The organism is Chitinophagales bacterium (assembly GCA_019694975.1).
Classification (GTDB): domain Bacteria; phylum Bacteroidota; class Bacteroidia; order Chitinophagales; family UBA10324; genus JACCZZ01.
In genome coordinates this window covers 1-57,671 of the sequence record JAIBAY010000005.1, presented here as the reverse complement: position 1 = coordinate 57,671, position 57,671 = coordinate 1, and the positions used below count along the sequence as shown (strand labels likewise).

Annotated in this window: 43 protein-coding genes and 1 tRNA gene; 30 read left to right on the top strand and 14 right to left on the bottom strand. The window is 42.9% G+C overall.

Going from position 1 to position 57,671, the window contains the following annotated elements:
- Positions 1-222 precede the first annotated feature (222 nt).
- The 8 genes from K1X61_10655 to K1X61_10620 all read left to right on the top strand — a co-directional run bounded on the left by K1X61_10655 (position 223) and on the right by K1X61_10620 (position 10,632).
- Positions 223-1,578 (top strand): pyridoxal-phosphate dependent enzyme, encoded by a 1,356-nt coding sequence (locus K1X61_10655; GenBank protein ID MBX7109095.1) that lies wholly within the window; start codon positions 223-225, stop codon positions 1,576-1,578.
- Between the two features lie 103 nt (positions 1,579-1,681).
- Positions 1,682-2,500, top strand: coding sequence for a helical backbone metal receptor (locus K1X61_10650; GenBank protein ID MBX7109094.1), 819 nt, complete (start codon positions 1,682-1,684; stop codon positions 2,498-2,500).
- Positions 2,501-2,594: 94 nt separating this feature from the next.
- A complete protein-coding gene (locus K1X61_10645) occupies positions 2,595-3,653 on the top strand; it encodes a class I fructose-bisphosphate aldolase (GenBank protein MBX7109093.1) in 1,059 nt (352 codons plus the stop codon).
- A 118-nt stretch (positions 3,654-3,771) separates the two neighbouring features.
- Complete coding sequence (accD, locus tag K1X61_10640; GenBank protein ID MBX7109092.1) at positions 3,772-4,623, top strand: acetyl-CoA carboxylase, carboxyltransferase subunit beta; 852 nt, start codon at positions 3,772-3,774, stop codon at positions 4,621-4,623.
- Positions 4,624-4,804: 181 nt separating this feature from the next.
- Entirely contained in the window at positions 4,805-5,074 is a 270-nt protein-coding gene (rpsO, locus tag K1X61_10635; GenBank protein ID MBX7109091.1) for a 30S ribosomal protein S15, read from the top strand.
- A 137-nt stretch (positions 5,075-5,211) separates the two neighbouring features.
- On the top strand, positions 5,212-7,341 hold the full coding sequence (gene pnp / locus K1X61_10630) for a polyribonucleotide nucleotidyltransferase (protein ID MBX7109090.1): 2,130 nt from the start codon (positions 5,212-5,214) through the stop codon (positions 7,339-7,341).
- 301 nt (positions 7,342-7,642) lie between these two features.
- Complete coding sequence (locus tag K1X61_10625; GenBank protein ID MBX7109089.1) at positions 7,643-8,506, top strand: RNA polymerase sigma factor RpoD/SigA; 864 nt, start codon at positions 7,643-7,645, stop codon at positions 8,504-8,506.
- A gap of 248 nt (positions 8,507-8,754) precedes the next feature.
- On the top strand, positions 8,755-10,632 hold the full coding sequence (locus K1X61_10620; GenBank protein MBX7109088.1) for an ATP-binding cassette domain-containing protein: 1,878 nt from the start codon (positions 8,755-8,757) through the stop codon (positions 10,630-10,632).
- 36 nt (positions 10,633-10,668) lie between these two features.
- Here K1X61_10620 and K1X61_10615 read toward each other — a convergent pair whose 3' ends face one another.
- Positions 10,669-12,108, bottom strand: a complete 1,440-nt coding sequence (locus tag K1X61_10615; protein ID MBX7109087.1) for a hypothetical protein — start codon at positions 12,106-12,108, stop codon at positions 10,669-10,671.
- Between the two features lie 182 nt (positions 12,109-12,290).
- On the opposite strand from K1X61_10615, the gene pgi reads away from it, so the two are divergent.
- The gene (gene pgi / locus K1X61_10610; protein ID MBX7109086.1) at positions 12,291-13,949 is read left to right on the top strand and encodes a glucose-6-phosphate isomerase; all 1,659 of its coding nucleotides are present in this window, start codon (positions 12,291-12,293) and stop codon (positions 13,947-13,949) included.
- Between the two features lie 89 nt (positions 13,950-14,038).
- Here the strand turns inward: pgi and K1X61_10605 are convergent, their stop codons facing one another.
- Positions 14,039-14,245 (bottom strand): hypothetical protein, encoded by a 207-nt coding sequence (locus K1X61_10605; protein ID MBX7109085.1) that lies wholly within the window; start codon positions 14,243-14,245, stop codon positions 14,039-14,041.
- Between the two features lie 156 nt (positions 14,246-14,401).
- Between K1X61_10605 and K1X61_10600 the strand changes: the two genes are divergently transcribed.
- The gene (locus K1X61_10600; GenBank protein MBX7109084.1) at positions 14,402-16,615 is read left to right on the top strand and encodes a TonB-dependent receptor; all 2,214 of its coding nucleotides are present in this window, start codon (positions 14,402-14,404) and stop codon (positions 16,613-16,615) included.
- Between the two features lie 66 nt (positions 16,616-16,681).
- Positions 16,682-17,038 carry a cation transporter gene (locus K1X61_10595; GenBank protein ID MBX7109083.1) on the top strand — a complete coding sequence of 119 codons (357 nt, stop codon included), beginning with the start codon at positions 16,682-16,684 and terminating at the stop codon, positions 17,036-17,038.
- 60 nt (positions 17,039-17,098) lie between these two features.
- Here the strand turns inward: K1X61_10595 and msrB are convergent, their stop codons facing one another.
- Entirely contained in the window at positions 17,099-17,494 is a 396-nt protein-coding gene (gene msrB / locus K1X61_10590; protein ID MBX7109082.1) for a peptide-methionine (R)-S-oxide reductase MsrB, read from the bottom strand.
- 292 nt (positions 17,495-17,786) lie between these two features.
- Here msrB and K1X61_10585 point away from each other — a divergent pair, with 292 nt between their 5' ends.
- The 4 genes from K1X61_10585 to K1X61_10570 are packed head-to-tail and all read left to right on the top strand — an operon-like array spanning position 17,787 to position 21,727.
- Positions 17,787-18,926 carry a type III polyketide synthase gene (locus tag K1X61_10585; protein MBX7109081.1) on the top strand — a complete coding sequence of 380 codons (1,140 nt, stop codon included), beginning with the start codon at positions 17,787-17,789 and terminating at the stop codon, positions 18,924-18,926.
- Positions 18,926-19,624, top strand: coding sequence for a methyltransferase domain-containing protein (locus tag K1X61_10580; GenBank protein MBX7109080.1), 699 nt, complete (start codon positions 18,926-18,928; stop codon positions 19,622-19,624). The genes K1X61_10585 and K1X61_10580 overlap by 1 nt, the downstream gene beginning before the upstream one ends.
- Before the next feature lie 40 nt (positions 19,625-19,664).
- Positions 19,665-20,801, top strand: coding sequence for an NAD(P)/FAD-dependent oxidoreductase (locus tag K1X61_10575; protein MBX7109079.1), 1,137 nt, complete (start codon positions 19,665-19,667; stop codon positions 20,799-20,801).
- Positions 20,802-20,845: 44 nt separating this feature from the next.
- Positions 20,846-21,727: a UbiA family prenyltransferase gene (locus tag K1X61_10570; GenBank protein ID MBX7109078.1), complete on the top strand. Its 882-nt coding sequence runs from the start codon at positions 20,846-20,848 to the stop codon at positions 21,725-21,727.
- A 12-nt stretch (positions 21,728-21,739) separates the two neighbouring features.
- Here K1X61_10570 and K1X61_10565 read toward each other — a convergent pair whose 3' ends face one another.
- Both K1X61_10565 and K1X61_10560 read right to left on the bottom strand, forming a co-directional pair.
- The gene (locus K1X61_10565) at positions 21,740-24,148 is read right to left on the bottom strand and encodes a DUF5110 domain-containing protein (protein MBX7109077.1); all 2,409 of its coding nucleotides are present in this window, start codon (positions 24,146-24,148) and stop codon (positions 21,740-21,742) included.
- A gap of 206 nt (positions 24,149-24,354) precedes the next feature.
- Positions 24,355-24,429, bottom strand: a tRNA-Val gene (locus tag K1X61_10560).
- Between the two features lie 146 nt (positions 24,430-24,575).
- Here K1X61_10560 and K1X61_10555 point away from each other — a divergent pair.
- From K1X61_10555 to K1X61_10530, 6 genes are all read left to right on the top strand, one after another.
- Entirely contained in the window at positions 24,576-26,081 is a 1,506-nt protein-coding gene (locus tag K1X61_10555; protein ID MBX7109076.1) for a GH3 auxin-responsive promoter family protein, read from the top strand.
- A gap of 386 nt (positions 26,082-26,467) precedes the next feature.
- Positions 26,468-26,842: a hypothetical protein gene (locus K1X61_10550; protein ID MBX7109075.1), complete on the top strand. Its 375-nt coding sequence runs from the start codon at positions 26,468-26,470 to the stop codon at positions 26,840-26,842.
- Between the two features lie 54 nt (positions 26,843-26,896).
- Positions 26,897-27,928 carry a hypothetical protein gene (locus K1X61_10545; GenBank protein ID MBX7109074.1) on the top strand — a complete coding sequence of 344 codons (1,032 nt, stop codon included), beginning with the start codon at positions 26,897-26,899 and terminating at the stop codon, positions 27,926-27,928.
- A gap of 16 nt (positions 27,929-27,944) precedes the next feature.
- The gene (locus K1X61_10540; GenBank protein MBX7109073.1) at positions 27,945-28,334 is read left to right on the top strand and encodes a hypothetical protein; all 390 of its coding nucleotides are present in this window, start codon (positions 27,945-27,947) and stop codon (positions 28,332-28,334) included.
- 66 nt (positions 28,335-28,400) lie between these two features.
- Positions 28,401-29,156: a hypothetical protein gene (locus tag K1X61_10535; protein ID MBX7109072.1), complete on the top strand. Its 756-nt coding sequence runs from the start codon at positions 28,401-28,403 to the stop codon at positions 29,154-29,156.
- Positions 29,157-29,263: 107 nt separating this feature from the next.
- Complete coding sequence (locus K1X61_10530) at positions 29,264-30,298, top strand: cytochrome-c peroxidase (GenBank protein MBX7109071.1); 1,035 nt, start codon at positions 29,264-29,266, stop codon at positions 30,296-30,298.
- A gap of 21 nt (positions 30,299-30,319) precedes the next feature.
- Here K1X61_10530 and K1X61_10525 read toward each other — a convergent pair whose 3' ends face one another.
- Positions 30,320-32,449, bottom strand: coding sequence for a gliding motility-associated C-terminal domain-containing protein (locus tag K1X61_10525; protein ID MBX7109070.1), 2,130 nt, complete (start codon positions 32,447-32,449; stop codon positions 30,320-30,322).
- 47 nt (positions 32,450-32,496) lie between these two features.
- Positions 32,497-35,271 carry a CotH kinase family protein gene (locus K1X61_10520; GenBank protein ID MBX7109069.1) on the bottom strand — a complete coding sequence of 925 codons (2,775 nt, stop codon included), beginning with the start codon at positions 35,269-35,271 and terminating at the stop codon, positions 32,497-32,499.
- 163 nt (positions 35,272-35,434) lie between these two features.
- On the opposite strand from K1X61_10520, the gene msrA reads away from it, so the two are divergent.
- Together msrA and K1X61_10510 are read left to right on the top strand one after the other, a co-directional pair.
- On the top strand, positions 35,435-36,007 hold the full coding sequence (gene msrA, locus K1X61_10515; protein MBX7109068.1) for a peptide-methionine (S)-S-oxide reductase MsrA: 573 nt from the start codon (positions 35,435-35,437) through the stop codon (positions 36,005-36,007).
- A 51-nt stretch (positions 36,008-36,058) separates the two neighbouring features.
- Entirely contained in the window at positions 36,059-36,928 is an 870-nt protein-coding gene (locus K1X61_10510) for a pirin family protein (protein ID MBX7109067.1), read from the top strand.
- Positions 36,929-36,970: 42 nt separating this feature from the next.
- Here K1X61_10510 and K1X61_10505 read toward each other — a convergent pair whose 3' ends face one another.
- From K1X61_10505 to K1X61_10490, 4 genes are all read right to left on the bottom strand, one after another.
- Positions 36,971-38,131 (bottom strand): HAMP domain-containing histidine kinase, encoded by a 1,161-nt coding sequence (locus K1X61_10505; GenBank protein ID MBX7109066.1) that lies wholly within the window; start codon positions 38,129-38,131, stop codon positions 36,971-36,973.
- Between the two features lie 4 nt (positions 38,132-38,135).
- Positions 38,136-40,811 carry an AsmA-like C-terminal region-containing protein gene (locus K1X61_10500; protein ID MBX7109065.1) on the bottom strand — a complete coding sequence of 892 codons (2,676 nt, stop codon included), beginning with the start codon at positions 40,809-40,811 and terminating at the stop codon, positions 38,136-38,138.
- A 290-nt stretch (positions 40,812-41,101) separates the two neighbouring features.
- Positions 41,102-41,857: a 3-deoxy-manno-octulosonate cytidylyltransferase gene (gene kdsB / locus K1X61_10495; GenBank protein ID MBX7109064.1), complete on the bottom strand. Its 756-nt coding sequence runs from the start codon at positions 41,855-41,857 to the stop codon at positions 41,102-41,104.
- A gap of 285 nt (positions 41,858-42,142) precedes the next feature.
- Entirely contained in the window at positions 42,143-43,498 is a 1,356-nt protein-coding gene (locus tag K1X61_10490) for a hypothetical protein (GenBank protein MBX7109063.1), read from the bottom strand.
- Between the two features lie 140 nt (positions 43,499-43,638).
- On the opposite strand from K1X61_10490, the gene K1X61_10485 reads away from it, so the two are divergent.
- The gene (locus tag K1X61_10485; protein ID MBX7109062.1) at positions 43,639-44,520 is read left to right on the top strand and encodes a LysM peptidoglycan-binding domain-containing protein; all 882 of its coding nucleotides are present in this window, start codon (positions 43,639-43,641) and stop codon (positions 44,518-44,520) included.
- 187 nt (positions 44,521-44,707) lie between these two features.
- On the opposite strand, the gene K1X61_10480 is transcribed toward K1X61_10485, so the two are convergent.
- On the bottom strand, positions 44,708-48,184 hold the full coding sequence (locus tag K1X61_10480; protein ID MBX7109061.1) for a PKD domain-containing protein: 3,477 nt from the start codon (positions 48,182-48,184) through the stop codon (positions 44,708-44,710).
- 506 nt (positions 48,185-48,690) lie between these two features.
- Here K1X61_10480 and K1X61_10475 point away from each other — a divergent pair.
- Entirely contained in the window at positions 48,691-49,887 is a 1,197-nt protein-coding gene (locus tag K1X61_10475; protein ID MBX7109060.1) for an aspartyl protease family protein, read from the top strand.
- An 8-nt stretch (positions 49,888-49,895) separates the two neighbouring features.
- Here the strand turns inward: K1X61_10475 and K1X61_10470 are convergent, their stop codons facing one another.
- Positions 49,896-51,197 (bottom strand): bifunctional folylpolyglutamate synthase/dihydrofolate synthase, encoded by a 1,302-nt coding sequence (locus K1X61_10470; GenBank protein MBX7109059.1) that lies wholly within the window; start codon positions 51,195-51,197, stop codon positions 49,896-49,898.
- Positions 51,198-51,317: 120 nt separating this feature from the next.
- On the opposite strand from K1X61_10470, the gene porQ reads away from it, so the two are divergent.
- The 5 genes from porQ (at position 51,318) to K1X61_10445 (ending at position 56,915) form a co-directional block, all read left to right on the top strand.
- A complete protein-coding gene (gene porQ / locus K1X61_10465; GenBank protein ID MBX7109058.1) occupies positions 51,318-52,397 on the top strand; it encodes a type IX secretion system protein PorQ in 1,080 nt (359 codons plus the stop codon).
- Positions 52,398-52,473: 76 nt separating this feature from the next.
- Complete coding sequence (gene cmk / locus K1X61_10460) at positions 52,474-53,160, top strand: (d)CMP kinase (protein MBX7109057.1); 687 nt, start codon at positions 52,474-52,476, stop codon at positions 53,158-53,160.
- 24 nt (positions 53,161-53,184) lie between these two features.
- Positions 53,185-54,054, top strand: coding sequence for a 4-hydroxy-3-methylbut-2-enyl diphosphate reductase (locus K1X61_10455; protein ID MBX7109056.1), 870 nt, complete (start codon positions 53,185-53,187; stop codon positions 54,052-54,054).
- 195 nt (positions 54,055-54,249) lie between these two features.
- A complete protein-coding gene (gene rpsA / locus K1X61_10450) occupies positions 54,250-56,241 on the top strand; it encodes a 30S ribosomal protein S1 (protein MBX7109055.1) in 1,992 nt (663 codons plus the stop codon).
- Positions 56,242-56,501: 260 nt separating this feature from the next.
- Positions 56,502-56,915: an EVE domain-containing protein gene (locus K1X61_10445; protein ID MBX7109054.1), complete on the top strand. Its 414-nt coding sequence runs from the start codon at positions 56,502-56,504 to the stop codon at positions 56,913-56,915.
- Between the two features lie 109 nt (positions 56,916-57,024).
- On the opposite strand, the gene K1X61_10440 is transcribed toward K1X61_10445, so the two are convergent.
- A complete protein-coding gene (locus tag K1X61_10440) occupies positions 57,025-57,471 on the bottom strand; it encodes a hypothetical protein (protein MBX7109053.1) in 447 nt (148 codons plus the stop codon).
- Positions 57,472-57,671: the final 200 nt, after the last annotated feature.

The window sequence follows — 57,671 nt, the reverse complement described above, 5'->3', positions numbered from 1 at the left end:
ATATTTCAACTTACGGAAACCATTATTATGCGGTAGCCCCAATTTGATTTTACACATTATTAAAGCCATAATGTGGATACTGAATTAATATTGTTTGGAATATTGTTTTGAGATAGCCAAAAAGCAGCAATGCAGGATAGTTTATCTGCTCTTTAACGCTGTTCCGGGGACATACTTTTTTCATTGTGCACTGCTTTCATTTTACGCAATTATCTTTGTGCCATGTATTATAATCACATCATTGAAACCATTGGTAATACGCCGCTGGTTAAACTGAATAAGGTTACCAGGGATGTTAAAGCAACAGTACTGGCAAAAGTAGAGTCATTCAATCCCGGCAATTCCATCAAGGACAGGATAGGGCTTAAAATGGTGCAGGAAGCCGAAAAGAAAGGTTTACTGAAACCCGGTGGTACCATTATCGAGGGTACGTCCGGGAATACGGGAATGGGACTCGCCCTTGCCGCCATTGCCAAGGGATATAAATGCATCTTCACCACCACCGATAAACAATCAAAGGAGAAGGCAGATATTCTGAAAGCTGTAGGAGCGGAGGTGATAGTGTGTCCTACCAACGTAGATCCGGATGATCCCCGATCGTATTACTCCGTATCAAAAAGATTAGCCCAAGAAACACCTGATTCATGGTATCCAAATCAATACGACAACCTCGATAACCGCCTGGCGCATTATGAAAGCACCGGGCCGGAAATATGGCAGCAGACGGAGGGTAAAATCACACACCTGGTTGTGGGTTCCGGTACAGGTGGTACAATTACCGGTTGTGCGCAATATCTGAAGGAAAAAAATCCATCCATCAAAGTTTGGGCAATTGATACCTATGGATCTACCCTGAAAGCATTTCATGAGACCGGCAAAATAGATCAGCAGGAAATATATCCTTATATCACAGAAGGCATTGGTGAAGACATTATTCCTAAAAACTATGATTTTCGCTTAATAGATCATTTTGAAAAAGTAACCGATAAAGATGCTGCGCTGATGGCAAGGGAAATCACCAGGAAAGAAGGCATTTTTGTAGGCTACTCCTGTGGTTCAGCATTAGCCGGCCTGCTGCAAATGAAGAATCACCTGAAAGAGACTGATGTGGTGGTTGTTATTTTCCCTGATCATGGCAGCAGGTATGTCGGTAAAATTTACAACGATGAATGGATGCGTGACCGGGGATGGCTGGTGGTGAAAACATTGCGCGATATCATTGAAACGAAATCGGATCATAAACTGATCAGTATTGAAGCTTCCGCCAATGTTGCTGCTGCCGTTGCGCTAATGAGTACAAACAATATTGATCAGTTGCCGGTTATGGAAGAAGGCAATATGATAGGTTCATTGAGTGAAACCGGATTGCTCTCTAAACTGATGACGAATAGCGCATTAAAATCACATAGTGTTAAGGAAGTAATGGAAAAACCGTTCCCGCTGGTAGCATCAGATACTGCCATTGATAAACTGAACGGAATGATGAATAGGGAAATACCTGCCGTGATTACGCAGGATGTTCTGAATAACCTGCTGATCATAACGAAGTCTGATATTATAAGGGCGCTGTCGAAATAGGATGACGGAGATAATTAGTATATACTTTGTAAGGCGATATTGGTGTCAAATAGCCGCTTTCCCAATTTGGATTTCAGTTTGAAATTGAATTGAAATGACAGGTATGACGGCCTCATCAACAGGATTCACTTTTACCGACCAGTTGGCGAGGACTGTTGTTCTATCTGCGCCGCCTTCAACCATCGTTTCCGTGGTGCCTTCTCAAACTGAATTGCTGTTTTACCTGGGGCTTGAAAAGGAAATTGTGGGTATCACCAAATTTTGTGTTCACCCGGCGGAATTGTGCCAAGCAAAGACAAAAGTGGGAGGAACCCGGCAATTAAACATAGAATTAATCAGGCAACTCGAGCCTGATCTGATTATTGCCAATAAGGAAGAAAATGATGCATCGCAGATCAAACAACTGGCCAGCGAATTTGCTGTTTGGGTCAGTGATGTAAAAACCATTGAAGATGCATTTGATATGATATATCAGATTGGTGAAATCACGGCGAGGACTGATGCGGCCCAGGGCTTATGCCGGTTAATTCAATCGTCATTTGAAAAGGTAATTCCTTTTTCGCCCAAAGTACCGGTTGCTTACCTCATCTGGCGAAAGCCGTATATGGCTGCAGGTAGTGATACGTTCATCAATGCTATGTTGCAGCAATTCGGTTTCAGGAATGTTTTCAGTGACAAGGCAAGGTATCCTGAAACAACAATCAGTGAGTTACAGGCATTAAAGCCGCAATGTATATTGCTGTCTTCCGAGCCGTATCCATTCAGTCAATCGCACGTTCAGGAAATCCAGCAAGCCATGCCTGCAACCCGTATTGTGATGGTGGACGGTGAAATATTCTCATGGTATGGAAGCCGGTTACTCAATGCTGCTCCATATTTTATACACCTCAGGAGTTTGCTCACATCAAATGAAAGTGGTTGAAAAAATGTTAGTGCTGCATTACGGAACGGTGAGGCTCCTCACGCAAACTGAACTTTGCTATATTTGCCGTCATAAATTCTAAAAAATAAATCCTATGTCATTAAGCAAGATTACCTCGCTGCTGGAGGATAAAGCGGAATACCTCTTGAATCACGTCAGTGCAACAATTGACAGGAAATCGCTGCATGCTCCCGGTCCAGATTTCATTGACCGGATTTTTTCTGCTTCTAACCGTAACGGGCAGGTGCTGCGGAGTTTGCAGACCATATATGGTCATGGCAGATTAGCAGGAACCGGCTATGTTTCCATTTTGCCGGTTGATCAGGGCATTGAGCACAGTGCCGGCGCATCTTTTGCCCCTAATCCGATTTATTTTGATCCGGAAAATATTGTGAAACTGGCTATAGAAGGTGGCTGTAACGCTGTTGCATCAACCTATGGCGTACTGGGTGCCGTTGCCAGGAAATACGCCCATAAGATCCCGTTTATTGTTAAGATCAACCATAACGAGTTTCTTTCCTATCCGAATAAATATGACCAGGTAATGTTTGGAACCATTGAGGATGCCTGGAATTTGGGAGCAGTGGCAGTTGGGGCAACTATTTATTTCGGAAGTGATGAGGCAACGCGTCAGTTACAGGAGGTTTCACAGGCATTTGAATATGCACATGAGCTGGGAATGGCTACCATTCTATGGTGCTATCTGCGTAATCCCGGGTTTAAAAAGGATGGTGTCGATTATCATACGGCGGCCGACTTAACCGGCCAGGCCAATCATCTCGGTGTAACCATTCAGGCAGACATCATCAAGCAAAAGTTGCCGACTAATAACGGAGGCTATGAAGCGTTGAAGTTTGGCAAAACGCACCCGAAAGTTTACCGCGAACTCACGTCCGATCATCCGATTGATCTGTGTCGTTATCAGGTTGCAAATTGCTACATGGGACGTATTGGTCTGATTAATTCAGGCGGCGAATCGAAAGGAGCTTCGGATATGGCAGAGGCCGTTTTCACTGCTATAGTAAATAAGCGTGCCGGCGGCCAGGGACTCATTAGTGGCAGAAAAGCCTTTCAAAAGCCAATGAATGACGGGGTGGAATTGCTCAATATGATTCAGGACGTTTACCTGGAAAAGAAGATTGATCTTGCATAACGGATCACTCTGATCTCAGGAATCTTAGTGGAGGTAACTTGCCTCCATATATCGGTGCTGTTATTTACAATAAATTGAAGGTTTTCATTTCCGGTAGTTAGCTATTAATTCCATACAAATGCCCTGGTTTAGAAGAAACAAAGAAGGAATAACCACTACTACAGAAGAAAAGCTGGAGGTTCCGGAAGGCCTTTGGTGGAAATGTCCGTCTTGTAAAAAGACCATTCCTGCTACAGATCTGAAGGAAAACCTGTATGTGTGTACCAATTGTAACTATCATCCGCGAATCAATTCAGTTGAATACTTTGAAATTCTTTATGATAACAACGAATATAAACCGTTGTTTGAAGACCTGCGTCCCCGCGATTTACTGGGATTTAAAGACCTCAAAAGTTATAAAGACAGACTTGAAGATGCTTCAAAGAAAGTAAATGTCAGTGAAGCGATCTCGGTTGCTTCCGGAAAAATCAACGGCCGCAAACTGGTTTGTGCCTGCATGAACTTCAACTATATAGGAGGTTCAATGGGCAGTGTTGTTGGTGAACGGATTGCAGCAGCAATTGATCATTGTATCAAAACCAAATCGCCATTGCTCATAATTTCCAAGTCAGGAGGTGCAAGAATGATGGAGGCTGCCTTTTCTCTAATGCAAATGGCAAAAACGTCCGCTAAGCTTACGCAACTTTCCGAAGCCAGGTTGCCCTTTATTTCTTTGATGACTGACCCTACTACAGGAGGTGTTACTGCGTCATTTGCCATGCTGGGAGATCTGAATATAGCTGAGCCTGAAGCCCTGATCGGTTTTGCAGGACCGAGGGTAATAAAGGAGACTATTAAGAAGGATCTTCCCAAAGGATTTCAGCGCTCGGAGTTTCTGCTCGAACATGGTTTTCTCGACTTTATTGTTGACCGGAAAGAACTCAAGGACAGGCTTTCGGATGTCATCGGCTTGCTGATGAACGATAAATGATGTTTTGCCGGGATTTGGCGTCAGCGATTAGTTTCAGATCATGCTGATGCTGCCTGCTGTGATGCAGATGCTTTAGCGATCGCCAGATCAGTGGACGAGTTATGGCAAAATAACTGCACCTTGCTAAAGAAAAACCTGTATATTTGCGCGTTAAAAAATCAGAAAAAAAGCATTAATTCAAATGGAATTAACGAAAGACAGAAAGAAAGAAATTATCAAGACTTACGGCGGATCAGAAAAAAACACCGGTTCGGCTGAAGCGCAGGTAGCGATGCTGACAGAACGTATCAATCACATCTCCGGTCACCTTGATGGGCAGAAAAAAGACTACAATTCTTCCAGATCACTGCTGAAATTAGTGGGTCAACGTAAACGCCTTCTAAAATATTTGCAGGAGACCAACCTGACCTCTTACAGGAAACTCATCGAAAAGCTTAATCTCCGCAAATAAGATCACTTCAAGGAGCCACCGGATGCTGGTGGCTTTATTATTTTCTAACCGGTTTTGAGATTCGCGCAGGTTGTTTGGCGCAAACGACTGTTGTTATTAGTAGCAGCCTTTCTCACCACATTCACTAATTTATTATTATGAGCAAAATTGGAATCAGTAAGACATTTGATACAGGAGATGCCAAACCCATTACCATTGAAACAGGCAAATTAGCTACGCAGGCCGATGGATCAGCTTTGGTTCGACAAGGTAATTGTATGATTTTGGCGACGGTTGTTTCAAAAGAGGAAGTTAAGGAAGGGCAGGACTTTTTTCCGCTCTCAGTAGATTACCAGGAAAAATTTGCTTCTGCTGGCAGAATTCCCGGTGGATTCTTCAGGCGTGAAGCCCGTCTTTCAGATTATGAAATCCTCATAAGCAGATTAGTTGATCGTGCATTAAGGCCTTTATTTCCAGAGGATTATCTGTGTGATACTCAAGTAATCATTACGTTGATTTCTGCTGATCAGAACATTATGCCGGATTCATTGGTAGCCCTGGCAGCATCATCTGCACTAACGGTTTCAAATATCCCATTCAATGGCCCGATTTCAGAAGTTCGTGTATGTAAAATTGATGGCGCTTTTGTCGTAAACCCGGCTAAGCAGGATATTGACAAGGCAGAACTGGATATTATTGTAGCCGGTTCGGCAACCAGTATTGTCATGGTGGAGGGCGAAGCAAAAGAGGTTTCGGAGGCTGACATGCTTGAAGCCATAAAGGTTGGACATGAGGCAATTAAGTTACATTGTAAAGCTCAGCTAGAACTGGCAGAATTGTGTGGCGGGAAAAAGCCGTTTCGCGATTATGTGAAAGCAGCCCAGAGCGATGAAATTAAAGAAAAGATCTACTCTGCATTTAAGGATAAGGTTTACCAGGTGGCTAAATCAGGTGCCTCCAAAACTGACAGGAAACTTGCATTTAGCGCTATCAAGGAAGAGCTTAAAGCAATGGTCGCTGATTGGGAAAATGAAACAGACATCAGCCTTGCGAAGAAGTATTATAATGAGCTCGAGTATGATGTAATCAGAAACCTGATTCTTGATGAAGGCATCCGCCTTGATGGAAGAAAAACAGATGAAGTGCGCCCAATCTGGACTGAAATTGACTACCTGCCTTCAGCGCACGGATCAGCTATATTCACACGCGGGGAAACACAATCATTAACGACAGTAACTTTAGGTACAAAGCTGGATGAATTGATGTTAGATAAAGCGATGGAATTGGTGTATACCAAGTTCATATTGCACTATAACTTCCCCGCTTTCTCTACAGGTGAAGTGAAACCTAACAGGGGCCCCGGCCGACGTGAAGTTGGGCATGGAAACCTCGCCATGCGCTCATTGAAAAATGTACTGCCGGCTGGTGATGACAATCCATATACTATAAGGGTGGTTTCGGATATTCTGGAATCAAATGGTTCATCATCAATGGCAACCGTTTGCGCAGGTTCTTTGGCACTTTTTGATGCTGGCCTGAAAATGAAAAGCCATGTTTCCGGTATTGCAATGGGTTTAATCACACGTGATGATGGTAAAGTGGCTATTCTTTCTGACATCCTTGGTGATGAGGATCATTTGGGGGATATGGATTTTAAAGTAACTGGCACTGCAAAAGGTATTTGTGGCTGTCAAATGGATATCAAGGTGCAGGGTTTGAGTTTTGATACGATGTATAAAGCATTAGAGCAGGCAAAGCAGGGAAGATTACATATTCTGAATATTCTAAACGAAACCATTTCACAGCCAAGGGCGGATTATAAACCGCATGCCCCGAGAATCATTAAAATAATGATACCAAGAGAATTTATTGGCGCGGTAATAGGGCCCGGCGGAAAGGTTATTCAGGAAATGCAAAGGGAAACGGGAACTACCATCAATATTTCTGAAGTGGGTGATGAAGGAGAAGTATTGATTGCCTCTGCTAATAAAGAATCAATTGATAAAGCACTTACGCGAATCAGGGGCATCATTGCTATACCGCAACCCGGTGAAATTTATGACGCTAAGGTTAAATCCATAATGCCTTATGGTGCTTTTGTTGAATTCTTGCCCGGTAAGGAAGGGCTACTTCATATTTCAGAAGTTTCAAATAAGAGGCTTGAAACCATGGAAGGTGTCATGAATGTAGGTGATATTGTTAAGGTGAAATTGCTTGATGTTGATAAAAAGACCGGTAAATTTAAATTATCCAGCAAGGCATTAATGGAGAAGCAGGCTCAGAACTAATTCACTTTCAGCACTTTCAAAAATTATTTTATTATGGTTTAGGAAAGAACCGGAATCCCCGGTTCTTTTTTTTGTCCACATATCGTATTGGCTGCAACATTAACCAAGTCCTTATTGTCTGTATCAGTCATCTGCTGGGAAAGCAGATAAATTATTTGTCATTTGAAAGTAAAGCTTCGTGGCAAACTTAACTATGGCTGAATTTTTGTTAAATAATTTTTTTTGTTTCTTAAATATTCACTTGTAAAGAACTAAAAGGCATTTTTTGGCGTATTTCTTAATGTTGAAAATCAGATAGTCCATGAGACAGTTAAAAATTACCCAACAGATTACGGCCCGAGACAATGATTCGCTGGAGAAATACCTTCAGGAAATCGGAAAGATGAGTCTGATCACACCGGAAGAAGAGGTTTTGCTTGCGCGCAAAATCAGGACCGGGGATCAGGAAGCGTTGGAGAAAATGACCAAGGCGAATCTTCGTTTTGTTGTATCTGTAGCCAAACAATATCAACATCAGGGGTTGTCACTCAGTGATCTTATAAATGAAGGAAATATCGGCCTTATAAAGGCGGCGCAACGATTTGATGAATCAAAAGGATTTAAATTCATTTCCTATGCAGTGTGGTGGATCCGGCAGTCTATACTGCAAGCCCTGGTTGAGCAGTCGAGGATGGTAAGGTTGCCTTTGAATAAAGTGGGCTCGCTGAGTAAACTGAATAAAATCATGATTCACTTTGAACAGCAACATGAAAGAGAACCCAGTCATGATGAACTGGCCGATATCATGAATGTAACTGCAAAGGAAATAACGGAGATGATGAAGGGAGCGGGCAAGCATCTTTCAATGGATGCGCCTATAAAGGAAAACGAAGAAGGTACTATGATTGAGTTCTACCAGGATTCGGATTCCAAACCAGTGGATGAAGATTTGGCCAAAGAATCGCTGAAAAAGGATATCAAGAGGGTGCTTTCTACGATGAATAAAAGAGATGCGGACATAGTAAGTTGTTTTTTTGGGGTTAACGGTGAAGCGCCCATGAATCTCGATGAAATAGGACAGCGGTTTGGCCTTACACGAGAGCGTGTACGTCAGATTAAGGAAAAAGCAATCCGCAGGCTCCGCAAGCTTAAATCAGCGCGTACGCTGAGAACGTATCTCGGTTAAATTAATTTTAGTCTTATAATCAGCAATCCCTCTCCCTTAATTGTGGAGAGGGATTTTTTTGTCGTAAAAAATATGCCGCGATCAGTCATTTATTTATGTTGGCTGCAATCTGATTGGCAACTGAATCGTCATGATGGCTATGGCTCGGATTCGCAAAGGTTTCACCCAAAAGATCTTTACATCATTATTGAGTTGGCCAGCAATCCGGCAGTTTATCTTCGTATTTTTCAATCGTAAAATGAAATCCGTTGGCTGAATCCAATAAACCAAATGGTAAATCTGCTGAAGCAACTCCCAAGGCCAGAATTAACAGGGAGTCATTGCGTGAAGCATTGTTACTCTTTAAATACCTGAAACCATACCGTTGGAAATTTATTCTTGGATTGGTATGCATAGCATTATCGGCTTTCTCCACCAGCATCTTCCCTTTTCTGATTGGGAAAATGATTGATGCTGCTGCGCCTGGTGTTTCACAAACGCTGCCGGCAAACGGTCAGATTTTAGGCGGCAACTTCAGCAGCAGTCTGAAAGATATTACGTTGAGCCTGAACACCATTATCCTGCTCATTTTTTCCCAGCTCACAGTTCAGATGTTATTCTCTTTTATGAGGGTTTATCTGCTGACGGAAGTAGGCGAAAAATCGCTGGCTGATATGCGAAGGGATGTATATAAGAAATTGCTAAGCATGCCGATGACATTTTTCACGGAAAAAAGAGTTGGAGAATTGAGCAGCAGGATTTCATCTGACCTGTCTCAAATCCAGGATGCGCTCTCTTTTACGCTGGCAGAGTTTCTCCGCGGCATTTTCACACTTATAATCGGATTGGCATTTATCTTTTGGATCAGTGCGAAACTGGCTTTTGTGATGCTCGCCGTTGTTCCGGTAATAGCAATATTGGCCGTGGTTTTTGGAATTCGAATTAGGAAAATGGCAAAGCGGGCACAGGATCAGTTGGCGGAGAGTGGAACGATTGTGCAGGAGACATTCCAGGGAATCTCGATCGTTAAAGCATTCACAAGTGAGTTTTTTGAAATTTCCAGGTATACGAAAAGTATTTTTTATGTGGTCGAAACGGCTATCCGCAATGCAAGGTTCAAAGGAGCATTCATCTCTTTTATGATATTCAGCGTTTTTGGCACCATTGCTTTTGTGATGTGGGTTGGCGCCAACATGATTCAGACCGGTGAACTGACTACTGGATTGCTCACGATGTTTGTGATCTTCTCGGTTTTTGTGGGCGGCACTTTTGCAGGATTTGCTGATATGTTCAGCCAGCTGCAGAAAACCTTAGGGGCAACACAAAGTGTGCGTGAAATTCTGCGAGCTGACGGAGAGGCCGTTGATCTCGACAATTCCCAGCCTGATCCGCAGAATAAACTCAAAGGGCAGGTGCGTTTTGATCAGGTTGGTTTCAGTTACCCTTCGCGCCAGGATGTGATGGTATTAAAAGATATTTCACTGATAGCTAATCCCGGTGAGCAGATCGCTTTGGTCGGCCCGAGTGGTGCCGGAAAGAGTACGATTGCATCTCTGCTGTTGCGCTTTTATGAGCCCGACACAGGAAGGATTATTTTTGACGGCAGGCCTGCGCAGTCATTTCCGCTGAGCGAGTTGAGAAAACAGATGGCATTTGTTCCGCAGGATGTAATGCTTTTTGGCGGCAGTATCCGCGAAAATATTGCCTATGGAAAATTTGATGCTACAGACGATGAAATTATGGAAGCTTCCAAAAAGGCTAATGCTGATGAGTTCATTCGCCGGTTTCCCGAAGGGTACAATACCATTGTTGGAGAACGTGGCATTAAATTATCAGGCGGTCAGCGTCAGCGTATTGCTATTGCCCGGGCCATTCTGAAAAACCCTGCAATATTGATTTTGGATGAAGCAACCAGTTCTTTAGATAGCGAAAGTGAATTGCTCGTGCAGGAAGCACTGGACAACCTGATGCGAAACAGGACATCGTTCGTTATCGCACACAGGCTTTCCACCATCAGAAATGCCGATAAAATTGTGGTAATAGATAAAGGCATGGTGGCGGAAACCGGAACACATGAAACACTGATGAATGTCGAAAGCGGATTGTATAAGAGATTAAATGAACTGCAGTTTGAAGTTATCGCCTGATTGGCATGTTGCAGGGCCATTGTGTTGCTATGCATTTCATTCCGCTAGTTCTGCAAAGATTATGGAATACGGCTTGATTTCCGATGCTGAAGAATAGTGTTCCCAGCTTGTAGCGGTAGGCCCGGGGCTGCTTATTGCATCGATCACTTTTATTTGTAGCGCTTTTTGGTCACAACTGATATGACCGGGAAGTGACAACGGATGCGCTGAGTTGTTAAGTATAATCAACTTATACCGGCCATTGGCTTTAACACCTGTTATCTGAATTCCGGAAGGTTGATTCTTAATGGTAAGAACCGTCGCCTGTTCTGTAAATAGTTGCGACACGATCCTTACAGCCTCATACTCCATGCTGCTGATTCCTTTGTTGCCAATCAATTGTTTCAGGTTCTCATATTTCGCTGAGGCAATTGTGTTGTTATGGTCCCTGTTGTATTCAACCATGAAATTTACCATCCTCGGTATATAGCTTGTGCCAAAAAATGTTCGTTTGTATGGATTTCTGCCTCCATCGCCCGTAAGTGAAACACTCCATTGATCAACTATCAGTTCCTTCCCGGGGAAATTTTTTTTATTCTTTTCAATCAGGGATGGAATGGTGGTCGTGAAAATTTCATCCATGACGTCCAAATCATTCCGCATATCGCCGGTAAACTGTCCCTTGCTCATCCAGTGAAGGTGCCAGTAGTCGCGTACACCATCGGCTTTCAGGCCTGACTGCAGTTCATGTATCCATTGCATATCAGATGAGAGATTCGAATGAGAAGGCGGTACATCTGCAATAACTTTTACTTGCGGATATACAGCCTTTATGGAGTCAGCCCAACGGTTAATTTTCTCTTTGTATTTCGATGGATCTTTTTTCCAGTATTCAGAATACGCCTCAGCCCGCATCTGTTCAAGCCCCAACTGAACAAACTCAGGATGTGCACGGCTGATCATCCAGATAACTTCAGCACAACTGCCTGTCATAATATTCCCAAGGATATAGCCATGCGCTGGAATGGCATTAATCATCTCCACATAAGCATTGAAGAAATCATATGACTGTCCGTTCAGGTAAAACTTATGCGAACTCATACCTTGCAGGATGTCTGTTGGAACCCAGGAGGGAATATTATAACCATTTCCTTTTCCACCAAAAATAATTGTATCGCCAATTACCTGGCGCGCCCAGTCGCTGGTTTTCCCTTCCGGAAATGCCACGGCATACGGATGCAGGTTCCGGACTGCCTGCACATATTCCTCACTGGTTACATCGAAGGCTGTAAGGCCTTTGCGAAAAAAAATATCGGAGGTTGAGAAAGTCCATATCCGCCGGTTCAATTCTTTCTTTGAATCCAAAATGATCAGGTCATCTAATGAAGCAGGTGCTTTCGTAATCCATTGATGCTTCATGCCAGGCTTATTGCAGGTGCCTGTACAGGAAGCCGAAAAGAATATCAGAAGAATGGTAATAAGAGAGATGATTTTCATACATCAAATGTTCTGGCATAAAGTTACATATTCATCGGTGGCGAGATACGCGGAATTACGTCTGATACAATCCGCTATGCAGTAAGGTAATTGGTGTAAGGTGGCACAGGCGAGTCTGATGTAACCGGGAGTGTGGTTCAAAATCAAAGACAATATTTACTTTTGAAAATTAAATCTGACTGATGTTTCCCAAAATAAATCCTGCTAAAACGCAAGCCTGGAAGGCGTTGGAAGGCCATTATTCCGAAATGAAGAGCCGACATCTGAAATCTTTATTTATTGATGATGCGGATAGGTTTTCAAAATTTTCAATCAGGCTCGATGATATTTTGTTTGACTATTCTAAGAATCACGTAACCGAAGAGACGCGCAGGCTGCTTCTGCAACTCGCTGAAGAATGTCATTTGCGAGAAGCTATATCAGCCATGTTCGGTGGTGAAATGATCAATGCAACGGAAAAACGTTCAGTGTTGCATACTGCATTACGGAATTTTGCGGGGAATCCTGTTAACTCCGGTGGTATTGATGTAATGCCTTCGGTGAAACGTGTCCTGCAACGAATGGAATTTTTCTGTAAACGGATACACAGCGGTGAATGGAAAGGGTATACCGGTAAAAGAATCCGTTATATAGTAAACATTGGCATTGGCGGAAGCGACCTTGGGCCTGTCATGGTAACGGAAGCCCTGCGTTACTACAAGCTGGAAGGAATCGATTCTTTCTTTGTTTCGAACATTGATGCTTCGCATATAGCCGAAACACTGAAGAAGATTATACCTGATGAAACGTTATTCCTGGTTGCCTCCAAAACATTTACGACACAGGAGACTATGACAAATGCCCATACGGCAAGAGATTGGTTTCTTCAGCATGCAAAAGATGAGGCACATGTGGCATTACATTTCGCCGCGCTTTCCACCAACCTTAAGGAAGTTGTCAATTTTGGCATTGCACCGGAAAATATGTTTGAATTCTGGGATTGGGTAGGAGGACGATATAGCTTATGGAGTGCTATTGGTTTATCGATCGCTCTGACTGTCGGCTATGAAAACTTTGAACAACTGCTGCGTGGAGCATACAGTGCTGACGAGCACTTCAGGCACGCAGAACATGACCGGAATATTCCTGTACTCATGGCATTGATTGGTATATGGTATGTCAATTTTTATGGTGCCCAAAGTGAAGCCATATTGCCTTATGATCAGTATATGCATCGTTTTGCCGCTTATTTCCAGCAAGGCAATATGGAAAGCAATGGCAAATGCGTTGACAGAAACGGAAATCGCGTTGCCTATCAAACAGGACCGGTTATCTGGGGCGAACCGGGTACCAATGGCCAGCACGCATTTTATCAGCTGATTCATCAGGGTACGCTTTTGATTCCCTGCGATTTTATTGCCCCTGCCATAAGCCATCACCCGATTGGTGACCATCATCTCAAATTACTGTCGAATTACTTTGCGCAAACAGAAGCACTTATGAATGGAAAATCCGAATCCGAAGCAGCTGATGAGTTATCATCGACGGATCCGTTGCAGCGGAATTTGCTTTTGCCATTCAAAGTATTTGAAGGAAACAGGCCGACCAATTCATTCCTGGTAAAAAAAATAAACCCGTTTACGCTCGGGAAACTCATTGCTTTTTATGAACATAAAATTTTCGTACAGGGTGTTATTTGGAATATTTACAGTTTTGATCAATGGGGAGTTGAGTTAGGCAAGCAGCTTGCAGGAAAAATTTTACCGGAATTAAGCCATGGAGATCTGGTGGTATCGCATGATTCATCTACCAATGGTTTAATAAATTTTTTTAAAGAAATGCGAAAAGGGGAAATATTGTAATTTTGAACATCCGACATGTTAAAGAAAGCCATTTCCATATTCATTCTTTTTGTCTTCCTCTTTTCAACAATAGGAGTGATTGCAAGTTCCTACCGTTGTAAGATGGCGATGCCTGCCGGCAAATCCTGTTGTAAACCGGGAGATCGTGATTGTTGTGAGAAGAATTCAAAGTTGTTGAAGATTAGTGCTGATTTTCTTTCCGTGCCTTCCCAGTTCACCGTGAAACCGGCATCTGATGGAATCGTGGCTATGCTCACACCGTTGTATGATTCGCAGCTTTTATCAACTGCTGCCAATTTTGTCCCACTGAATCATGGGCCTCCCTCTGTATCTGTTGACCTGCTTCTTCTTACCCGGTCTTTCCGTATTTGATTTCGTCTGTTTAGCTGATGCCGGCTTTTAACAGCCGCTATAGCATTTTTTTATGTAGTCGGTTAACGGACGAAATAATCATGAAACGTACATATTGGATTTTTTTGGCATTGTTACCTTTCTGCAGCATGTCATCGCAGGCACAGGAGGTGGCAGGCACTGTTGTGGAAATAGATGAAAACGGCATGCAGCTGCCCTTACAAGGCGTTAGTGTCTTTTTGATGGGCTCAGGCAATGGTGCATTAACCAACGAAGCCGGAGAATTCCATCTTCATAAAACTGATTCAACAGCGCAACAACTGTTGATTTCTTTCGCCGGATTTGTTACTGATACTTTGAATGCTGAAGGTGCCGGCATAAAAGTGGTATTGCAAAAGGAGCACGTAATTGACGGAGTGGTAGTTTCCGGTATTAATTCAGATACCTACATTTCATCTTTGAAAACCGCTAAAACAGAGGTGATAACTTCCAGTGAGTTAAAGAGCAATGCCTGTTGTAATCTTTCAGAAAGCTTCGAGTCAAATCCGACCATTGATGTTTCGTTTGCTGACGCAGTAACAGGCGCCAGGCAAATTCAGATGTTGGGCTTGTCCGGAAAATATGCTCAACTGCTTACCGATATCTTGCCGACAGTGAGAGGACTGGGCATTACATACGGACTGAATTATATACCGGGACCGTGGATTGAATCCATCAACCTCAATAAAGGTGCTGGAAGCGTTGCCAATGGATATGAATCCATCACGGGGCAAATAGACGTAGAGCTTAAGAAGCCTGAAAAAAGTGAAAGTCTCTATGTAAATATCTATGGCAATACGGAACAACGTTTCGAGGCTAATATATTTTCCGCACAAAAACTGTCCGGGAAATGGCAGGACATGTTTTTGATTCATGCCGGTATTATGCAACGAAAGATGGATGAGAATAATGATGGTTTCATGGATCTGCCCACGAACAGAACGATCACACTCATGGATCGCTGGAAATACGAATCCGGTGACCGAATCGAATCGATGTTTGGTGTTAAGTTCCTGTATGATGACAGAACAGGCGGCAGTATGGATTTCGATCCTGTTACAGATAAGCTGACTACCAATGCATATGGTCTTGGTGTTAACACCAACAGGGTTGAACTATTTGCTAAAACCAGTTACGGTTTTCCGGGCAAAAAATGGCGGAGCATAGGGTTGCAACTCTCTGGTATCTATCATGACCAGGATGCGTATTATGGGCTCAGGGTATATGATGGTACAGAGCAATCATTGTATGCAAACCTGATTTTTCTTGGCAAGATCGGGAACACAATGCATAAATACAAAGCCGGCATCAGCTACCTGTTTGATAAGTATGATGAAGAATTTGATGCGATCAAAATGAAAAGGAATGAATCAGTGCCGGGCGCATTCTTTGAATATACTTACGACAATTTGAATAAATTCACCTTGATCACCGGATTGCGAGCTGATGTGCACAATGATGCGGGACTATTTTTTACAGGCCGCCTGCATGCCAGGTATAGTATCGGGCCTTCTTCAGCAGTGCGCGCTTCAATAGGCAACGGATTACGCATAGCCAATATCTTTGCGGAGAATTCGGCGTATATGGCCAGCGCAAGAGAGTGGACTATAACCGGTGAGCTTAAGCCCGAACGCGCCTGGAATTACGGACTGAATTTTACCCATAATTTTTTTGCCGGGGTGCATGAAGGTGCATTCAGTATTGATCTTTACCGAACTGATTTTACCAACCAGGTGATCGTTGATGTTGACACTGATCCGTCGAAGGTATATTTCTATAATCTTACGGGCGCTTCTTATTCCAACAGTCTGCAGGCTGATGTCAGCTATGAATGGTTTCACGGATTCAATACCCGTCTTGCTTATAAATTTAATAATGTTGAACAGACATTTGGCGATGAGCTGAAGATTGTTCCCCTGGTGCCCAGGCACAGGGCCTTATTAACCATAACTTATAAATCGCGCAATAAGCATTGGGAAGTCAGCTCTACAACTCAATGGGTTGGTATGCAACGATTGCCGGATACGCAAGTCAATCCTGCGATGTACCAGGCACCCGCAGAGTCACCTTCCTACTTCCGCCTGCTGGGCCAGGTTACTTACCTGCTCAAATCATGGGAATTTTACTTAGGTGGCGAAAATCTCGGCAACTACGTTCAGGAGGATCGGATAATCGCGGCTGATGATCCATTTGGGCCATATTTCGATACCTCAATAGTTTGGGGCCCGATAACTGGCAGAACCATTTATGCCGGCATCCGTTTCTCACTCAAATAACCGGGTTAAGAGCATCATTTAACTTAATATTACATTGATTATTCACCTTTAAAATTCAACGTCAAAATGAGAAATTTAAAAATTGTGGCCCCCTTGTTTTTATTGCTGTTACTCCCATCACTGATTATGGCTGACGACGCAAAAAAGAAGACTGAAATAATTTATATCCAGACATCTGCCGTTTGTGGCGAATGCAAAGAGCGGATTGAATCAGCGGTGAAAGATTTAAAAGGAATTAAGCAAGCGGAACTTAATTTAACCGACAAAAAGCTCATGGTTGAATACGCCGTTGGGAAAACTACTCCGGAAACAATCAAGCAAGCAGTCGCTAAAAGCGGTTATGATGCCGATGAAGTGAAAGCTGATCCATCTGCTTACCAGTCCTTGCCAATGTGTTGCAAGAAAGACGAAGGAAAGCACTAATAAACAGTTTAACCGTGGAACAAACTCAGGCCGGAGGTACAATTTTGTATTTCTGGTCTACTATTCTTTCTCTTCTTGTTTGAAATCCAGCGATAAAGAATTAACACAATACCTGGTACCGGTTGGGTTAGGACCATCATCGAATACATGACCAAGGTGTCCGCCGCAATTTGCACAGGTAATTTCTTTGCGGATCATGCCATGGCTGTAATCTGTGTTAGTATGAATCATCCCATTATCGAGAGCATCAAAAAAGCTGGGCCAGCCACATCCTGAATCATACTTCGTGGCTGATGAGAAAAGTTCGGTTCCGCAACCTTTGCAAATATAAGTTCCTGCATCATTGTGCTTATTGTATTTACCTGTAAAAGGGCGCTCGGTTCCCTTTTCCCTCAGCACATAGTAACTTTCGGGGTCCAGTATTACTTTCCATTCTTCCGGTGTTTTCTCTTTCATAGCTCCTTTACTTTGCTTTGTATGCCATAAAAATAAGCTGGATTTTTTATTTGAATTGTATGACACAATCAAAGAGTGTCATTGCTGGAATGAAAAGTTGCTATTGCGAAAGAATCAATTGCGCTTTTTTGCAATGCTGGTTAAAATCAATGGAGCATAACTGCAGAAACTGACTTGCTTATCCGTTATACGTTGTGTGCTGATGCTGCTTCTCAGCAGCTGAAATACGGCATAATTGCTTCGTTGTGCCTGAGGCTCAGCTCTTTTTCATAGCTTGCCCGCTGAAAGCTATATGAAGAAGAAAAAAAGCAATGGGAGTCTGATCGTATCGATTGGTACAGCAGTGCCTGATAATCGCTATCGTCAGCAGGCAATCGCTGATTTTATGATCCGCTTTTTTGGAACTGATGATGAATCGTCACGCAAGTTGTCAGTTATCTATAACAGGAGTGGCATTGAATTCAGGCACAGTGTGCTGCCGGATTTCTTTGCAGACGGAAAAAAGCCCCGCCTGTTTATTGACCCACAACAAAACCCAGTGCTTACCAACCGTCTCCAAATTTATGGAGAAGAAGCCATTAGGCTGGCCGCAAAAGCTGCAACATATTGCCTGCAGCAATTGAGGGTAACAGATGCAAAGCGACTGTTGCCTGTAACACATCTGATAACGGTAAGCTGCACAGGCATGTCGGCACCTGGCCTGGATTTGCAACTGATGCAGGAATTGTCACTGCCGGGAACTGTGCACCGCACAAGCGTCAATTTTATGGGTTGCTATGCGGCCTTCCATGCCCTGAAGATTGCTGATGCTATCTGTCGTTCAGATGAAGCTGCAATGGTTATGATTGTTATGGTTGAATTATGTTCATTGCATTTCCAGCCTGAAATGGATAGTCAGAATATGGTGGTGAATTCATTGTTTGCAGATGGTGCAGCCGCTATGCTAATCACATCCGGGCGAAAATGCCGACAGCTGACTGTGCCAGCACTCAGGCTTAACAGTTTTTACTCCAGAGTCATTCATGAAGGGGCAGAGATGATGACATGGAAACCTGCTGAGATGGGCTTTTTAATGAGACTCGATTCGATGGTGCCGCAACTGATTGAAGAGCATTCAAACCATTTGATGAAAGAGGCAATGTTGAGCTTCGGCAGCAAGCGATCCAAAGTGACACATTGGGCAATTCATCCCGGCGGCCGTAAAATATTGGAAGCTGTTCAGCGCGGAATGCAGTTGTCAAACCATAACCTGAAAGAATCTTACGCAGTGTTGCGGAGTTTTGGAAATATGTCGTCGCCGTCAATCGCTTTTGTTTTGAAGATGATCATGCAGGAGAAACTGCAATGGAAAAAGAAAGAGAAGATTTTCGCAGCGGGCTTCGGCCCGGGCCTTACCATTGAAACAGCTATGCTTCAACCTGTCATCACGTGATGAAAAAATGGGAACATCGCCATAGCGGTCCTGAACTAATGGATGGCACTGCATTGCCGGATGATGACCTGTTTCTTAATTACAAAGAATTACATTTTATCAATCGGTGGCTTGGAGGTTACCGGATTACGCTGAAAGGGCTTAAAGTATTTGTCGAAAAAGATAAAGTACTGTCAGTGCTGGATGCAGGCTGTGGTGGCGGTGATATGCTGAAAGTTGTTGCCATGTGGGGACGAAAAAACAAGGTTAAGCTGCAACTGACGGGAATAGATCTCAGTGCCGCAGCAATTAGGTATGCGCAACAAAATTGTCGTGATTACCCTGAAATCTCTTTATTGCAGGGAGATATATTTACGCACCTCGAGCAAGGTAACAGCTATGATGTAATCATGCAGACACTACTGACACATCATTTCACTGATCAACAGGTTGCGCAATTGTTAAGGTTAATGCATGATACAGTGAGAATTGGATTTCTTATCAATGATTTGCAACGTCATGTATTCGCCTACTATAGTATTCAATGGCTCACGCAGCTGTTTTCATCATCCTACCTGGTTAAGCATGATGCACCGTTATCTGTTTTAAGGGGTTTTCAACGAGAAGAATGGTATGAACTGTTGTCTGAAGCATTGGTTGCCAATGCCAGCGTCAGTTGGGAGTGGGCTTTTCGTTACCTGGTCGTTTTCAAAAGATAAAAATATCCCTTCGTTCAAAATTGCCTGCTAATACAAATTGATGGCGGAAACATTTGACACGATTATTATGGGAGGGGGCCTTGCGGGACTTTCCCTTTCCATTCAATTGGCTGAAGCAGGCCGGCAAGTCGTCGTTTTTGAACGAAACAAATATCCCTTTCATCGTGTTTGCGGCGAATATGTCGCTATGGAATCATGGCAATACCTGCAGCGAATTGGTATGCCGTTAAGTGCTATGCAATTGCCCGTCATCAATAAATTGCAGGTTTCTACCCTCCGGGGAAAGGTGCTAACGCATACGCTTGACCCGGGTGGATTTGGCATCAGCCGCTATTTGCTGGATGCCACGCTTGCCGCTATTGCCCGTTCCAAAGGGGTTAATCTTATGGAACAATGTAAGGTGGAAGACTGTGAATGGCAAGGAAATGGGTTTAGCGTGATGGCAGGCGGTAAAATTCTATTTGGCAAAACTGCAGTTGGCGCTTTTGGAAAACGGTCTAACCTGGATAAAAAGCTTCATCGCAATATGCAGCCGAACACCTCTCTGACGGATTCAAACTGGGTGGGAGTGAAGTATCATATCAGTTCGGATTTGCCAGCAGAAGTAATTCAACTGCATAATTTTGACGGTGGATATTGCGGTTTGTCAAAAGTTGAGGGATCTGCATATTGCTTATGTTACCTTACAAAAGCCGGTAACTTAAAGAAATTTGATGGTGATATCCGTAAGATGGAAGAACATTTACTTGCAAAGAATCCTTTTCTCGCGCGGATATTCAGCATGCGGTCAGCTTTTCTTGTTAAAGATCCGATTACCATTTCACAGGTGAATTTCGGGCGTAAGTTGCCGGTTGAAAATAATATACTGATGCTGGGAGATGCTGCCGGATTAGTGGCGCCACTTTGCGGCAACGGAATGAGTATGGCGTTGCATGCAGCATCTATCTGCTTCCATTTACTGGAAGATTACTTATCAGGAAAAATAAACAGGCTTGAGCTGGAAAAGAATTATGCTGACAGCTGGAAGAAGCTATTTTCAATACGATTAAAGGCAGGTAAGGTTTTGCAGCCGTTATTAGTAAACAGCCGCCTTGCAAATCCTGCGGTCACCATGCTTAAATTTTTACCCGGAATCACCGGTAAAATCATATCGCTCACCCATGGTAAATCATTTTAACCGGCAAGGTTAACGTCTTTTCATAACGCAATTACCTTTGTATAATGTTGAACTCAGCAAAAGGCCGCAATGAAAAATGGTGGAATGCATTGCTGCATCTGCGTATTCCTTTTTCGGTTTACCTGATGCCGGTTTATTGGTTTGCATTGCTCAATACAGACTTTAATCTGCTTCGAGCAGTCTTAGTGTTTATTGTGCTCCATGTTTTTGTATATCCTGCCAGTAATGGCTATAACAGTTTTTTTGACCGCGATGAACAAAGTATTGGCGGAATGAAAAAACCGCCACTTGTTACAAAGGAGTTATGGTATGTTGTGTTGGCTTTTGATATACTGAGCGTATTGCTATCGCTCTTGGTCAACCTGACGTTTACCATTATGGTTTTGATTTACCTGTTGGTGTCAAAGGCATACAGTTATGATAAAATCAGGTTGAAAAAGTATCCGGTAATTGGCACACTCACTGTAGTTTTTTTTCAGGGTTTTTTTACCTGCGTGGCGGTGCAGGCCGGTACCGGCACCGCCTATTCCTTATCAGCTGATACTATTGCTTTTGCTTTGGTGAGTTCACTTTTTCTGCTTGGAAGTTACCCGATGACACAAATCTATCAGCACGAAGAAGATGCAAAGCATGGTGACCGTACATTAAGCCGGCAACTCGGTATAAAAGGAACATTTATTTTTACAGGTATCGTTTTCTTTGTTGCCTCGGTACTTATTTGCGTGCTTTTTTTCAAGAACCGTACCTATGAGAATATCCTGATCTATTTGCTGGCAGTGTTTCCTGTAAATATCTATTTTCTGAAGTGGTACGCGGATTTCAGCAAGGGCAAACCGGTGATTGACTATGAACACACAATGTTGCTGAACAAGATGAGCTCTTTACTGCTGAGTGCAGCCTTCATACTGATGTTGATCATGAAATGAAGGAATGTGCAATCAATCCTGCGGAATAATTTTTATCACCGTTTTCTTCCCTGTAAAAGTAAACGTCAATTCCGTATTGCCGGAAGCAGCAATATCTTTTTTCACAAGTATATGATTTGCATGCTGAACCGTTGCATCGGCAGGAATACCATGTAGTATAAGATGAAAGATTCTTTCTTTTGGAGCACCGTTGAAAGTACCACCATTGCTTTTAAATTCAATCTGATAGCCATTGCCATTCATGGTTGAAGAGGCAGTTATTACTTCATATTGCTTCTCTTCAATTGAATTTTTGCTGGTGCCATCATCATCAAACAGTATGGCCTGTCCCGGCGATGCCGATGCATAATAGTGCCATGTTATTTCAGCGGTTGAATAGGATGCGCTGTTCATTATCTGTTTGTTTTCCGGCAGAAAGGGAAGGAGGCTACCGGCTTTTACATAAGCAGGTATCTGTTCCAGTGCTACAGGTTCCATTATCCGGGTTCCACCTTGAATGAGGTCTGTTCCGTTCATACGGTACCAGTTGCCTTCAGGAAGGTAAACATTGCGGTTGGTGGCACCTTTTTGAAGGACAGGAGCAACCAGTATATTCTGTCCCCACATAAATTCATCTGTGGCTTTATAAGCTGTGGTATCATTGCTGAAATAATAATAGAGCGGACTCACAAGCGGTTGTGCATCACTGGCCTGCAAATAAGATAGCGTGTAGTTGTAGGGCATCATCCTGTAGCGTTGTATAGCAACCTGCTTCGCTATTTCCCGGTAGGGTTGATCAATGAGTGCGATCTCGCTTGGATAACTTGCAGCCAGTGTATCAACTTCATATAATGCTGTGCCATGTGGCCGGAAAACGGGAGTGTAGAGGGCGAACTGTAACCAGCGAACATATAATTCATTATCGCCTTCACCACCGGCAAATCCACCTGCATCAGCATGCACATAAGGTACACCACTCATGCTCATGCCGAGCATAACCGGTAATTGGGCTCTTAGTCCACTCCAACTCCTGCTTACATCACCGCTCCATGGAAAAATGCAATAGCGTTGTGTTCCGGCAAAGCCGCTCCTGTTTAGACTGAATAATCGTTTTTCCGGATAATGAATGGCGAACTGATCATACAGCATTCTAGTCCAATAATGGCCGTATATATTGTGCACTTCATCTGCACTGAACAACCTGTTGTATCCAAAATCATTTACTTTATGATAGAGTGATGACGGGTGATTTTCAGGTTCACCCAAGTCACCCCACCAGCCTTCCACGCCAATATCCATTTGCTTTTTATAGTATTTCCAGAAAAGTGATTGTGCATCTTCTTGAAATAAGTCAATCAGCCCGCCTTTGCCAAAATAAAATTTGTCCAGCGTAAATAGTTTACCGGAACTGTCTACACACAAATAGGGTTTGAATTCATCATATGTTCTGGTTCCTTCCAGGATAAAGGGTTCGGTGATGAGGATTGTTTGCACATTGTCTGACTTGAAGTCTGCAATCATCTTTTGGGGCTCAGGCCATTTTTGGGAATTCACCCAGTCAAGATTACCAAGTGTTCTTTTTATGCTGTCACCAAACCAGAACAAATCAAAAATGACAGCGTCAAAGGGAATGCTGTCCTTCATCATCTTATAGTAAATCTCACGTGTCTGCATTTCGGAAGTGTAGCCGAAGCGACTCATGAATGTGCCGAGTGCCCATCGTGGAGGCAACGGTTGTGTACCAGTGAGTTGATGGAATGATTTTAAAATTTCAGGGTAGTCAGATCCGGTGATAAGGTAAAATGTGAGGTCACCGGCATACGTGCCGTATTGCAGTACGGAGCTATTCGATTTTCCAATATCAAGATAACCTTTCGCCACATTATCGAAAAACAAAGCATATTTTCTCGAAGAAGTAATGAAGGGCACCGAATAGTTCAGGTTCTCAGCACCTTCACCATAGCCATAGGCCGGGCCATTGTACAAATTAAAACGGTAGCCGCGGCGATCGAGCGGAATGGCCCGTTCACCGCCACCGAATATTTTTTCATTCCTGGTCAATCTGATATCATACCCTTGATAGTCACCTGCTGCCTGATAAGCCGCTTCCAGCAGAACATTTTGATTGCTGATGATGATGCTGGATCCTGTGATGTTAATCATGGCATCCTGCAACTTAATCTTCGCAGATTGGTCGGCTGATTCCACCTTTTTTATGGAAGCCGAAAATGCCGGCGGAAGAATTACAGCATCACTTAAATTTTCATTACGGGAATAATTATCTGGCCGGAAAGTAACTTTCAGAATATCCTTATTGAATTGCTGAACAATCCAAGTTCCTGACCGGAATGCCGGCGGTGATTTAGATGTTAATAGCTGAGCGCTTCCTGTGAAGGAAAGCAGAAAGAGTAGCAAAAATGATACGGCAAAAAATCTTTTCATAAAAAAGTTAATTGACAACCCAAAGTAGAATTTTGATCTGGCAATTAACTAAATAATTTCAGTCAAAAATCTTCCGGAATATCATCGCTTGTGGATGTTGAATAGGTAGGTCGTATGTAACCGGATGTCCGGTGGATACCTTTCATTGCCGGTTGTTCAGGTCTTTCGGCATAAAAAAAAGACCTAAGTTAGCTTCGGTCTTTTTGTGGGAGCTACAGGGCTCGAACCTGTGACCCTCTGCTTGTAAGGCAGATGCTCTGAACCAACTGAGCTAAGCTCCCTTTGAATTTATTATAATAATCTCTATTCTTTTTCACCTGTGACCCTTGCGGGTTGGCAAAAGTAATTTCAATTTCCGAATTTGCAAACAGAAACTTTCAGCGTCTGCCCCCGAGCCATATTACACGGAACATTCTACCTTTGACGGATGCGTCTGAAATCAATGCTGGCCGGCCCATTTGCTGCTTTAATTGCACAGCGCGTGAAGCATTCTGCAGTGAATGCAGTGAAAATACAGGAAGCGTTGTTCGCAAGGCTTATACGGGAAGGAAGAACTACCGCATTCGGTATTGATCATGGTTTTGATCATATAAAAACCCACAGTCAGTTTTCCGAAGCAGTGCCTGTTCGAGAATACGAAAACTTTAAGCCGTATATAGAACGTATTAAGAAGGGAGAATCAAATGTTCTTTGGCGGGGGAAGCCGGTATATTTCGCAAAATCATCGGGCACTACATCCGGTGTTAAGTATATTCCCATAACTGCTGATTCTATTTCCAACCATATCAATACAGCACGTAATGCCCTTCTGCTTTACATTGCCGAAACAGGGAAAAGCAGTTTTGTAAACGGGCGTATGATTTTCTTATCGGGCAGTCCGGTACTGGATAAGTCCGGTGGAATACTTACCGGAAGACTTTCCGGCATCGTAAATCATCATGTTCCGGGTTATCTCAGATCTAATCAGCTTCCTTCTTATGAAACAAATTGTATTGAAGACTGGGAACAAAAAATTGACAGGATAGTGGAAGAAACAATGAATCAGGATATGACGCTGATCAGTGGTATTCCGCCCTGGGTGCAGATGTATTTTGAAAGACTTCTTGATAAAACCGGTAAGCGGACCATTAAGGAAATTTTTCCGAACCTTTCCTTATTGGTATATGGAGGTGTGAATTTCGAACCTTACCGTAATAAACTCTTCAATACAATTGGTGAAAGCATTGATGCCATTGAAACATATCCTGCCTCAGAAGGTTTTTTTGCTTTTCAGGATACACAAAATCAGGAAGGGCTGCTCCTGAATGTCAATTCCGGAATTTTCTTTGAGTTTATTCCTGCCGACGAAATAAATAATGATAAACCCACCAGGTTCCAGTTAAGGGATGTAGAAGTTGGTGTAAACTATGCACTCGTGGTCAGTTCAAACGCCGGCTTATGGGCCTATTCAGTCGGAGATATGGTTAAGTTCGTATCGAAGTCACCATACAGGTTGATTGTAACCGGAAGAACAAAACACTTCATTTCAGCCTTTGGTGAGCATGTGATCGGGGAAGAAGTGGAAGGTGCATTGATGAAAGCAGCAAATGAGGAAAACCTGGAAGTAGTGGAATTTACAGTTGCGCCGCAAGTGAATCCGGAGGGAGGTGAATTGCCTTATCATGAATGGCTGATCGAATTTTCTGTACCGCCTTCCGATGTCGACCGGTTTCGCGCGAAAGTGGATGTGGAGTTGCGAAAAAGAAATATCTACTATGATGATCTGATCACCGGCAATATCCTTCAGCCATTAAAAATTACATTGATGCGCCAGGATGGATTTCGCGATTACATGAAATCTGTTGGTAAACTCGGCGGCCAAAACAAAGTGCCCAGGCTCAGTAATAACAGAATGCTTGCTGATGCATTACAGCCTTGGAGAGAAAATCACTAATCGGTTACCAGTTATTGGCCAAAGGAATATTGAATAGTATTAGAATCTATCTCAAAACAGGTATTCAATGCAGTCATGCTGAATTTATGTCGGCATCTGTCATTGAATGGAAGAGATGCTGATCCAGATCAATCGGTACAGGATGACTCCAACTATTTTGAGATAGCTTCTAGTCAGTTTTTCGAATACCATGCAAAAACTAAACGGAGGCAGTGAAGTGTTCGATTGGCTTTAATCTGTAGCCGATTCCGGTTTTGCAGCGCTAACGAATGGCTCCCGTTAATCATGAAATTCAGTGTCTGTATATTTTGCTTGTCATTATTAATAATAAATTATGGTCAGGAAGTTGATGCACTTAAAGTATTATGCGTTACTTTTGCGTTCGCATGAAGCAGTTCAGGTCAATCGTGGGGATCAGTATGTCGGCAATGATTGTGTTGCAGTCGTTGTCACTACTGTATGTTCAATGTGAATACAATATTAACCAGGCCTATATCGCAAAAGTGCTTTGTGTCAATCGCGATAAACCGCAGATGCATTGTGACGGAAAGTGTTATTTAAAAAAGGAAATTAACAGGAATGCAGAGAAGGATAGTGCCAATCAGAAGGAAATTTCCAGTTATGCATCCATTACTTTGTTTATTGATCAGCCGCTTGTTTGCAGTGTGTTTCTATCCTCCGGGCAAATATTATCTGGGATAACACAGCATTATTTTTCTTCCGGCTTCCGTATCACATCTGACCATCCTCCAACTGTCTAAGGCCAATGCGGCGATGCGCTGCATCAATATTTATTGACCTTAAATTTTTCAATCATGTGTAGAATTTTTTTTCTTGCACTGGTTGGGTGGCTTTTTCCCATTCATATAATTCTGGCTCAGTGTTTAGGCTCCTGTTGCACGACGGCATCAACTGCTGATGTATCACAGCAGTTGGAAATGCCGCAACACCGGCAATGGGTGATTGGTGTCAGCCTGCTCAACATGCAATACAAACCTTTGAGTGATGATGAGCTATTGCAGTATGCAACTGCATCAGCGTCCGTCTATAGTGTAAAAGCACAAAGCAGTATTAAGGGTATGATAAGCTATGGCATTTCAAAGAGAATGTCATTGACCGCTTCGTTGCCGTTTAATTTGTCAATTGACAACAAGGAAGGTCATTTTCACCCGGAAGAAAGCGCGGCTGAAATACATACTTACGGTAATATTGATGGGATTGGAGATGGAGTCATTTCCGTCAGTTATACATTTATTGACAACAGGGAGAAAGGATGGAAAGCATTTGCCGGAGCAGGCATTAAGATGCCGACAGGCAAAACAGATGCGTATTCGACTTATGCAGTTGTCTTGCCGGTACACCTGCAACCTGGAACAGGTTCATGGGATCCTTTGCTGAATGTTGCTGTTCAGAAGCAATTAAAGAAATGGCTGTTCATTTCAGATACACATGTTAAGGTAGCAACAACTGCAAAGGAACATAACATGGGAACTTATGTTAATACAAAAATTACCGCAGGGTATGATTTACTGGAGCAGGAGAACCGCAAGATACTTCCCTTGTTACGTTGCACTGCAGGTTTTTCAGGTGACTACAATGCAGCCATGAGGATGATCGTCAGCGAATCGCATCAGCATGGTGCTGACAGTACCGCCGTGCCGGGCAGCCTTGTTTCGGATCCCAATACAGGATTCACGCGGCTATTTGCTAACGCTTCCATCACTGCTTTTATTACCGATCGGTTATATTTCCCTGTCAGCTTTTCCTTGCCGCTGGCACAGGCGTTAAATGGCCATCAGGCAAGGATTAAATCAACAGCGATTCTAGGAATTTCTTTCATTCTTTAACAATAATAAACACATCATGAAAAACACGATCATTTTAACAACTGCAATCCTCGTAGCATTCTTGTTTTTTTCTTCCTGCTCGAAAGAAGGGTTAGGCGGAGAAGCCACAATTGCTGCATTTCCCAAGCATCATGAAAAACCGATTCCGAATACAACCATTTATATAAAGTATGGTGCAAAAGATTTTCCGGGTACCGATGTGAGTGTCTATGATGATGCCAAAATCGCTGAAGCAGAAGCAGGCGAGGATCCACATGCCCATTTTGAAAACCTCAAAAAAGGGGACTATTATCTCTATGGTGTCGGATTTGACAGCTCAATTAACCAGGTGGTAACAGGAGGAATACCGGTGGAAATTAAAGAGAAGTCAGGCGAAACTGACATTGTAGTGCCGGTAACGGAATAATCTTACCCTGTCAGAAGAAAATAGTATTAACAGTTAAACAAATTCTTAATCTTCAAACCAATAATTATGAAAAACAAACTTTCAATTTTTGCAATCAGCTTATTGCTGTCATCCGTTATTTTATTTGCCGGATGTAAAAAAGATCCGGAAGTGCCGGAAAATACCATGCAGCAGCTTTCCTTTCATATTCACAATAATGTGGGTAACCAGGAAGCTGATTATAGTTCAACATTTTCCGATGCAACGGGACGTAAGTTTTCCCTCACCGATTACCGGTATTACCTGTCGAACATAGTGCTGATCAAAGCCGATGGAAGTGAGTTGCCCTTGACAGATGTGGTATTGTTGGTAAACCCTGCAAATCATGACTACGTGCTTGCTGACGTTCCTACAGGCGATTATAAGGGATTAACCATGCTCTATGGCCTCGATTCTGTTACTAATCACCAGGATCCTGCCACTTATCCTGCAGATAATCCGTTGTCTATTCAATCGCCGGGCATACACTGGGATTGGAATTCCGGCTATATCTTTTCGAAAATTGAGGGACTTTGTGATACCTCGCTGGCTGCCAACGGGCAAGCGGATTTTCAATTTTTCTATCATGTCGGCATGGACATGATGAAGCGCACAATTGATATGAGCAATCATCCGTTTACCATTCAGGCTGGCAGCGATAAGGAGTTGGTATTGGAGCTTGATTTGCTCGATGTGCTGGAAAATGTTGACTTAAGGACAGAAAATGAGACGCATACCTTTAACAATATGCCACTTGCTGAGAAAATTGCCGATAACTTTGCAGTATCATTCACGATGGAGTAACTAAAATGGAATGATTGGAAACGACTTCCTAATCGGATGATGTTTACATTGCATGACAGGTAACTCTTGCAAAATGTTGCCTGTCATGCTATCTTAATTGGTTTGTTATGGTAGTTGATACTGCAACCGGTTTGCCATACAATGCGTCCCGGTTTTTTGCCTTGTTTTTTATTGCAGTAGGATTATTTCTTTCCTGTACAGTGGAGCCCGATATCACGGAAGAGGAGGCCGGTAATGCTGTCATCACCCTTGTAGTTCCCAAGGGTTTTCCTTATCCTGTTATTCCTGCTGATAATCTGCCAACGCAAAACAGGATTGACCTGGGCAAGAAATTATTCTTCGATCCTGTTCTTTCACGCGATAGCACTGTTTCATGCGGCAGCTGCCATCACCCTGAGTTGTACTTTACGGATGGTCTTGCGCTCAGCCTCGGTATTGATTCGAATCATGCATTGCGTAATGCACCGTCCCTGATCAATGTGGCGTATCAGCCTTACATGTTTTGGGATGGTGGCGTGCCAACTATGGAGCAGCAGGTGCTCGCGCCTATTTCAAATCCGCTTGAAATGGATTTTGACGTAAACGCCGTTGTTGAACGGCTCAAAAAGCAGCCTGATTATATTGCAATGTTTGAGAAGGCTTATAGTCAGGAACCGACGGTTTTTGCACTTACCCGGGCAATTGCCAACTACGAGCGAACACTGTTTAGCGGCCGTTCGGCTTTTGATGAATATCAGTATTATGGAAATACAACTGCTCTTTCAGCTTCCGCTTTAAATGGTAAAAACATTTTTTTTGGTGAGAAGGGTGAATGTTTTCATTGCCATAATGAATACAACTTTACCGACAACAGTTTTAAAAATAACGGGTTATACCTCGAATATTCGGATTCAGGAAGGGCACGCATCACATTACAGCCAGGAGATGTCGGCAAATTTAAGGTGCCTTCACTTCGGAATGTAGCCATGACAGCGCCCTACATGCATGATGGTTCCCTCGGAACGCTGTCCGCCGTGATTGACCATTATAATTCCGGTGGTAAGCCGCATCCCAATAAAAGCGGACTGATTAAGCCATTGAATCTTACGGAAGAGGAGAAACAGGACCTGCTTAATTTCCTGCTATCACTTACTGATAAATGATGAGTGATTGCGATGATAGTATTATCTGATCAGCGTAATTGTTCCCTTATATACTTCTTCCTTATCGCGCTCAGCGCATTTCGCCTTTATAAAATAACCGTAAGCGCCCATTGGCTGTGGCTGTCCCTGAATCGTTCCTGACCATTCGGCACTTCCTGCCACCTGGTAGCTATAAACAGTTCTTCCCCACCTGTTATAAATATATGCTTCCAGAATTTCATAACATGGATGTACGATCAGCTTCCAGGTATCATTAATACCATCACCATTTGGTGTGAAAGCAGTAGGAATCTGTATTGAGGGTTCGGGAATGGTTACATTAACGGTTACACAGGCGGTATCTAAGCAACCATTATCACCCAACGCAATCACACAGTATTCTATCGTATCGGCCGGAGTGGCAATCGGATTGGGAACGGTATCATTATCCAATCCTGAAGAAGGAAACCATTCATAAGAGAAATTGCCAAGTGTGTCTGCGGACAGTTGAGTACTTTGACCAACAATGATGGAATCGGGGAAAGCTGTTGCAATCACATTATTGGATTTAACATCCACTGTTACCTCACCGGTTAAGGAGCAGCCACGGGAATCGGTAACGGTAACGATATAGACCGTGCTTTGAGTTGGTGAAGGATTTATAGTAGAATCCGTTTCGCCGGTATTCCATTGATAGGTGAGTGTTCCAGTACCTGTTGCATGCACCGTAAGGTTGGCCGCCGTTCCAATACATACAATAGTATCATCTGGCATTACCAATGCAAGTGGAACAAAAAGAATGGTGCTTTCCGTAATAACCAATCCGGCTAAAGTTCCGCCGGCTGTTCCCGCTGTTGCTCCGTTGGACAAACCATTACAAGCTGCCGGTGCATTGGCGTTGAGCGTAAGACCTGCCTGTCCTCCCGCAGCATTTAAAGTGACATTCGCAGGCAGGCCACCTGCACCGCTCAGCCAGAGCAATCCGGCACCACCGCCACCACCTGGCCCGAAGCATGAATCTGCTATGCCTCCATTGTCAACATTGCCGCCATTGCCACCTTGTACTTCCGTATTAAGGGCGGATGAAAAATTCTGAACATCAAGCAGGATGACGCCACCACCACCACCGCCACCACCGCCATCACGCATCGCCGTGGCAGACTGATCAGCACCATTGGCGTAAATGGAGAAGCCATTGCCGTTAATAGTTGATGCTTTTATTAGCACGATACCTCCGCCATTGGCGCCTTCCGTGGCTTCGTTGGTATTATCATCACCACTGCCACCACCACCACCAGCAAATACTTTGTTGTCTGTATTGGAATACGCCAAAGCATAACCACCTATTCCGGGGTTGGCACCTTTACAATCTGCAATGCCCGTATTAAGTCGTTGTCCTCCTGTTCCAGCCAGCCCAAAATTACTTCCGCCACCTCCTCCAGTATTATTATCATTACCGCCGCCGCCGCCGTTTGCCGGTGCACCACGACCCAAATCAAAACCACCATTATCAGCAATGCCCTCTCCCTTATTTCCTCCACAAAGATCTGCCATGTCACACCGGTAGTTTGCTGATCCGGATCCGCCGCCATAACATCCGGGATGATGTTGAACAGCACCTCCTCTGAAGCCTTTGCCGGTGACATCCATATTGGCATTCATGCTAACAGTGCCGGATGCCTGAAAGGCGATAATGCCACCGGTATTTCCATCCCAGGCAGGCGCGGTAACAGTTGCGATTAAATCGGCATCAACATATTGTGGCACCGAAACCAACTGCACTTTACCGTTTAAAGCATCATAACTGCGAAGAATGGTTTCTTTGAAAGTGATGATATTATTCGTTACATCCGCTACAGTCAGCCACTCATAATTGCCGGCATCCTGATAACCTGTGATAGATCCATAGCTTGCAGCATCAGCCTGGTCAATTGCAGCTCCGGTCATCTGGATGAGCAGGACTTTGTCGCCATTGGCGATACCAACCGCAATGGCTGGCAATGCAACTCTGTTATTGCAGAAGTCAACCGCTATCACTTGCCAATAGCTATTGATGATACCTGAAATATTAGTTTGTCCGAATGATGGAACCGTAAATGTTATAGCCAGGCAAGTAAACAGTATATACGCCTTATCAGCAAAGTGGCCAAGGGCTTTATGTAAGTAAATCATCAGATTTTTTCGAAGAGAATGATCACGCAAAATACCAATCATTTCTGTTAAGGATGCGGTAATAATACGAGTTTAAAGGTCTTGCTGAATCCCGGATAATCAAACTGCAGAAAGTACATGCCTGGTGCAAGGTCGTGCTGTTTCATACTGAAATTGAAATCATGCAGACCGGGCTCCGACAAGGAAGCATCTTCCTGAATGAGATCAGTTATCAGCTGGCCGGAAAGTGAATACAATTTCACGCTCAGGTTTACAGGCGCCTTAATCTCATAGCTTAGATGAAACTGATCGGAAGTGAGAGTGGGATAAACAGATAATGTATTCAGGTCGGCTTCATCAATACCAACCAGTGTCTTAAAATGAGCAAGCACTTCATCACCGGATGCCAGCACAAAATAAACATTTGGATCAGTAGAGTTGGGGTTGACGAAGTTGTTATCAAGACTCCAGTAATCGAAAGTATATCCCGGGTCAGGTATCGCTGCCATTTGTACAATCTGCCCGCTGAGGTATGAAGTTGCATACGGATATGATACCGGCAAAACCCCCTGCACTTTTACATCGCCGGATCCAGCAGGAGTTACATCAACAGTTAAATCATAAGAAGGTAATAAGTTTTGAAAATGCGCAATAACTGTATCACCTGCCTGCAGGTTTATGGAAATCGTATCTGCATTAAGATTGGGTGTGACGATGTTATTGGAAAGTTCCCAGTTTACGAACGACATATTAGTGGCTGCCGTAGCCTTAAAACTCAAGTCAACATTACCGAAGTAAGTGCCTGTCCATGGATAACCCGCCGGGTGCAGTGTACTTATTTCCACCTCACCGGACAATGGTGGATCGACAATAACGGTAATATCAAATGGACCGGTTACATCATAGCAATCAACCAATGCAGAATCAATATAGCTGCATCGGCCATTTATAAAGTTTTTCAGAAAAGTGAGATTGTTCTGCCAGCCGGTCATGGAACCGCCCCAGCGGGCTATCTGCCCGGGCATTTCGGGAGTCAGGATATCTATGAAATCCTGTAAAACAGACTGCACAGTATCACAATCCAGCACGGTATTCATGAGGTCAGCATAACGATTGATATAGGCACTTTTAAAGTTTTCATTCTGCATGAGTTTAGTAAGCATATCCATCGTTCCCATGTCAGGGCCGGCATTACTAAAAACTGATTGGAGATCACAAGGATCTGCGGTGTAGTTGGTGGTAGGCCAGCCGGAATAATTCTGCCCAAGACCAAAGACATTGTCTTCATCCCATAGTGAATAGGTCCATTTGGTACGTTCTCCATTTGGATTTCTGCCACGCCACCACATGGTATTCCAGCTAATCCAGTCGCTGTTGACTATGTAGGTGTTGAAAATGCAATAGTCAATGAATCCCGGAATATTCAGCCTGTCATCCACATGTTGATAATTGGCCGGGACCGTCAGCGAATTTGTCATCATAAAGGAATACAGGTTATTCCAGGCCGTATCGCTTCCATATTTGATATTTAGGCCGCCCCAGAAGGCAAGCACATCAATATCATTCTCACCCTGATCGTAGTAATGATCCGTATAGTCAGGTTCATCCATTTTTTCACGTAATTCATATACACCCCAATATTCACCGTTGATATATATGATTACCGGCTCATAGGTCCTGCAGTCCATATCGAGGCTGAATTTCTGAGAGAGCGTCTGAACAAATGCATCCCGCAGATGACAACCGCCGCCACTGCCCCAGCTGAAGGGATAGTTATCTGATGCACCGGCTTTTAGAATGATATGATCATAATTATCCCTGTTCTTCGTGGTAAAAATGGGATAGTCTATTGTATGGTCATATCCATAGTCATCTTCCATTTCAAAGTCAATACCTTTTTGCGGGAATGCCCATGAGTCGTTTCCATGAGGGTCAACCTTACCTTCGCCTTCCGATTCTAAAGCGCGGTCTTTACCAAAAAATTCAATATAGGCATCAATATCCCAGGTGCCCCAACTGTTAAACATGGCATCGAAATCAGTGGAAGAGAGAGAAATAATGTAATACTGTGCATCATGTGTAACATTTATGAAATAAGTGTTGGACTCGGTGAAACTCGGTAAAATTTCCGTTAAGGGGCTAAATGCAGTGGCACGCAACACCGCTGTTGCGTCAATGTTGATTGGCCCGGTGTAAATAGTTGATGTTGCAGTGGGAGTGGAGCCATCTAATGTATAACGTATAGTAACATCAGGATCGATATCCGTAATGCTGACAACTTGTGCGGAAGGATAGAATCCCTGGGAAATATCCATGACTGGTCTTGGCGCATACGCGGAAAATGCGGTTCCATTCGCAGTGCCGGGTGTTGGCGAATCAAAGACGCCCCAGGTTGACGATCCGTTTGGAGACCTGCCGCGGGAATGATTTTTCTGGGTAAGTTGCAGGGTGATACTGTCAATGATATTTCCTGACGGATCACTCAATGCAATATGTTCATACTTTGTTTGCGTAAGTTTAAAATTGGTGTGGATATAACTTCCAACTACCTTATCCTTTGAAGAAGCCCATACTCGCAGGTATCCATTAGAGTTGATATTGACAGAAGCCGGGAAACTCCATTTCATAAGGTTGCCATAATCATCACTCAGATAATAGCCACCAAGGTTGACAGGAGAGCCGGAATTGTTATACAGTTCAATATAATCTTCATAGTCTCCGTCCTGATCTGCAAGTATATCACGGTTAGAAGCGGAGTATTCGTTGATGACCACCTGTGAAAAACCGTTAAACGACGAAACGCAGAACAAAGTGGCTAATACGTAGTGTAATTTTCTGATCATAATTGATGCTTTTCTGGCATTAAAACATTAAAGTTATACAATCATGATGAGAATAAAAATCAAAGTTGTGTACATGATCTGTGATGGTATTTTAAGTGTATAAAAAAGTTGCCGGCTGGAACTTGTTATTATTTATTTTGTTAACCTGATCAGCTATAATTTAATGATCAACATAAATTCGGTTCATATGCAAGATGAAAATAAAGCCATGGCAACGTTCGGATCCGGTTGTTTCTGGTGTACGGAGGCTATCTTTCAGCGTATTAAAGGAGTGCAAAAGGTAACTTCAGGCTATGCCGGTGGCGCAACTGACAATCCCACCTACCGGGAAATCTGCACGGGAAAGACCGGTCACGCTGAAGTGGTTCAGATTGATTATGATCCTTCACAAATAACCTACCCCGAGTTGCTCCAGGTTTTTTGGAAAACACATGACCCCACCACGCTCAATCAGCAAGGTGCCGATAAGGGCACACAATACAGGTCAGTTATTTTTTACCATGATGAAGAACAACGCGTACTGGCTGAAACGTATAAGAAACAATTGGATGAATCGGGCGTCTTTAAAAAACCGGTTGTTACTGAAATTTCCGCATTGAAGAAATTTTTCAATGCGGAAGCTTATCACCAGGATTATTTCAATAGCAATGGTGGTGCACCATACTGCCAGTTTGTAATAGCTCCTAAAATTGCTAAACTTGAAAATGTGCTCAGCGATAAAGTAAAATCAAATTGAGACATACGGATGCCATGTATTGTTGTCCCTTTTAACTGATATTTTTTGAAAATGCCAAAAAACAAGAGTGTTGCAGCTTTGCTCTATGCGGAAGAAGTTGATATGAGTGGTTTAATGGTTCGGCAACCGTTTCCGACTGACAGATTCGAGCAGATCGATCCGTTTTTGCTGCTGCATCATGCTGATGTTGAAATAAGAGATGATATGGAGACCGCACATGCCGGTGTGGGGCCACATCCTCACCGTGGATTTTCACCCGTGACTTTTGTCTTTAAGGGCGGCGTTCGTCATCGCGACAGTCGTGGCAACGACAGTGTCATCTATGAAGGCGGAGTCCAATGGATGAATGCAGGCATGGGGATCATACACAGCGAACGCCCACCTGATAACATACAGGATATCGGCGGCAGGCAGGAAATTATTCAATTGTGGATCAATACACCTGCCAGGTACAAAATGGATATTCCTGCATATTTTGCTTTGCCAGCCGAAGCAATTCCACAAACTGTCAGTGCGGATAAATTGGTTAATGTTAATGTGGTGGCCGGTCATTTAGCCGGCCTCAGCGGAGTCATCCGGCCACAAAGCGATGTAAATGCGGCAACGATTTTATTTAAAAAGGATGGACACATCCAATTGCCGGTACCGGTAAGTCACAATACTATTGTTTACCTTCTCGATGGCAAGCTGAATGTTAGTGGATATTGGCTGATGGAAAAGCATTATGCGGCCGTGTTCAGGCATGATGGAGATCAGTTGGAACTTAATGCACTGGAAGAATCACGCGCTCTGCTGATAACAGGAGAGCCAATAAACGAAAAACTGGCAACCTTTGGGCCGTATGTCATGAATACCCAGACGGAAATTCTGCAGGCCATGAGAGATTATCAAATGGGAAAGATGGGCATCCTCATTGAATAGTTCTGCTGATATAGAATCATTTCAGATTTGAACAATCCTGCATTAATGAAGTACAATCCGGAAGGTAGTTCCTTTTCCTAACTGAGATTCCTTCACAAATATTTTTCCTTTGTGAAATTCTTCAATTATTCTTTTCGCAAGTGAAAGCCCCAGACCCCAGCCACGTTTTTTGGTAGAGTAGCCAGGCCTGAAAACAGCTTTCAATTTTCCAGGAGGAATACCTTTGCCACTATCCTTGATATCCAGGAAAGTTTGTTTGCCTTGTTTTGACACATAGATATCAATATTGCCCGATCCGCCAATTGCATCCAGTGCATTCTTCAGCAAATTTTCAATCACCCAGGCGAAGAGTGGCGGGCTTATTTTTGCCTCCACATTTTTTCCCTGCGGGGCATGCAGATTAATCTGCACCTTACCGGAAGCCCTGCGCCGTATGTATTGTGTGCTTTTTTCCACTTCATCATATAAATTGGTTTCAACCAGGTCGGGTATGGAACCGATTTTTGAAAATCTTTCAGCAATCAACTCAAGCCGTTCAATGTCTTTTTCCACTTCCGGCAGCACCTGTAGCGTTTCATCTCCCTCCTGTAATTGCAGCTTCATATAATCAACCCAACCCGAAAGCGCTGAAATGGGTGTTCCGAGCTGATGTGCTGTTTCCTTTGCCATGCCGGCCCATACGCGATTCTGTTCGGCCCGCCGCGCGGTGCTGAAAGTAAGGTAGGCTACTGCAAGAAACAGGAGAATAATGCTAAACTGAATAAATGGGAAATACCGCAGCTGCACCAAAAGATAGGAATCGCGGTAATAGATATACTGATGTGCATCTTTCGAATATTCAATGTCAATCGGCGGACGATCCTGCTTCATCAGTTCCAGCTGCTGCCGCAGGTAGTTGGTATCGCGAGCTATTTTAAGTGTGTCGAGATTTTTGTGGCCAATCACATTACCTGCTTCATCGGCAAGAATAAGCGGCACCGTTTCATTGCTTTCAATAATGTGAAACATGAAACCGAGGTCAACATTGCCGCTGGTGGCATTCAGCATTTTATAAACATCTGCCAATAGCTCCATTTTCTTTTTTTCCTCAGCGGCCAGCTTGCCTGCAAGGAAATTAGTGTATAGAATGGACGTGAAGATGATCAGCAGCAGCGTGATAAGGAGGATAAGTTTCCAGGTACTTTTTTGCTCGTAGATATTCATCGTGCTATTTAGGGGCAGGATCTTTGGGTTTGAAAAGTTGCTTAAAGTTATCCAGTTCTTTCTGCTGTTCCTGCTTCGTCATGGTTGGTTGATTCTCTGTTTTATGCTGATCGATTGAATCCTCATCAAATTCCATGTATTCAAATTGCGCAGGAGCTTGCCAGTCTTTTATCTTTTGCTGTTCTTTTTCCTGTTGATCAAATTCCCTTTTTAACACTGTTTTCAACTCATTTTTTTCCTGTTTCAGGTCTGTGGCAATTTTTTCCTTCACCGCTTTTTTATCATACCGGATCATTGGATTGTCCGCTGCTCCGGTCATGGTAAGATATAGATTTAAAAATCCTTCCGTGGTTTTATCAAATTCCATGTTGGTGCCTGCAGATTTTTCGAATTTCGACGTAAGCAGCTTCAGCAGGTTAAGCTGAATTTTATAATCAATTATATTTTCAAACGAATGTGTTCCTGACAACTGAATATTCAGGGCATTGGTGAATATCTGCATTTGTGGAATATAGATCTTCCCATTCCTGATTTCCACCTGGTTTTGCAATCTGGAGAAGCGGATATTTTTCAGCTCACTCATTTTTACAAATTTCGCGAGTGCCAGCATCGGGTCAAAATTGTTCAATTCGCCATTGTCAATTGTCACATCTGCTATCGCGTAAAGCTTATTCTTGTTAAAAATATTTTCATCCCAGGTTGCCTGTAATGCCACATTAGCGGTAATTAACCCTTTCAGATTATGATCGGTTAATGTCGTTTGGCTAAAATTATTGAACTCATAGAAGAGCTGTGTAATATCCATCTTATCAAGGGAAGCGGTCAGTTCCAGTTTGTTGCGATTCACATTACCAATGTCAAGTTTTCCGTTCGCTACCACTGTTCCTTGCTCTGCCTTTAATCCAAAGTCATTGAAATAAATAGCATTCCCAAGGAACAGAATTCTTCCGTGCACATCGCCAGCCTGGAATTTCTCATAGCTGAACTTGTCAATCTTACCTGATAAGGATCCGGAGAGAATGTAGAACAACGATGGTACGGCATATTCTTCAGCGGCAGATGCATTCGCCGAAGTACCGGTAGTTTCTGCTGCGCCCACGAGATCGGTCCAGGATAGATAGTGCGAGGAAAATTCAATATCAAGCCCTATCTTATGATTGTTCCTAACCGAATCATTGAGTGAACTCAGAAAATATGGAATGAAATTGTTGATACTGCCTGTTAAATTCAGGTCACTCTCTTTTGCATTAAATGAAAGCTGATTAATCATGATCTGGTTATCCTGTATATCAAATGCTCCTGTCAGATGATCATATGAGGTAAGGTTGGTGACAACCGTCACATCAGCCAGGCTAAAACTTCCCCCGGCGTCAATCTTTGCGATAGGTTTTGAATTCGTAATGGATTTCACTGCTCCTTTAAAATAAAATTGACGGAATGAAAGTGAGCCTTTCAGCTCATGAATATAAGTGGACGGAAACAATGGCTTTATCAACTCCAGGTTTAGTTTGCCATCCAGTCTCAAGTCAAGGAAAGGATCATTGAAATGCTGCAACTGCATCATACCAGTCACGGTATTTTCATCAAATGAAGCAGTGAAACTTTGCAGCTTAAAAATGGCAGTGGCCAGGCTGTTGGACGCGCCATTCGAAAATTCGCCATCCATGCTTACATTTTTGAAAGCTGCCTTCATTTTGTCGTGTGAAAATGTTCCGTTTTTCACGCCAAACGAAATACTAACGTGGGGTTCGGTTTGCGCACTGATCATGCCTTTTACAGATCCATCAAGCCTGATTGTGCCTTCGCTGCTGAAATGAGAAATATAGGCAGCGTGTTTTTCCGGAAGGAGAGCTGCCAGTTCTTCAATTCGCAGATTGGTTCCTCCGAAATGCAAGTCGGTTTCATTGCCTTCAGCACGGGTAATAATTTTACCCGACAGTGTGAAAAGGTTCATTTCTATTTCCAGTATCGTTTCATTCAGCTCATAACTGCCTTCACGCAGATTTACGCGCAGGAGTGAATTCAAGGTTAACTTTCGGTTGGGCAGATAGTCAATATTATCTATACTGCATTTTTCACTGGTGCCGTCCGCTACAATCTTCAGTAAAAACGTATCGGAGGTGAAATCGCCTGAAAGCGTAGATTGCCTGTTGTCGAAAACAAAATGCCGGTTGGTACGGTTGTCATCATACCGGAGAATGATATTGTTAAGTATCGCTTCTTCCATTTTCAGCGAAAATTCATCGTTTGTTTTAGCAGTAGCCGGTTTGAAAATGTTGTAGTTGCTGTGCCCGTCTTCCGTGATGCGGATATTGAGATATCCGTTTTCGGCCATTACTTTCTTAATCTTGTATTTACCCCGGAAAACATCCCAAATGTTGAAAAGCAGTGATATCTGATCACACTGTAACAAGTCTTCTTTTGAGGGCAATGATTCCCTTAAAGTAACCTGGTTAAAGGTGATGGAAGCAGACGGGAAATTTGCTAACACCGAGAAATCAATTGATCCCTTCACAACTACTTCAGTCGCAAGTTTTTTATTCAGTTCACCGATGGCCAACTGTTTTATCCTGTCACCGAAGATCACACCAATCAGCATTCCGCTTGCCAGCAATGCCAGCACGACGATGACCAGGCCAGTTAAAACGGTCAGTATTCGCTTTTTAAGGGGAATTTCCACGGTATTGTATAACTGCTGTTCTGCAAAAATATTTTCTCAAAGTTAGGCCATCGGCATTTTGCCGTAAGCCTGGCAGCAGTACGTTTTGAACAGCTTACATGTTAATTAAGGAGAAGAGCACTGCTATGATTGCAGCGTTGGCGGAGTATGATGATGCAACAACGTCATCGATAGATTTCCGAGGCTGGAATATTTTCCGGCACCATTATAAGTGCTGTAAACCGGTGAGGTGCGGCGATAAGAATTATGTATCATTCGTTTGCGCAACATCAATACAGAATCTGGCAGACCTAACGTTCCGGATTTTCAGCAGCGTAGCGGATGCCTTTGTCGAGGTCCTCTTGAGTGTCGATACTCATAGTCTCCTCTGATGTGATTGCGGCATAAATCCGGAATCCATTGGCAAGCCATCTGAGTTGTTCCAGTGATTCGGCTTGCTCAAGATTATTTTCCGGCAGTTGTACCAGTTGTTGCAGTATATCCGTGCGATATCCGTAAATGCCGATATGCTTAAAGAAGATGCCTGTGGTGTACCAATCAGGTTCAGGAATACCACGAAGATGAGGAAGCGCGCTCCGGCTGAAATACAATGCCTGATTCGATGTGCCAACCACTGCCTTCACGACATTAGGATTGGTTAAATCTGATGGCATTGTGATTTGCTTAATCAGTGTGGCAATGGTGACGCTGGAATCGTCAAAACATCTGATTATTCTTTCCACCTGTTCAGGCGCAATAAATGGCTCATCACCCTGAACGTTGATCAACACATCGTATTTGCCATGCAACTTTGCTGCTACCTCAGCGCATCGTGAGGTACCTGACTGATGAGCGGACGATGTTCTGGCAACCTGGCCGCCAAACAGGGTAACTGCCGACACAATTCGATCATCATCAGTGGCTACCAGCACGTGATCGACTCCCTTGCATTTTAAAACCTGCTCATATACGCGTTGAATCATGCTCCTGCCGACTATCATTGCCAACGGCTTACCAGGAAGGCGGGAGGAATTATAACGTGCTGGAATGACAACTAAAATTCGCAAGGTTTCAGTGTTTTGATTATGTTGAACGGATGCCGCAGCCCTCAAATGTAGGTTGCATTTTGTATTTCAAACCATCAAATTCTTTTACAAATTTGGCAGCCGGTAAAGTTCATGAAGTAATTTTAGTTGGCGCCGGTAAATTACCCGACTCATAAAACGAAAATAGTTGACAGACCGACGTATCTCTCCTTAGTCATTAAATCCAAAGATGTTTTGAATTGTTTCCTGTGTAATGGAAGGAGATAAATCAAGAAATAAAAACTATTTATTGTGAATTCGGATGTGCTATAGTTTTCTGACTACTAAGATGTTTCCGCTGATATCGATGACCTTGACTTGTGAACCTGCAGCAAGCAGCCCGCTTTCTGCCATCGCATCATAACGTTCGGATTCAATCTCCACCTGGCCGGCCGGTCTTAAGGATGTGATGGCAATACCTTGTTTATGCAGCATGTTTTTAAGCATGGAAGCTGATTCATGAAAGCTCTTTGTTGATGCCTGCGTTTCTGTAAGTACAAAACCTTTCAATGCCTTGCTCTGCAAAAGGCTTTTTCCAAAAGCGATGAACAGGAAGAAGGAAATTCCAAGTGGAATTACTACTCTTAACAGAGCAATCCACATATCAACCGTGCTGGTAAGCGAAAAATCAAAGTTGATGTTCCGGATCAATGCAAGCGTAAGGCCTGCAATCGCTAACACAATTCCTCCCACACCGGGTATACCAAACCCGGGTGTAATGAAAATCTCAATAGCTATCAGTGCCAGCCCTGCAATGAATAAAAGGATTTCCCAATGCTCCGCTAATCCGTCGAGGTAGAGCGGGGCAAAATATAGAATGGCAGCTAATCCTGCAGCAACAATGGGAAAACCAATGCCGGGATGTTGAAATTCAAAATAAATGCCACCAAGAATAATGAGCAGGAGAATTCCATTTACCAATGGATTGAGCAGGAAGGCAATGAATGCATCTTTTAAACTGGTCTTATGTTCAATTATCTCAACATCTTCAATGCCGGCAGCCTGCAGGACGGCTTCCTGTGTTTCTGCAATGCCTTCACAATATCCATGCTTCACTGCTTCCACGGCAGTCAGTGTAATTATTTTCCCGGAGTCTGCAATATCATGTAAATAGTTGTTGGGAGTAACCATTCCCTCGGCGATCTTTGGATCACGCCCTTGTTGCTGAGCGGTTGACCTCATCATGCCTCTCATATATGACTGGTATTTATCGGGCATGATCTCGCCTTCCTGGTTTACCACAGATGCCGCGCCAATGGCGGCTCCCTGCTTCATATAGATGCTGTCACAGGAAATGGCTATTAATGCTCCGGCGGAAGCTGCATTTTGTGTAATCCAAACGATGACCGGCACTTTAGCGCCTAACAGTCTTGCACGAATGGAATCAGCCATCGATAATTCGCCACCATAGGTGTTGAGCCTGATCAGTATGTAATCGCAATGAGATTTCTCTGCCGCTATCATTGCTGTTTTTACCAACCGCCAGGCCGCAGGGAAAATTTCCTGGTTCAGCTCAAACACATACACCTTCTTTGATACATGCAACGGGTTGCTTTCTGCCACAGGTATGCTGTGTACTATAAAGTACAATGCCAGGAAAGTCGTTAATAACTTCTTGCTCATGAATAGAATGATCGCCTGCCGGCAGCGATACTTTTATGTGAATTTTTTTAAAGCTATTTCCGGCAGAATGGTACACTCTTTGAAGAGCAAGATGCCTTCAAAGTTATGCGATCGAATCCGAAAACAGCATCTCCAACAATATGACAAAGCTAATTTATTCTTTGGTGCTGCTGATGCTTATGGTAAATCGTTTCAGCGCGCTTGCACAAAGCGTTGATTTGAATCATGCTCGGGCTAAATCAGCTGCATACGATTTTCATGTTGTTACAAAAGGCGAGACCTTATATAGCATTGCCAGAGCTTACCAAACTTCTACAGATGAATTATTGCGATTGAATCCTGAAATCAGTGGAGGCAATCTGCCAATTGGCACAGAGTTGAAGATCCCGCTGGTAAAAACCTCGATGAATCCGGAGACTGGATACAAATTATTGCAACCTGTTTATTACACGGTACTGAAGAAAGAAACTTTGTATTCTATCAGCAAAAGATACAACACCACGGTTGATTCACTGATCAGCTGGAATAATTTACATGATGCTGCAATTGAAGAAAACAGCAAGCTGATTGTGGGATTCGAATCAATGCCTTTCAGCCTCGAAGGACCACTCAATGTTTCAGGCCAGCCGGCAACATTGAAGCAGGACACAACCAGGATTCACACAAACTTAGAGCATGGAAAAAGTGTTGACGGTATCAATGGATTCCCGGATGAACTGGCTCAAAAGGGTATTGCAACCTGGGTGAAGTCAGGCGATGATGGCGGTGATTTTTTCGCATTGCATGCAACAGTACCCAAAGGGACAATGATAAAAGTAAAAAATGTGATGAATGGCAGAGTGGTGGAAGTAAAAGTGATTGGCAAACTTCCATCCACTTCCGTTAATGAAGATGTGCTGATTAAGATTTCCGCCTCTGCAGCCGGGCAATTAGGTGTATTAGATGATCGTTTTTTAGCGGCGATCTATTATGAAGACATGCAGGAACATTCAAAGGATGAAGTAATTAATACAGACAAATAAATTTTGTAGCAACAATAAACAATATACCATGCAGCATAATTTTGATTATATCTGTTACTGACATCAGGTACCAGACCTTTTCTGCAACGGCCTCAGCCAAGTGTGTTCCTTTTGAACAGCATGTTGCCACAGATGCAACTTCGCCCCGAAAGGTACAGTCAACGATTCATGGTGTTATCCTTGACTATCACTCGATAACAACCTTTTGCACTGATAGGTTGGCCTGGCTTTCCGCTTTCACAAAATAGAGTCCTTTTCCATAGTCCTGAAGGTCAATTTGCAGCGGATAATCCTTCGTAAGCGATGTGAGTCTGAATTCTTTTAAAGACGCTCCTACGGAATTAATGATAGTGATGGTGATGGGTTGATTGATTACAGCGTCAGTTGAGACTGTAAATATCCCATCATTGGGATTTGGTGAAATGATGAATTGCTTTGCTGATTGCAAAGGATTAATTGCTGAAAGAGCCGAAGTCGTCAGGTTAATGTTGTCAATGTATAGCACATTGCCATAGTAGCCGATATTGCGGAAAGCGATAACTACTTCCGGATTTCCGGCAAAGGCATCAAGCAAGACGGTATCCGTTCTCCATTCATCGCTTTCCGGTACAAAATAGTTTCCGTTATTTCCGGGTACAGTGGCCAGATCATTTCCTCCACGTTTATACAACAGGGTAAAATTTTCACCGCAGTCTGTTGATGCTAATATAGCCAGCGAATCCACATATGGAAATCCATATGGCACATACGCGACATCAAAGGTGAGGCGCGCATCGGAAAATGCTGAAAGATCATACTTGGCTGTATGAACATCTGCATAGCCTCCTTGCAAGTCAGCATCATAATTATCAAAGTACATGCAATGGTTGCTAAGTCCATAACCACCGACAGTTTCACTAATTGCCCATTGTGTTAACAGCCAGTCGGTGTTAAACTGACCTTGTTCAAAACCTTCTGCAATGGGTAGTGATTGAACATTCACTCCGTCAATTACAATGGACTTGGTGATGGTATCCGCATTGCCATTATCTGTCACGATCAGGGTAACCTCATAGATACCAGGCATCGAGAAAATAGTTGCAGGATTCTTCTCTGTTGAAACCGATGGGATTGCTCCGTTGAATGTCCATTGATAAGTGGCCGATGCTGAAGCCACCGAATGATCCGTAAAATAAATTGTATCGCCGCTGCAATAGATAGTATGATTGCCGATGGCGAAATCAGCAATGAGTGCAGAGGGCTCAAACAAATCATTCTCCCATACGCCCACGTGCCATGTTGCCAGCCTGATTTTGTTGCCTTTGTAATACGGTATAATCTTTAGTGGTTCTGAAACGGCAGGTAATCCACTTCCATATACTGTCCAGTCAGCAAGCAGGTTATTGTGGTAAAAAATAACTCCTTGTTTCATGGCAAGATAAACGCCGCCATCGGTTCCGAATTGATGTGCAAGGGCCCATATATTCAGATTATCCAGTGCTGGCGTTGACAGGTTGATCCAGGACACTCCACCATCTGTTGTGTGATAAATTTTAGATCCATTCGGGCCATTGGTAAATGCCAGCCACATCTCGTTTTCATCAGTACCGCTCAGCGTGAAGTTGAGATACTTCTGATTGGCAAGCGGCAATGTTAACTGCGTCCAGTTTATCCCGCCGTCTGTTGTTTTCCAGATAATACTTTTTGACGATTGCAACTGTTGAGCATACATGACAAGGGTGTTAACACGGCTTTGCTCAATCTGAAGGATACGCTGATTACTATTGGAGCCAAATGCATGGTCAACAAAAAAACCGGATCCCCCATCAGTACTTTTATATAGCTTATTATCTTTTCCCATATAGGCAATGTGATAATTGTTCCAGTCAAAAATGATCCGTGAACTTTCGCCCTGGTAATAACTTTCATTCGGCTGGCCAGCTGCACCGGTGTATTGCGCAAAACCGTCTATTTCATCAGGTAAAATCACACTGCCTATATCGGAAAAATACGCTTTGCGCTCATGGCTGAAATTGGCATAACCTGTTGCCGCCTCACCACCGCCCAATGCGAGAAATTCGCCATCAGGAAAACCTTCTCCAAAACCCATATTGCCATTATGATAGCGGCCACCGACCATCATGTCTTCATTCCAGCCCTGATCAAATCCCCAAAGCTCTGTTGCCAGGATACCCTTGCACTTTGACGTATGAGTTTCCAGGAAATCCGTTGAATGATTTACGCCACCGTCGCTGCTCCACCATACTTCTTCGGTAGTATCAGAAGTCTTGTAGTTACGGATTGTTTGTATGTCCACATGCATCAGTGGCAATCCTCCGATATAGCCACCAACACCCTGATAAGAAACGGCGCCGTCATCAGAACGCCACATGTTTAATCCGCCTATCAATATCCTGTTTTCATCCAGGTGGGAGGCGATAATAAAGGTGTTATAGTAAATCTGATTGTAATCCGCGGAATGGCCGTCAAAATCCATCAGGCAAGGGTGCGTATCAAAATCGTATGGCTCGCCGATAAGGACGTGTGGATTGGTCCATAATTCTCCTGCATTGTTGCTCACATACGTTCCAATGAAGCCACCTAACTGGAGTTGTGCATTGGACTGACTGTTTCCTACCAGCAGCACGTACACTTTTTCAGGATTGGCTTCCGTAACAGCAATTCTGCCGCCATAACTTTCAATTTTTCCCGCATCATTAGCCGGTACTTCAAACCAGCCATTGCTGTACTTGGTGAATGTCGCTCCGTAATCAATGGATTTATAGAAATAGGAAATCTTGGTAACAGGATCATATTGCAAGGCATAAATAACCGACGGATCATCTGGTTTTATATTTATTGACATGCAATATTCAGTTAATATCTCTGTCCAGTGCTGCCCGCCATCTGTAGTGCGAAACATACCTTTGTTGGTTCCGATGAAAATAATATCCGGATTGCCCGGGTTATAAATCAAATCGTCAGCTGTAAAGTTAAGTGCCTGAAAAACAGGATCTCCGATGGAATTCCAGGTTTGACCGCCATCAGATGTCTTGTATAATTTACCTCCGCCGGCAAACAACATCTCATCTTCGTTGGTGGGGTGAATGCGTACTGCCCTTGAAGTAAATATCAGCAGATTGGGAGTTACCAATGTCCATGATTCGCCTGCGTCGGTCGATTTGTAGATGCCACCACTCTCACTTCCGGCAATCAGGATGTTGGGGTTGCTTTGTGAGCGGTCGATACCATAAACATTGGCCTGCTCGGAAATAGGTTCAAATAAACTGTTTTCATTGGTCTTGGTGGAAAAGTGAATATCCGGACCAGCATGTGTCCATGTACTGCGTACATCTGAAAGCATTTCGCTGCGTCGACGCAGTTGATTGCTGATTTCCTCATCTGAAGGGTAGTCAGCAAATCCGTTTTCGTCAAGATAAGAACTGACCTGCCTGCGCCAGTTGGTATACCAGCGAGCATAGATATCATTTTTAGGCTCATGATCTCCGTAGTAAGTTAAATAGGCACTGTCCACTGCAAAGACGCTCACTTTTTCATCATACATCATCTTCACCCATCCTGGTAAAGCAGGATCGCCGGTATTTATTTTCGGATACTCAAACTGAGCAGCAACCAAATGGCAATAAAAACATAAAACTATGGCAGCAAGGGTATGTCGGATCATAGAAGATTAAATTTGAACAGTTTTGCAAAGGTATAAAGGATTGTAAGATGGAAATTCATTGCTGGTCTTTTTCATCACCTTTTAATATGAAGTTTAAGCATGCATTTTTTCATGCGCTGCGCCAATTGCAAAACAAGTGATGGAAAAGCTGCAAAATATTGTCTGCTGAGACAGGTTTCTACAAATTTAGCTTAGGAATAAATTCAATTGAAACGAAGGGATCAGAAAAGCGAATCCATGAATTAATAAATAGTCCCGATTGTCGTTGGGCAGATCATGGTCCTCTTAAATATGTCCAAATAATGGTTAAACCCTTAGCATGCTGGTTACTAAATATGAACAATTAATTTTTAACAACTCTACTTGAAGGAATCCCATTAACTTGCCATTCAGCCAACTGTTGATCTGATACTTGCGTCTATTTCCTGATGATGGTGCCAACTGCCCGGTTCAATTCATTATTTTTTTTGCATCGCTTAACGCGATTGACCATCCTTTGCAGTTTTTTGATCTCAATGCTCAATGCTTCGGTATTGGCACAACCGTATTTTCATTTCACCCGAAATCAACAGCGCGCTTCTGTTGCGTATAAGTTTTATCGTAATCTGATTGTTGTTCCCGTTAAGTTGAATGGAAAGGGTCCTTATAATTTTGTACTCGATACAGGAGTTGGAGTACTGACGATTACTGATCCTGCAATACAGGATGTGCTGCGATTGCAGACCGGCAAGGAAATAACGATCAGCGGATTAGGTGAAAAAGAAGGAGTGAAGGCAGTTACGGTAAGTGGTGTGAGCCTTACCATGCCCGGCATTGAAAGTCTTCCCTTGACTGGAGTGGTTTTTAAAGAAGATCCATTTTTCCTTTCAACTTATCTCGGTGTGAAGATTACCGGGATAATCGGATATGAATTTTTTGCCAGTTTCGCGGTAAAAATTAATTATGGAGAAAAGATTCTGACAGTTTTTGAGAACAGTCATTTCAAACAGGGCAGAAAATATCAATCCATTCCTATTGAGTTACGCTCCAACAAACCATTTATCAAAGCAACTTGCAGTATGTCAGACAGTACAGCTATTCCGCTTGATTTGCTGATTGACACCGGTGCAGGGTTTCCGCTTTCTTTGCAGAGTAATTCAGATAACCGGCTCACTGTGCCGCAACGTCATCTTTATACGCAGTTGGGACTCGGATTAAATGGAATTATTCATGGAAGCCTGGCACGGACAAATCAATTGTCGATTGGTAACTTTTCTTTCACCAATGTAGTTACCTCATTTCCGGATTTTGACAATTGGGAAAGCAAGGCGGAGTCAGGAAAACGAAATGGCAGCATCGGTAACTTTATATTAAAAAGATTCTCGGTAGTCTTTGACTATGAAGGCAGACATCTGTATCTCAAACCCAACACAAAATTCAAAGAGCCTTTTGAATATGACCGCGTTGGGATAGAAGTGGTAGGCGGTGGAGATGACTACAACCGCTTCATCGTATTTCAGGTAAAACCCGGTTCACCGGCCCACGAGGCAGGTATTCAGCCCGATGATGAATTGGTAGAAATTAATTTTATGCCGGTAAAAAATATGGAACTGGGTAATGTCGACCACCTGTTCAGCGATCCCAATGCAAAAAGCATAATGCTGAAAATTATCCGGGGGCAGGAATTCAGGTACATCTTGCTCAGAATGCATGACCTGTTTTAGATCGAAATTTACGATTGTGGAATTACCCTGTTGATTTCTGCCACTACAAAGGTGCTTCCCCCAACATAGATCAGGTCATTGGCAGATGCGTATTCTTTGGCAGCTTCAAAAGCAGATGTTACTGATGGGTACACCTTTCCATGCAACCCGTATTCATGCGCGATAGCCTGCAGCATTGATGCATCCAATCCTCTTGGTATATCAGGCTTACAGAAATAATAGGTTGCATCTTTTGGAAAATGCGATAAGAGTTTGCTTAAATCTTTGTCGCTTACAAATCCAATCGCGATATGTAACTGCTGATAATGATAGTGTTTCAATTGATCCATTGCATGAAAAATGCCGGCTTCATTGTGTGCAACGTCTGCAATAATCAGGGGCGATGCAGACAGTATATCCCATCGCCCGGCCAGGCCGGTTAACTGTTTCACGGATTTTAATGCAGCGATGCAATTTTGTTTAGTGAGATTAAACCCATTTGCCGACAAGATCCATTGCGCTTCCAGCACACCCAGGATATTTTTCTCCTGATATTTTCCTAACAGGTCAATTTCAATGTCCCATTGATCTGCGCTGTGGTGTTCTATTTTCATGCAAAGTGCATCATCTTTATAGCTGGATTGCAATAGTGTCCAGTTATCGCCGGCGAAGTTTATAGCTGCTGCTTTTTCTTTGGCCGTCTCGATAAAAACCGGATCTGTTTCAGGGCTATGTTCGCCAATTACAACCGGAACCCCGTTTTTGATGATACCTGCTTTCTCCTTTGCAATCTTTTCAAGAGAATCACCTAAAAGATCGGTATGGTCAAAGCTAATATTGGTGATTAAGGAAAGGAGAGGAGTTATCACGTTTGTCGAGTCGAGCCTTCCTCCCAGTCCAGTTTCTATCACTGCTATGTCAACATTTTCCTTCCTGAAATAGTCAAAGGCAAGACCAACAGACCACTCGAAAAAGGAGCAGCCGATTTCCAGTACTTTCTCTTTGTAAGCCATTACAAATTTAACAACCTCCGTTTCAGGGATCAATTGGCCGTTAATCCTGATCCTTTCACGAAAATCTTTTAAATGAGGCGAAGTGTATAGCCCCGTTTTATAGCCATTCTGCTGCAGGATGGCTGCCAGCATGTGGCTGGTTGATCCTTTGCCATTTGTCCCTGCAATGTGGATGCTCCTGAATGATTGCTCTGGGTTATTCAGCAATGCACATAAACGCCTTGTATTTATTAGGTCGCTTTTATAAGCTGCTTTTCCGATACGTGAATACATCGGCAATTGCGAATAGAGAAATGCTATGGTCTCTTCATAATTCATTTTGGACGATCTTCCGCAAAAGTATATTTTTGGTGGTTTCAAAATAATACGGGTCTCTGTCCGTTTACCCGCTTATTCTATTAATCACGCAACTGCTGAATTTTTTCCTGTCAATACTGAATGTACCTAACTTATAATAGACATCTTCTACTTTCGCTGTTCGCCTGCGTATTTTATGTGTTATTATCCAAGTCATCCCATGCGCAATTAGGAGGTAGTGAAGTATTCCTTTTTATGAACGAGGCGCCTTCTGCACGCATTACTTCCATGGGTGGCACATTTATTTCAGTGCATGATGAGGATTTATCCATTGGTTTTCAGAATCCGGCCATGTTGAATCCGTCAATGAATAACAGACTCTCGCTCAATTATGTGGATTACATCAGTGATATTAAACGTGGTTATACGGGTTATGTCCGGACTGTTGCCAAATGGAAAACGACCTTTAACGGAGGCATTCAGTTTGTAAATTATGGCCAATTCACGGCAACTGACCAGGTTGGCAACGTCAGCGGTCAATTTGATGGAGCGGAGTATGCTGTTTCCATTGGTGCCGGGCGGGAATATATCAAACGTTTTTCCTATGGGGCAAATCTGACCTATATCACATCCAGACTGGAATCTTATCATTCAAGTGGAATAGCACTTACTGTGGCCGGTGCTTATTACGATTCCGCACAAGGATTTACGGCCACTATTCTTTTTAAAAATGTTGGCACACAGTTCCAGCCGTATGCCGGATCCGGCAAAGAACCGTTGCCATTTGACATTCAGGCGGGTATTTCAAAACGGCTTATACATACACCATTTCTTTTTTCAATAGTGTTTCATGATCTCTATCGTTGGGATCTTCGTTATAATGATCCCAATCAGGCTGATCAGGGCACCATACTGATCGATTCTTCCCAACAGGCGAAAGAGAAAAATTATTTCGTTGACAATTTTTTTCTGCATACCATTATCGGTACAGAAATCAATTTTGGGAAAAACTTCCGCGTCAGTATCGCATATAATCATCAGCGGCGGGAAGAACTGGCCGTTGAACTCCGTAAGGCGTTGTCCGGTTTCAGTTTCGGTGCAGGTGTACGTATAAATCGCTTTAATATCGGCTATGGGAGAGCTATCTACAATGTTGCCGGTGGCGTCAATCACCTCACATTTGGAGTTAATCTCGACGAGCTCTTTGGAAAAAAAATGTAGCAGCGTCTTAGCATTGGTTCTAAAATTTCTGCATTTGTATGTAATCGCCTGAGCGCTTTCTCCGTATTTTGCCGCCATGCATCCGATAATCATAGCCATTGATGGGCCATCGTCCAGTGGTAAAAGCACCCTGGCTAAGCATCTGGCAGCAGCACTACAATACAATTATGTGGATTCCGGCGCATTCTATCGTGCTGTTACCGTTTTCTTTCATCAAAATTCTATTGATTTCAAACAAGTTCCAGAAATAATTGCATCGTTCAATCGTATTAACATCGATTTTCAATATGACTTTGCAAATCAGGAATCTCATGTTTTTTTAAATGGAAAGAATGTGGAAACCGAAATCAGGAGCATTCTTATCGCCGACCTCGTAAGTGAGGTTAGTTCTATTCCTGAAGTGAGGACATTTATTGTCACTAAACTTCGGGAATACGGCAAAAATAAGGGCATTGTTATGGATGGCCGCGATATAGGAACCGTAGTTTTCCCTGAAGCCGCGCTGAAAGTTTATATGACGGCTGATGAAAAGGTCAGGAGTGAAAGAAGGTATAAAGAACTGAAAAATAAAGGGTTGGAGGTTACAAAATCACAGGTTTCGCAGAACCTTTCCGGCCGTGATCTGACCGATAGCACAAGAGTTACTGCTCCGCTGAAAAAAGCTGCTGATGCCGTGGAAGTTGATAATACTTTGTTATCTGAACAGGAACAATTTGAATTTGTTCTTCAATTGGCCAAGGCGAAAATTGCATCTCTTGCCTGAGCCTTAAGACTTAAAATTTACAACATGACAATTACCATAGATCAGAACAGTGGATTTTGTTTTGGGGTTGTATATGCCATACAAATGGCAGAAGATACTCTTGATACCGGAACTGAATTGTATTGCCTGGGAGATATTGTACACAATGACGTGGAAGTAAAACGGCTTACGTCTAAAGGACTCAAAATTATCAATCATGAAGATCTGCAGAAGTTGCATGATTGCAAAGTGCTGATCCGTGCGCATGGTGAACCACCACAGACCTATATAACGGCTATGGAAAACAATATCGAATTACTCGATGCATCATGTCCGGTGGTATTGAAGCTTCAAAATCGTGTGAAATTGGCTTATGATAAAATGGAGAGAAAAGATGCTCAGTTAGTTATTTATGGTATTCCCGGTCATGCGGAGGTAAATGGGCTGATGGGCCAAATTAATCAGCAGGGTATTATTGTAACAATTGAAGATGACCTGGAAAAGATTGATTACTCTAAACCTATTGAGCTCTTTTCCCAAACAACTAAGAGTACTGAAAAATTTTATCATTTAAGCCAAGTGATAAAGCAGCGTGCTGCTGCAGTGGGAAATGAAGTGGTGAGGTTCAATGATACAATTTGCAGGCAGGTATCCAATCGTGAACCTCAATTGCAAAAATTTGCGCTCCAGCATGACGTTATTATTTTCGTAGGGGGGAAGAAAAGTTCGAATGGTAAAGTGCTGTTTAATGTTTGCAAGGCGGCGAATCCAAATTCCTATTTCGTATCAGAAGAGGCTGATTTGCAGCAGGAATGGTTTAGATCAGCTCAATCAGTGGGAATTTGCGGCGCAACGTCCACTCCCTTATGGCAGATGGAAAAAATTGCAGAAACGCTAAGAGCATTTGATAATTGATACGGATGCCTTTTCATCTAACTTCAACTTTTGAATATCCGGAGAGAATGGTGGATGCAGAGCATGGTATGATTGGATCAGATAAGCAATAATCTGATAAAATATTATAAGAATTTGCCTTTTTCCGCAATTCCTTTACCTTTGTCGTCCCGTTTAAAAACACGGGAAATCTCACACAAAAGGAGGACCCAAAAATTGGAAGAAAACAAAACTGAAATTCCACAAAACGAAACAACACAGGAAACACTGAACGGAGCAGCCTCTCCGCATCTTGAAGCCCCGGAAAAAGTCGAAACCCCTCATGATGATTTCGACTGGAATGTATCAAAGCGCAACGTCAAAACATATACAAAGGACGAGCGCAAAAAATTAGAGGAAATTTATAGCAGCACATTTGTAACCATCACGGATAATGAGATCCTTAAAGGTACAGTTGTGTCTTTAACACCAACAGATGTCGTGTTAAATATCGGGTTCAAATCAGACGGATTGGTCCCGCTTTCAGAATTCCGCGATATGCCCGAATTGAAAGTCGGGGATGAAGTGGAAGTATTAGTGGTAGAAAAGGAAAATGTAAAAGGACAGCTTTCTTTGTCAAGGAAGAGTGCCAAGATGGAGCGAGCCTGGGAACGTATTGTCAATGGTTACAAAACCGGTGAGATCGTTACCGGTACCATTACGAGCAAGACGAAAGGCGGGTTAATCGTAGATTTGTTTGGATTAGAAACATTTCTTCCTGGATCACAGATTGATGTGAAGCCTATTACCGACTACGATTCGTATGTAGGGAAGATGATGGAATTTAAGGTGGTAAAAATCAATGAGACCATCAAAAATGCTGTCGTTTCGCATAAAGCACTAATAGAAGGTGACCTTGAAAGTCAGCGTCAGGAAATTATTTCTAAGCTCGAAAAAGGCCAGATTCTTGAAGGTACTATTAAGAATATCACTGACTTTGGTGCATTTATCGATCTCGGAGGTTTAGATGGTCTGCTTTATATCACGGATATTTCATGGGGCCGGATCAGCCATCCAACAGAAGTGTTGAAGCTAAATCAGAAATTGCAGGTCGTTGTGCTGGACTACGATGAAGAAAAGAAGCGTATTTCACTTGGTCTGAAGCAGTTAACTCCACAACCGTGGGATGTACTTGATCAGTCAATTGCTGTCGGTTCAAAGGTTAAAGGCAGAATTGTCAATATTGAGGATTATGGTGCATTTCTGGAAATTCAGCCCGGTGTTGAAGGATTGATACACGTTTCTGAGATTTCCTGGAGCAATACACCGATCAATTCAAAGGAACACTTTAAGGTGGGCGATGAATATGAAGCAATGGTTGTTACAATGGATCGTGCAGAGAGAAAGATGTCTTTGAGTTTGAAGCAATTAACAAAAGATCCATGGAGTGATATTGAACAAAAATATCCGGTGGGAACGCGCACGAAGGGTATCGTAAAAAATGTGAGCGGATATGGTGTATTCGTTGAGTTGGAAGATGGCATAACCGGCTTTGTGCACATTTCAGATCTTTCCTGGGTTAAGCGGATACATCACCCTAATGACGTTACCAGGATTGGAAACGAACTGGAAGTGGTTGTGCTTGATATAAATAAGGATGAAAGAAAACTTTCTCTTGGCCATAAGCAAGTAGAAGAAGATCCATGGGATACATTTGAAAGTGTTTTCCCGGTAGGTTCTGAACATCAGGCAACTGTTATTAAAAAGGATGATAAGGGAGCAATTTTACTGATGCCATACGGATTAGAAGCTTTTGCACCTGCTAAACATCTGAAAAAGGAGAATGGCAAGTTGGTTGAAGTAGATGAAACATTACAAGTTAAGGTGCTTGAATTTGACCGTGGGAACAAGAAGATTATTGTATCGCATGCACGTGTGTGGGAAGAAAAGGTGGAGAAGGATCATGAAGAGGTACGCGAAAAGAAAGCAACAGAAAGGAAAGATCAACGGACAGAACTCAAGAATATCAACCGCAAAGTGGAAAAATCTACTCTTGGTGATTTAGGTGTTCTTTCAGAATTGAAATCAAAGATCGAAAAGGGTAATGCGAAAGCTACACAGACTGAATCGGAAGAACCCGTTACAGAAAATCCGGATAGCATATCGGATGCACCTGCAACAGACTTGAATGCTGATATTTCAACCGATGGAAATCCTCAAAGCGAATAAATTTCCGGTAAGTATTTTGAAAAAAGTCCTGGTCTCAACCGGGACTTTTTTATTAAGACCTGTTGTACTCAGTGAAAAATTTGGCGTCTAGATACCGCTGCTTCAAAAGATTTACTAGAGCATATTTATCTTTGTCAGAAAATGTGAAATTAATGGCCGTTCCCAATTGAATCATAGTCAAGAAAATGGCAGTATCGGCAGGATTTTAAAAGTTTGTGCAATGTGCAAGGTTACTTACTCTCCAAAATAAACTGCTCCAAATGAACTATTGGCTTGTAAAATCTGACCCGGAATCGTATGGATGGGAATCATTTCTAAAAGACAAGAAGACAGAATGGACGGGAGTGAGAAACTATGCCGCCCGCATACACCTCAAAGCAATGAATAAGGGTGACCTTGTTTTGTTTTATCATAGCCAGCAATCTCCAGCCATTATTGGTATTGCGATGGTCTCCAAAGAATCTTATCAGGATCCAACGACAAATGATCCGGCATGGGTTGCTGTTGAACTTTCCGTAGTGAAGCGCTTAAATAAGCCTGTAACCCTTACTGATATAAAATCTGAAAAGAGACTATCTGAGCTGCCATTGATAAAAATTTCAAGGCTTTCAGTAATGCCAGTATCGGCTAATGAATTTACGTTTCTATTATCAATGGGTGATACAAAGCTTTAACATTTTTAGCAGAAAAATCTATACAATCGGCTAGGAATAATCTATTTTAAATCTGTAATTTAGCCTATAATGTACTGCATTATGTTGAGTAGAAAAGTGGGGATGGCTTTTAAGGGCAAACAAAAAATATCTGATGCTCAAATAGGAATTCATAAACCTGAAATAAAAGAAGCAGGATCGCTGCTATACCAGCAAACCAAGTCGCGTGAATTAACCGGAGAGTATACTGGTTTTGCTTTTCGATTTCGCTGGCTTCCATTTCCTTTTTCTTCTCATAGCCGCCCATACCGTAATCACTAAAAATAACTCCTTCAAAAGTTATCCAATATTTATTATCATTCTGCTCATTAAAAGAAAGGTAGTGGTCATTTTCTAATTTTTTGAACATTGCATATCTGTAAGATTCATTGCCAACCTTATCCTCTAAATAAATTGTCGGGTGATCTATTAAAATTCTTGTCCAAGCATCATCAATTTCTAATCCCTTAACTGCATGTTTAGCCATAAAATGCAGTACCCAATCTAACCTTTTGAGTTGATCTTGTTCCTGTTTCATCGTAGTTAAATTCATCGCGTCCGCGCCGCTTTCTACTTAACTATAATGGCGTATTATAGGCTTCGATGCGGTTCCCTTAAACATGGTTTTTTGAATACCTTTATGTAAAAGTAAGAGAAAATTCAAAAAACCATGTTTAAGGGAAAAATGAATACCAATATGAATAGAAAGATAATTCATTTAGCTTCGTTGCCTATAAT

Coding starts and splice junctions, on each gene's coding strand:
- K1X61_10445 (MBX7109054.1), top strand. CDS start 56,502: ATGAACTATTGGCTTGTAAAATCTGACCCGGAATCGTATGGATGGGAA.
- K1X61_10480 (MBX7109061.1), bottom strand. CDS start 48,184: ATGATCCGACATACCCTTGCTGCCATAGTTTTATGTTTTTATTGCCAT.
- K1X61_10595 (MBX7109083.1), top strand. CDS start 16,682: ATGAGAAATTTAAAAATTGTGGCCCCCTTGTTTTTATTGCTGTTACTC.
- K1X61_10600 (MBX7109084.1), top strand. CDS start 14,402: ATGAAACGTACATATTGGATTTTTTTGGCATTGTTACCTTTCTGCAGC.
- K1X61_10525 (MBX7109070.1), bottom strand. CDS start 32,449: ATGATTTACTTACATAAAGCCCTTGGCCACTTTGCTGATAAGGCGTAT.
- pnp (MBX7109090.1), top strand. CDS start 5,212: ATGAGCAAAATTGGAATCAGTAAGACATTTGATACAGGAGATGCCAAA.
- K1X61_10510 (MBX7109067.1), top strand. CDS start 36,059: ATGCCAAAAAACAAGAGTGTTGCAGCTTTGCTCTATGCGGAAGAAGTT.
- K1X61_10570 (MBX7109078.1), top strand. CDS start 20,846: ATGTTGAACTCAGCAAAAGGCCGCAATGAAAAATGGTGGAATGCATTG.
- K1X61_10470 (MBX7109059.1), bottom strand. CDS start 51,197: ATGAATTATGAAGAGACCATAGCATTTCTCTATTCGCAATTGCCGATG.
- K1X61_10440 (MBX7109053.1), bottom strand. CDS start 57,471: ATGAAACAGGAACAAGATCAACTCAAAAGGTTAGATTGGGTACTGCAT.
- K1X61_10550 (MBX7109075.1), top strand. CDS start 26,468: ATGAAGCAGTTCAGGTCAATCGTGGGGATCAGTATGTCGGCAATGATT.
- K1X61_10455 (MBX7109056.1), top strand. CDS start 53,185: ATGACAATTACCATAGATCAGAACAGTGGATTTTGTTTTGGGGTTGTA.
- porQ (MBX7109058.1), top strand. CDS start 51,318: ATGTACCTAACTTATAATAGACATCTTCTACTTTCGCTGTTCGCCTGC.
- K1X61_10585 (MBX7109081.1), top strand. CDS start 17,787: ATGAAGAAGAAAAAAAGCAATGGGAGTCTGATCGTATCGATTGGTACA.
- K1X61_10645 (MBX7109093.1), top strand. CDS start 2,595: ATGTCATTAAGCAAGATTACCTCGCTGCTGGAGGATAAAGCGGAATAC.
- msrB (MBX7109082.1), bottom strand. CDS start 17,494: ATGAAAGAGAAAACACCGGAAGAATGGAAAGTAATACTGGACCCCGAA.
- accD (MBX7109092.1), top strand. CDS start 3,772: ATGCCCTGGTTTAGAAGAAACAAAGAAGGAATAACCACTACTACAGAA.
- K1X61_10565 (MBX7109077.1), bottom strand. CDS start 24,148: ATGAAAAGATTTTTTGCCGTATCATTTTTGCTACTCTTTCTGCTTTCC.
- K1X61_10555 (MBX7109076.1), top strand. CDS start 24,576: ATGCGTCTGAAATCAATGCTGGCCGGCCCATTTGCTGCTTTAATTGCA.
- K1X61_10650 (MBX7109094.1), top strand. CDS start 1,682: ATGACGGCCTCATCAACAGGATTCACTTTTACCGACCAGTTGGCGAGG.
- cmk (MBX7109057.1), top strand. CDS start 52,474: ATGCATCCGATAATCATAGCCATTGATGGGCCATCGTCCAGTGGTAAA.
- K1X61_10505 (MBX7109066.1), bottom strand. CDS start 38,131: ATGAATATCTACGAGCAAAAAAGTACCTGGAAACTTATCCTCCTTATC.
- K1X61_10655 (MBX7109095.1), top strand. CDS start 223: ATGTATTATAATCACATCATTGAAACCATTGGTAATACGCCGCTGGTT.
- K1X61_10535 (MBX7109072.1), top strand. CDS start 28,401: ATGAAAAACAAACTTTCAATTTTTGCAATCAGCTTATTGCTGTCATCC.
- K1X61_10545 (MBX7109074.1), top strand. CDS start 26,897: ATGTGTAGAATTTTTTTTCTTGCACTGGTTGGGTGGCTTTTTCCCATT.
- K1X61_10625 (MBX7109089.1), top strand. CDS start 7,643: ATGAGACAGTTAAAAATTACCCAACAGATTACGGCCCGAGACAATGAT.
- K1X61_10540 (MBX7109073.1), top strand. CDS start 27,945: ATGAAAAACACGATCATTTTAACAACTGCAATCCTCGTAGCATTCTTG.
- K1X61_10490 (MBX7109063.1), bottom strand. CDS start 43,498: ATGAGCAAGAAGTTATTAACGACTTTCCTGGCATTGTACTTTATAGTA.
- K1X61_10485 (MBX7109062.1), top strand. CDS start 43,639: ATGACAAAGCTAATTTATTCTTTGGTGCTGCTGATGCTTATGGTAAAT.
- K1X61_10530 (MBX7109071.1), top strand. CDS start 29,264: ATGGTAGTTGATACTGCAACCGGTTTGCCATACAATGCGTCCCGGTTT.
- rpsO (MBX7109091.1), top strand. CDS start 4,805: ATGGAATTAACGAAAGACAGAAAGAAAGAAATTATCAAGACTTACGGC.
- K1X61_10575 (MBX7109079.1), top strand. CDS start 19,665: ATGGCGGAAACATTTGACACGATTATTATGGGAGGGGGCCTTGCGGGA.
- K1X61_10615 (MBX7109087.1), bottom strand. CDS start 12,108: ATGAAAATCATCTCTCTTATTACCATTCTTCTGATATTCTTTTCGGCT.
- K1X61_10580 (MBX7109080.1), top strand. CDS start 18,926: ATGAAAAAATGGGAACATCGCCATAGCGGTCCTGAACTAATGGATGGC.
- msrA (MBX7109068.1), top strand. CDS start 35,435: ATGATCAACATAAATTCGGTTCATATGCAAGATGAAAATAAAGCCATG.
- K1X61_10520 (MBX7109069.1), bottom strand. CDS start 35,271: ATGATCAGAAAATTACACTACGTATTAGCCACTTTGTTCTGCGTTTCG.
- pgi (MBX7109086.1), top strand. CDS start 12,291: ATGTTTCCCAAAATAAATCCTGCTAAAACGCAAGCCTGGAAGGCGTTG.